This is a genomic window from Methylocystis sp. H4A (genome assembly GCF_015709545.1).
Lineage (GTDB): Bacteria > Pseudomonadota > Alphaproteobacteria > Rhizobiales > Beijerinckiaceae > Methylocystis > Methylocystis silviterrae.
Window position 1 is genome coordinate 107196 of the sequence record NZ_JADNQY010000024.1, and the last position, 56131, is coordinate 163326.

General features: G+C 62.7%; 52 protein-coding genes, 1 pseudogene and 1 riboswitch (2 of these 54 only partly in view). Of the genes and pseudogenes, 24 read left to right on the top strand and 29 right to left on the bottom strand.

Features of this window, described 5'->3' with window-relative positions; translation table 11 throughout:
• The 4 genes in view from IYW40_RS10880 to IYW40_RS10895 are tightly spaced (at most 17 nt apart) and all read left to right on the top strand, a layout consistent with a single transcriptional unit that may run on beyond the window.
• On the top strand, nucleotides 1-76 hold the final stretch of the coding sequence (locus tag IYW40_RS10880; RefSeq protein ID WP_196400255.1) for an efflux RND transporter periplasmic adaptor subunit. Its footprint begins 902 nt before the window's first position; the window shows 76 of its 978 coding nt (coding positions 903-978); the start codon falls outside the window, past its left edge; the stop codon is at nucleotides 74-76.
• Nucleotides 73-3309: an efflux RND transporter permease subunit gene (locus tag IYW40_RS10885; protein ID WP_196400254.1), complete on the top strand. Its 3237-nt coding sequence runs from the start codon at nucleotides 73-75 to the stop codon at nucleotides 3307-3309. The genes IYW40_RS10880 and IYW40_RS10885 overlap by 4 nt, the downstream gene beginning before the upstream one ends.
• Entirely contained in the window at nucleotides 3306-3659 is a 354-nt protein-coding gene (locus IYW40_RS10890; protein ID WP_175094993.1) for a carboxymuconolactone decarboxylase family protein, read from the top strand. Before IYW40_RS10885 ends, IYW40_RS10890 begins: the two co-directional genes overlap by 4 nt.
• A 17-nt stretch (nucleotides 3660-3676) precedes the next feature.
• Nucleotides 3677-4018, top strand: a complete 342-nt coding sequence (locus IYW40_RS10895; RefSeq protein ID WP_196400253.1) for a rhodanese-like domain-containing protein — start codon at nucleotides 3677-3679, stop codon at nucleotides 4016-4018.
• Between the two features lie 126 nt (nucleotides 4019-4144).
• Here the strand turns inward: IYW40_RS10895 and IYW40_RS10900 are convergent, their stop codons facing one another.
• Nucleotides 4145-4729 (bottom strand): carbonic anhydrase, encoded by a 585-nt coding sequence (locus IYW40_RS10900; protein ID WP_175094991.1) that lies wholly within the window; start codon nucleotides 4727-4729, stop codon nucleotides 4145-4147.
• Between the two features lie 207 nt (nucleotides 4730-4936).
• On the opposite strand from IYW40_RS10900, the gene IYW40_RS10905 reads away from it, so the two are divergent.
• The gene (locus IYW40_RS10905; protein WP_196400252.1) at nucleotides 4937-5821 is read left to right on the top strand and encodes an alpha/beta hydrolase; all 885 of its coding nucleotides are present in this window, start codon (nucleotides 4937-4939) and stop codon (nucleotides 5819-5821) included.
• Nucleotides 5818-6681: a patatin-like phospholipase family protein gene (locus IYW40_RS10910; RefSeq protein WP_196400251.1), complete on the top strand. Its 864-nt coding sequence runs from the start codon at nucleotides 5818-5820 to the stop codon at nucleotides 6679-6681. The genes IYW40_RS10905 and IYW40_RS10910 overlap by 4 nt, the downstream gene beginning before the upstream one ends.
• 107 nt (nucleotides 6682-6788) lie before the next feature.
• Here IYW40_RS10910 and IYW40_RS10915 read toward each other — a convergent pair whose 3' ends face one another.
• Nucleotides 6789-7235 (bottom strand): nucleoside deaminase, encoded by a 447-nt coding sequence (locus IYW40_RS10915; protein ID WP_196400250.1) that lies wholly within the window; start codon nucleotides 7233-7235, stop codon nucleotides 6789-6791.
• Between the two features lie 228 nt (nucleotides 7236-7463).
• Here IYW40_RS10915 and IYW40_RS10920 point away from each other — a divergent pair, with 228 nt between their 5' ends.
• Together IYW40_RS10920 and rsmD are read left to right on the top strand one after the other, a co-directional pair.
• Nucleotides 7464-9281: a pseudouridine synthase gene (locus IYW40_RS10920; RefSeq protein WP_246720724.1), complete on the top strand. Its 1818-nt coding sequence runs from the start codon at nucleotides 7464-7466 to the stop codon at nucleotides 9279-9281.
• A gap of 3 nt (nucleotides 9282-9284) precedes the next feature.
• Entirely contained in the window at nucleotides 9285-9842 is a 558-nt protein-coding gene (gene rsmD, locus IYW40_RS10925; protein WP_196400248.1) for a 16S rRNA (guanine(966)-N(2))-methyltransferase RsmD, read from the top strand.
• 194 nt (nucleotides 9843-10036) lie between these two features.
• On the opposite strand, the gene IYW40_RS10930 is transcribed toward rsmD, so the two are convergent.
• Nucleotides 10037-10459 carry a hypothetical protein gene (locus tag IYW40_RS10930; RefSeq protein WP_196400247.1) on the bottom strand — a complete coding sequence of 141 codons (423 nt, stop codon included), beginning with the start codon at nucleotides 10457-10459 and terminating at the stop codon, nucleotides 10037-10039.
• A gap of 241 nt (nucleotides 10460-10700) precedes the next feature.
• Nucleotides 10701-13382, bottom strand: coding sequence for a DNA mismatch repair protein MutS (mutS, locus tag IYW40_RS10935; protein ID WP_196400246.1), 2682 nt, complete (start codon nucleotides 13380-13382; stop codon nucleotides 10701-10703).
• Nucleotides 13383-13503: 121 nt separating this feature from the next.
• Between mutS and IYW40_RS10940 the strand changes: the two genes are divergently transcribed.
• Nucleotides 13504-14520, top strand: a complete 1017-nt coding sequence (locus IYW40_RS10940) for a DUF3616 domain-containing protein (protein ID WP_196400245.1) — start codon at nucleotides 13504-13506, stop codon at nucleotides 14518-14520.
• 137 nt (nucleotides 14521-14657) lie between these two features.
• Here IYW40_RS10940 and IYW40_RS10945 read toward each other — a convergent pair whose 3' ends face one another.
• A complete protein-coding gene (locus IYW40_RS10945; protein ID WP_196400244.1) occupies nucleotides 14658-15584 on the bottom strand; it encodes a hypothetical protein in 927 nt (308 codons plus the stop codon).
• A 287-nt stretch (nucleotides 15585-15871) separates the two neighbouring features.
• On the opposite strand from IYW40_RS10945, the gene IYW40_RS10950 reads away from it, so the two are divergent.
• From IYW40_RS10950 to IYW40_RS10965, 4 genes are all read left to right on the top strand, one after another.
• Complete coding sequence (locus IYW40_RS10950; protein WP_196400243.1) at nucleotides 15872-18166, top strand: NADP-dependent malic enzyme; 2295 nt, start codon at nucleotides 15872-15874, stop codon at nucleotides 18164-18166.
• 146 nt (nucleotides 18167-18312) lie between these two features.
• Entirely contained in the window at nucleotides 18313-19617 is a 1305-nt protein-coding gene (locus IYW40_RS10955; RefSeq protein ID WP_196400242.1) for a UDP-glucose/GDP-mannose dehydrogenase family protein, read from the top strand.
• Nucleotides 19618-19642: 25 nt separating this feature from the next.
• Entirely contained in the window at nucleotides 19643-20032 is a 390-nt protein-coding gene (locus IYW40_RS10960; protein WP_196400241.1) for an SgcJ/EcaC family oxidoreductase, read from the top strand.
• Nucleotides 20033-20317: 285 nt separating this feature from the next.
• Nucleotides 20318-22633 (top strand): S8 family peptidase, encoded by a 2316-nt coding sequence (locus tag IYW40_RS10965; RefSeq protein ID WP_196400240.1) that lies wholly within the window; start codon nucleotides 20318-20320, stop codon nucleotides 22631-22633.
• 70 nt (nucleotides 22634-22703) lie between these two features.
• Here the strand turns inward: IYW40_RS10965 and hemA are convergent, their stop codons facing one another.
• Nucleotides 22704-23990: a 5-aminolevulinate synthase gene (gene hemA, locus IYW40_RS10970; protein WP_196400239.1), complete on the bottom strand. Its 1287-nt coding sequence runs from the start codon at nucleotides 23988-23990 to the stop codon at nucleotides 22704-22706.
• A 316-nt stretch (nucleotides 23991-24306) separates the two neighbouring features.
• Here hemA and IYW40_RS10975 point away from each other — a divergent pair, with 316 nt between their 5' ends.
• Nucleotides 24307-24846, top strand: a complete 540-nt coding sequence (locus tag IYW40_RS10975; RefSeq protein WP_348644258.1) for a cob(I)yrinic acid a,c-diamide adenosyltransferase — start codon at nucleotides 24307-24309, stop codon at nucleotides 24844-24846.
• A gap of 134 nt (nucleotides 24847-24980) precedes the next feature.
• Here IYW40_RS10975 and IYW40_RS10980 read toward each other — a convergent pair whose 3' ends face one another.
• The 5 genes from IYW40_RS10980 to IYW40_RS11000 form a co-directional block, all read right to left on the bottom strand.
• Nucleotides 24981-25691 carry a L,D-transpeptidase gene (locus tag IYW40_RS10980; RefSeq protein ID WP_175093758.1) on the bottom strand — a complete coding sequence of 237 codons (711 nt, stop codon included), beginning with the start codon at nucleotides 25689-25691 and terminating at the stop codon, nucleotides 24981-24983.
• Nucleotides 25692-26047: 356 nt separating this feature from the next.
• Entirely contained in the window at nucleotides 26048-26857 is an 810-nt protein-coding gene (locus IYW40_RS10985) for a DUF2182 domain-containing protein (RefSeq protein WP_348644257.1), read from the bottom strand.
• On the bottom strand, nucleotides 26845-27468 hold the full coding sequence (locus IYW40_RS10990) for a DUF1326 domain-containing protein (protein ID WP_196400238.1): 624 nt from the start codon (nucleotides 27466-27468) through the stop codon (nucleotides 26845-26847). Before IYW40_RS10990 ends, IYW40_RS10985 begins: the two co-directional genes overlap by 13 nt.
• 33 nt (nucleotides 27469-27501) lie before the next feature.
• Nucleotides 27502-28248: an SDR family NAD(P)-dependent oxidoreductase gene (locus IYW40_RS10995; RefSeq protein WP_196400237.1), complete on the bottom strand. Its 747-nt coding sequence runs from the start codon at nucleotides 28246-28248 to the stop codon at nucleotides 27502-27504.
• A gap of 31 nt (nucleotides 28249-28279) precedes the next feature.
• Nucleotides 28280-28939: a DUF938 domain-containing protein gene (locus IYW40_RS11000; protein WP_196400236.1), complete on the bottom strand. Its 660-nt coding sequence runs from the start codon at nucleotides 28937-28939 to the stop codon at nucleotides 28280-28282.
• A 244-nt stretch (nucleotides 28940-29183) separates the two neighbouring features.
• Between IYW40_RS11000 and IYW40_RS11005 the strand changes: the two genes are divergently transcribed.
• Entirely contained in the window at nucleotides 29184-30134 is a 951-nt protein-coding gene (locus IYW40_RS11005) for a LysR family transcriptional regulator (RefSeq protein WP_196400235.1), read from the top strand.
• 136 nt (nucleotides 30135-30270) lie between these two features.
• Here the strand turns inward: IYW40_RS11005 and IYW40_RS11010 are convergent, their stop codons facing one another.
• The 8 genes from IYW40_RS11010 to IYW40_RS22255 form a co-directional block, all read right to left on the bottom strand.
• Nucleotides 30271-30927: a sensor histidine kinase gene (locus IYW40_RS11010; RefSeq protein ID WP_196400234.1), complete on the bottom strand. Its 657-nt coding sequence runs from the start codon at nucleotides 30925-30927 to the stop codon at nucleotides 30271-30273.
• A gap of 326 nt (nucleotides 30928-31253) precedes the next feature.
• Nucleotides 31254-31805, bottom strand: a complete 552-nt coding sequence (locus IYW40_RS11015) for a hypothetical protein (protein WP_196400233.1) — start codon at nucleotides 31803-31805, stop codon at nucleotides 31254-31256.
• 53 nt (nucleotides 31806-31858) lie between these two features.
• Nucleotides 31859-32458, bottom strand: a complete 600-nt coding sequence (locus IYW40_RS11020) for a hypothetical protein (RefSeq protein ID WP_246720723.1) — start codon at nucleotides 32456-32458, stop codon at nucleotides 31859-31861.
• A gap of 24 nt (nucleotides 32459-32482) precedes the next feature.
• Complete coding sequence (locus IYW40_RS11025) at nucleotides 32483-34561, bottom strand: TonB-dependent receptor (protein ID WP_196400231.1); 2079 nt, start codon at nucleotides 34559-34561, stop codon at nucleotides 32483-32485.
• Nucleotides 34562-34671: 110 nt separating this feature from the next.
• Nucleotides 34672-34876, bottom strand: a riboswitch (cobalamin riboswitch).
• A 58-nt stretch (nucleotides 34877-34934) separates the two neighbouring features.
• Nucleotides 34935-36323, bottom strand: a complete 1389-nt coding sequence (locus IYW40_RS11030; protein WP_196400230.1) for a M20/M25/M40 family metallo-hydrolase — start codon at nucleotides 36321-36323, stop codon at nucleotides 34935-34937.
• A 203-nt stretch (nucleotides 36324-36526) separates the two neighbouring features.
• A complete protein-coding gene (fumC, locus tag IYW40_RS11035) occupies nucleotides 36527-37924 on the bottom strand; it encodes a class II fumarate hydratase (protein WP_196400229.1) in 1398 nt (465 codons plus the stop codon).
• A 63-nt stretch (nucleotides 37925-37987) separates the two neighbouring features.
• Entirely contained in the window at nucleotides 37988-38557 is a 570-nt protein-coding gene (locus IYW40_RS11040) for a sigma-70 family RNA polymerase sigma factor (RefSeq protein WP_123174513.1), read from the bottom strand.
• Nucleotides 38554-38946: a NepR family anti-sigma factor gene (locus IYW40_RS22255; RefSeq protein WP_196400228.1), complete on the bottom strand. Its 393-nt coding sequence runs from the start codon at nucleotides 38944-38946 to the stop codon at nucleotides 38554-38556. Before IYW40_RS22255 ends, IYW40_RS11040 begins: the two co-directional genes overlap by 4 nt.
• A gap of 173 nt (nucleotides 38947-39119) precedes the next feature.
• Here IYW40_RS22255 and IYW40_RS11050 point away from each other — a divergent pair, with 173 nt between their 5' ends.
• Complete coding sequence (locus IYW40_RS11050; protein WP_196400227.1) at nucleotides 39120-39935, top strand: response regulator; 816 nt, start codon at nucleotides 39120-39122, stop codon at nucleotides 39933-39935.
• Between the two features lie 156 nt (nucleotides 39936-40091).
• A complete protein-coding gene (locus IYW40_RS11055) occupies nucleotides 40092-40370 on the top strand; it encodes a general stress protein (RefSeq protein WP_175093773.1) in 279 nt (92 codons plus the stop codon).
• 13 nt (nucleotides 40371-40383) lie between these two features.
• Here the strand turns inward: IYW40_RS11055 and IYW40_RS11060 are convergent, their stop codons facing one another.
• From IYW40_RS11060 to IYW40_RS11085, 6 genes are all read right to left on the bottom strand, one after another.
• Nucleotides 40384-40848 (bottom strand): PTS sugar transporter subunit IIA, encoded by a 465-nt coding sequence (locus IYW40_RS11060; protein ID WP_014891684.1) that lies wholly within the window; start codon nucleotides 40846-40848, stop codon nucleotides 40384-40386.
• 168 nt (nucleotides 40849-41016) lie between these two features.
• Entirely contained in the window at nucleotides 41017-41598 is a 582-nt protein-coding gene (gene raiA, locus IYW40_RS11065; RefSeq protein ID WP_196400226.1) for a ribosome-associated translation inhibitor RaiA, read from the bottom strand.
• A 250-nt stretch (nucleotides 41599-41848) separates the two neighbouring features.
• Nucleotides 41849-43414: an RNA polymerase factor sigma-54 gene (rpoN, locus tag IYW40_RS11070; RefSeq protein ID WP_196400225.1), complete on the bottom strand. Its 1566-nt coding sequence runs from the start codon at nucleotides 43412-43414 to the stop codon at nucleotides 41849-41851.
• 234 nt (nucleotides 43415-43648) lie between these two features.
• Complete coding sequence (gene lptB, locus IYW40_RS11075) at nucleotides 43649-44632, bottom strand: LPS export ABC transporter ATP-binding protein (RefSeq protein ID WP_196400224.1); 984 nt, start codon at nucleotides 44630-44632, stop codon at nucleotides 43649-43651.
• 127 nt (nucleotides 44633-44759) lie between these two features.
• A complete protein-coding gene (gene leuD, locus IYW40_RS11080) occupies nucleotides 44760-45365 on the bottom strand; it encodes a 3-isopropylmalate dehydratase small subunit (protein ID WP_196400223.1) in 606 nt (201 codons plus the stop codon).
• 100 nt (nucleotides 45366-45465) lie between these two features.
• On the bottom strand, nucleotides 45466-45999 hold the full coding sequence (locus IYW40_RS11085) for a DUF2243 domain-containing protein (RefSeq protein WP_196400222.1): 534 nt from the start codon (nucleotides 45997-45999) through the stop codon (nucleotides 45466-45468).
• Nucleotides 46000-46124: 125 nt separating this feature from the next.
• Here IYW40_RS11085 and IYW40_RS11090 point away from each other — a divergent pair, with 125 nt between their 5' ends.
• The 3 genes from IYW40_RS11090 (at nucleotide 46125) to IYW40_RS11100 (ending at nucleotide 50035) form a co-directional block, all read left to right on the top strand.
• Entirely contained in the window at nucleotides 46125-46757 is a 633-nt protein-coding gene (locus tag IYW40_RS11090) for a cyclic nucleotide-binding domain-containing protein (protein ID WP_196400221.1), read from the top strand.
• A 181-nt stretch (nucleotides 46758-46938) separates the two neighbouring features.
• Nucleotides 46939-48873, top strand: coding sequence for an acetate--CoA ligase (acs, locus tag IYW40_RS11095; protein ID WP_196400220.1), 1935 nt, complete (start codon nucleotides 46939-46941; stop codon nucleotides 48871-48873).
• A 145-nt stretch (nucleotides 48874-49018) separates the two neighbouring features.
• Nucleotides 49019-50035: a hypothetical protein gene (locus IYW40_RS11100; RefSeq protein ID WP_196400219.1), complete on the top strand. Its 1017-nt coding sequence runs from the start codon at nucleotides 49019-49021 to the stop codon at nucleotides 50033-50035.
• A 489-nt stretch (nucleotides 50036-50524) separates the two neighbouring features.
• On the opposite strand, the gene IYW40_RS11110 is transcribed toward IYW40_RS11100, so the two are convergent.
• Nucleotides 50525-51142 (bottom strand): AAA family ATPase, encoded by a 618-nt coding sequence (locus tag IYW40_RS11110; RefSeq protein WP_348644267.1) that lies wholly within the window; start codon nucleotides 51140-51142, stop codon nucleotides 50525-50527.
• On the bottom strand, nucleotides 51040-51456 hold the full coding sequence (locus IYW40_RS11115) for a hypothetical protein (protein ID WP_196400216.1): 417 nt from the start codon (nucleotides 51454-51456) through the stop codon (nucleotides 51040-51042). The genes IYW40_RS11110 and IYW40_RS11115 overlap by 103 nt, the downstream gene beginning before the upstream one ends.
• Nucleotides 51457-51684: 228 nt before the next feature.
• Here IYW40_RS11115 and IYW40_RS22260 point away from each other — a divergent pair.
• Both IYW40_RS22260 and IYW40_RS11125 read left to right on the top strand, forming a co-directional pair.
• Nucleotides 51685-51759 (top strand): annotated as a pseudogene (locus tag IYW40_RS22260) (heme-binding protein); the annotation flags it as partial.
• Nucleotides 51760-52075: 316 nt separating this feature from the next.
• Nucleotides 52076-52342, top strand: coding sequence for a hypothetical protein (locus IYW40_RS11125; RefSeq protein ID WP_196400348.1), 267 nt, complete (start codon nucleotides 52076-52078; stop codon nucleotides 52340-52342).
• A 123-nt stretch (nucleotides 52343-52465) separates the two neighbouring features.
• Here IYW40_RS11125 and IYW40_RS11130 read toward each other — a convergent pair whose 3' ends face one another.
• Nucleotides 52466-53041, bottom strand: a complete 576-nt coding sequence (locus IYW40_RS11130; RefSeq protein ID WP_246720721.1) for a nucleoside deaminase — start codon at nucleotides 53039-53041, stop codon at nucleotides 52466-52468.
• A 106-nt stretch (nucleotides 53042-53147) separates the two neighbouring features.
• Between IYW40_RS11130 and fabD the strand changes: the two genes are divergently transcribed.
• The gene (gene fabD, locus IYW40_RS11135; protein WP_196400215.1) at nucleotides 53148-54095 is read left to right on the top strand and encodes an ACP S-malonyltransferase; all 948 of its coding nucleotides are present in this window, start codon (nucleotides 53148-53150) and stop codon (nucleotides 54093-54095) included.
• 102 nt (nucleotides 54096-54197) lie between these two features.
• Here fabD and IYW40_RS11140 read toward each other — a convergent pair whose 3' ends face one another.
• On the bottom strand, nucleotides 54198-54977 hold the full coding sequence (locus IYW40_RS11140) for an outer membrane beta-barrel protein (RefSeq protein WP_196400214.1): 780 nt from the start codon (nucleotides 54975-54977) through the stop codon (nucleotides 54198-54200).
• A 425-nt stretch (nucleotides 54978-55402) separates the two neighbouring features.
• Here IYW40_RS11140 and fabG point away from each other — a divergent pair, with 425 nt between their 5' ends.
• Nucleotides 55403-56131 carry the 5' portion of a 3-oxoacyl-[acyl-carrier-protein] reductase gene (gene fabG / locus IYW40_RS11145; protein ID WP_196400213.1) on the top strand. It continues 9 nt past the right edge of the window, so only the first 729 of its 738 coding nucleotides appear in the window; its start codon is at nucleotides 55403-55405; its stop codon lies off the right edge, out of view.

Consider the following 56131-nt stretch of genomic DNA (forward strand, 5'->3'; position numbering starts at 1 on the left):
GCTTGGCGAAGCGCACGGCGACGGCGTCGAGATTCTTTCCGGCCTCCATGACGGCGACGTGGTGTCGACGCCATGAGCGCAGAGTTTCGCCCGGGCATTTCGGGAACGCTGACGCGCGTCTTCATCAATTCGCCGCTGACGCCGCTGCTGCTGCTCGCCTCGATCCTCGTCGGACTGATCGCGCTGCGCTCGCTGCCGCGCGAGGAGGAGCCGCAGATCTCCGTGCCGATGGTCGACATTATGGTGTCGGCCAACGGCTATAAGGCTGAAGACGCGATCGAACTCATCACGCGCCCGCTCGAAGACATCATCAAGGGCGTCAACGGCGTCGAGCATGTCTATTCGCAGACGCGCGACGACAATGTGGTCGTCACGGCGCGCTTCTTTGTCGGCACGCCGCAGGACAACGCCGTGCTGCGCATTCACGACAAGATACGCGCCAATATCGGCGAATTGCCGAAGGGCATTCCCGAGCCGCTGATCATCGGCCGCGGCATCGATGACGTGGCGATCGTCGTGCTGACGCTGTCGGCGAAGCCGGAGCGCGCCGATCGATGGACCGACAACGGCCTCTATCAGGTCGCCGAGGAATTGCAGCACGACCTCACCAAGGTCAATGACGTCGGCCTGAGCTATATCGTCGGCGGCAGCCCCAATCAGATCCGCGTCGAGCCCGATCCAGAACGCCTGTCGCAATATGGGATGACGCTCAATCAGCTCATCGACAAGCTGACCAACGCCAACCGCTCCTTTCTCGTCGGCGCGTTTCGCGAGGCCAATCGCGCCGTGCCGGTCGTCGCCGGCCAAACCTTGCAGGGCGTTCCCGATGTCGGCCTGCTGCTCCTCACCACAAGAGACGGGCGACCGGTCTATGTAAAAGACGTCGCCGATGTGCGCGTCGGCGCGGCCGAGCCCGACCGGCTCAGCTGGACAATGACCCGCAACGCCGCCGGCGGCCTTGATAAGCGTCCCGCCGTCAGCATCGCCATCGCCAAGCGCAAGGGCGCCAACGCCGTGATCGTCGCCGACGAGATCATGCATCGGCTGGAGGCGGTCAAGGGCCGCATCGTCCCCGACGACATCGAGATCGCGGTGACGCGCGACTATGGCGAGACGGCCACGGAGAAGGCCAACGAGCTGCTTTTCCATCTCGCGCTTGCGACCGTCTCGATTGTCGCGCTCATCGTGGTGATGGTCGGCTGGCGCGAGGGCGTCGTCGTCTTCGTCATCATCCCGACGACCATTCTGCTCACGCTCTTCGCCTCATGGCTGATGGGCTATACGATCAATCGCGTCAGTCTATTCGCGCTCATCTTCTCGATCGGCATTCTGGTCGACGACGCCATCGTCGTCGTTGAAAACATCGTGCGCCACTGGCATATGCGCGGCTCCCGCAGCCTGATCGACACGGCTGTGGAAGCCGTGGCGGAAGTCGGCAATCCGACCATCGTCGCGACGCTCACCATCGTCGCCGCGCTGCTGCCGATGATGTTCGTCTCGGGTCTGATGGGGCCCTATATGAGCCCCATCCCCGCGAACGCTTCGCTCGCGATGATCTTTTCCTTTTTTGTCGCCATGACCATTACGCCCTGGCTTCTGCTCAAAGTCGCCGGCAAACGTTTCGCGCAGGAGCGCGGCGACGGCGTCGATCATGCGCATGAACGCGGCCCCATGGGCAATTTCTATGTGCGCGTGGCGACGCCCTTGCTGAAGGGCCGCAAGCGCTCGCAATGGTTTCTTGCGGCCGTCGGCATCGCGACGCTTCTTTCAATGGGGCTTTTCGTGACGAAAACCGTCCGCGTAAAGCTGCTGCCGTTCGACAACAAGTCGGAGATCGCGGTCGTCGTCGATCTGCCGCGCGGCGCTTCGCTCGAAGAAACGGATCGGGTGCTGACGGCGGCGGCCGATCGCCTGAAGGACATTCCGGAGCTGACCTCGGTTCAATCCTATGCGGGCGCGGCCGCGCCGTTCAACTTCAACGGTCTGGTGCGGCACTATTATATGCGCAAGGCGCCGGAGATGGGCGATCTGGCGATCAATCTGCAGCCGAAGGCCGAGCGCAGCCGCGCGAGCCATGCGATCGCGCTCGACATTCGCAAGCGGCTCGAAGGCCTGCCCGCGCCGGAGCATACCGCGATCAAGGTCGTCGAAGTGCCACCGGGCCCGCCCGTGCTGTCGACGCTGCTCGCCGAAGTCTATGGTCCGGACGCGCAGTCGCGGCGCGATCTTGCGGCGAAAGTGCGCAAGGCTTTTGACGCGGTCGATTTCGTCGTCGATACGGACGACAGCTTCGGCCAGCGCGCCGAGCGCCTGCGCTTCGAGATTGATCAGGAAGCGCTCGAATATCACGGCGTCGAAGAGCGCGCCGTCTACGACACGATCGGCGCTCTGGTCGGCGGCGTGAAGATCGGCTTTTCGCAAAAGGGCGGCGGCGCGAAGCCCATCGATATTACCGTGGCGCTGCCGCGAGGGGCCATGACGCCGAGCGAACGCATCCTGTCGACGCCGCTGCCTGCCGGCGGCACGGCGCGTCAGGGCGCTAATGTCGAGCTCGGCGACGTCGTCAAGGCGACGCGCGAACTCGGCTCCTATCCGATTTTCCGGCATAACGGCCGCTTCGCCGAAATGGTCAGCGCCGAGGTCGCCGGACGTTTCGAAGCGCCGATCTATGGGATGCTCGCGGTCGAAGACGCGATCAATAAAATCGATTGGGGCGCCTCAGGTCCGCCGACGATCAAATATCACGGCCAGCCGCTCGATGATTCCAAACCCACTTTGCTCTGGGACGGCGAGTGGGAGGTGACCTATGTCACTTTCCGCGACATGGGCGCAGCCTTCATGGTGGCGCTGCTCGGCATCTATCTTCTGGTCGTCGCGCAGTTCGGCTCGTTCAAACTGCCGCTCGTGATCCTTGCGCCGGTGCCGCTGACGCTCGTCGGCATCGTCATCGGCCATATCTTGTTCAACGCCGCCTTCACCGCCACCTCGATGATCGGCTTTATCGCGCTCGCCGGAATCGTCGTGCGCAATTCGATCCTGCTCGTCGACTTCATCCGGCATTTGCGCGCCGGCGGCATGAGCTTGCGCGCGGCGCTGATCGAGGCGGGCGCCGTCCGCTTCAAGCCGATATTTCTCACCGCCGCCGCGGCGATCATCGGCGCGGCCTTTATCCTCACCGACCCTATCTTTCAGGGCCTCGCCATTTCGCTGGTCTTTGGCCTCGCCTCATCGACGGCGCTGACCCTGCTTGTCATCCCCGCGATCTATGTCGTCTTGCGCGACGACGAACTCACAAGGAGGGCCTCATGATCGAAGACTGGGCGGCGCTCGCCAAGAAGCTCTCCGCCGACATAAGAGAATTGCGCGTCGGCTCGCCCGAGGTGATGAAAGCCTTTTCGGCGATGGCGATCTCTGCGGGCGCCCAAGGCGCACTCGACCCCAAGACAAAGGAACTGATCGCGCTTGCGGTCAGCGTCGCGGTTCGCTGCGACGATTGCATCGCTTTCCACGCCAAAGCCGCGTCACAGCGTGGCGCGACGCGCGAGGAGGTGATGGAGACGCTCGCTATGAGCATCTACATGGGCGCCGGACCGTCGGTGATGTATGCGAGCCACGCGCTCGCCGCCTTCGCACAGTTCGACGCCGAACAGCAGGCCTGAGAAGAAAGGAACGAACAATGGCTCTGGGCTCTCTCTTATCGAAACTCGGGGACGGCGGCGCGACGCCGACGATCGAGCATGATGATTTCTGCCGCGTCGTGGCGGACAAATCCTGCGCCATCGTCGATGTGCGCGAACCGCATGAATATGGCGCCGGGCATGTGCCGGGGGCCAAGAACATGCCGCTGTCGAGCTTCGATCCGACGAAGCTTCCGAAGGGCGACGTTGTCCTCATTTGCCAGGCGGGCGGGCGTTCGGCAAAGGCGCTCGCGCAGGCGCAGGGCGCCGGACGAAAGGATCTTCGCCATTACGCGCCGGGCACTGGCGGCTGGCGCGCCCGCGGCGGCGCGGTGGAATAGGCAACCCGGCGGGTTGACCTGCACGAACTGTCATCCCCGACGCGCGTAGCGCGATCGGGGATCCAGATATCACGTAAGTCGCGATCGCTTCGCCAAGCGAAGCGTCGGAACTCAGCCTGAAGCGGGTTACGCCGCCTTCCCGACCTTGGTCGCTTCCGTGACCTCGTTAATCTTGCCGGTCTTCACATCATAGATGTAGCCGTAGATCGGGATGTTTTTCGGCACCAGCGGATGCGAACGGATGCGCGCGACGTCCTGCGCGACGCTTTCCTCCTGATTCTCGATCGTGTGCCATTTGATGAAATGGCCGGCTGAACAGCCGCCGCCATGTTGCGGGTTCGACCAGTTCTCGCCGTCGAAACTCGCCGTCGCGAGATTATCATCCAGCAAGTCGCTCATGATCTCGTCGCAGAAGAGCTCCATGCCGCAATTGGTGTGGTGAATGACAAACCACTCCTTGGTGCCGAGCAGCTTGTGAGAAATGACGAGCGAGCGAATCGCATCATCAGATGCGCGCCCTCCGGCGTTGCGGATCACATGCGCGTCGCCTTCCGACAGGCCGGCATATTTCGCGGGATCGAGACGCGCGTCCATGCAGGTCAGGATCGCAAAACCGCGCGCCGGCGGCAGCGCAAGTTCGCTCTTGCTTCCAAAATTGGCGGCGTAAGCATTGTTCGCCGTTACAACCTCGTTGACGATCTGGCTTGCCATGTGTCTCTCCCGTTGCCCGTGTTGTTTCGAAGCTTTTTGACCTTCCTCAACATTGAAGCGCTTCAGCTTCCTTTTCAAGCAGACAAGGCGGACGATCTTCGTGACATAGTCGCTTGACGATCAGCGATATATATTCCGAGAGCGTCTGCGCTGATACTGTATAACGTTCACGCAGATGCGCAGGTCTAAGGGAGATGATTGTAACGCATGTCCGATTCCGCAGATTTTTTTCCTGGTTTCGCTTCGCATTGGATCGATGCGCCGGCTGGAAAGATATTCGCCCGCGTCCACGGCGAGGGCCGTCCCGTGGTTCTGTTGCATGGGTTCGGCGAGACGCATGTCGCCTGGCGCAAAATTGCGCCGGCGCTCGCTAAGCGCTTCAGCGTCGTTGCGATGGATCTGCGCGGCTATGGCTGGTCGGCGGTTCCTGCGAGCGAGAAGGGCGAGCAGTATACGAAGCGCGAAATGGCCGCCGATGTCGTCGCGGTCATGGAGTCGCTCGGCCATGTGCGTTTCGCGCTCATCGGCCACGACAGGGGCGCGCGCGTCGGCCAACGCCTCGCGCTCGATCAGCCCGGTCGGCTCGATAAGATGGCGCTCATCAATATCGCGCCGATCGACGATGATTTCGGCGACGCGGATTTGCAGCGGGTCGGACGCGCGCGTTTCCTGGCGGCTGACGCGCCCAAGCCGGAAGAGCTGATCGGGCTCGATCCGATTGGCTTTCTGGATGACGCGCTGATGAACGCAACCAAGGCGAAGTCGCTGGAGCCGTTCGGCGCGGACGCGCTCGCCGCCTATCGCCAGGCCTTCAACGACCCGGCGCGCATTCACGGCTTCTGCGAGGATTTTCGCGCCGGCGCCACGATCGATCGCGAGCATCTTGCGGCCGACAAGGCGGATGGCAAGAACCTCGCCATGCCCACGCTCATCGTCGCCGGCGCCGCGAGCTTCCGGGCGGACGGCCCTTCGCTTCTCAACGCGTGGCGCGAATGGGGCGACGATATCGCCGAGGCGCGCGTCGAGTCCGGCCTTTATCCGATGGAAGAGGCGCCGGCGGAGACGCTTGCCGTCCTGGAAAATTTCCTGTGAGCCTCTATCGCGGCAAGACCGTCGCGCTCGCCCTTGGCGGCGGTGGCGCGCGCGGCCTTGCGCATATCTGCGTGCTCGAAGCGCTCGATGAACTGGGCGTGCGGCCGGTGGCCATCGCCGGCGCCTCGATCGGCGCCATCGTCGGCGCCGCTTACGCCGCGGGCTTCTCGGGCGCGGCGCTGCGCGCCCACACTCAGGCGATTCTCAAGAACCGCATCGGACTCGCGCGCCGGCTGCTTCACGCTCGGGCGCGGGGGCGAAAGCGGCTTCTTTCCCGCGTCGCGCATCCGCTGCTGTTCGACGGCGAGCGCTTTCTTCACGCCTTCTGGCCCGAAGGCATGCCGGAACGGTTCGAGGATCTAAGCATTCCGCTGCAGGTCGTGGCCACCGATTTTCGTCGCCGAGTCGAGGCGGTCTTCGCCACGGGACCATTGCGTCCCGCCGTGGCTGGGTCGATGGCTATTCCGGGCATCGTGCGCGCCGCCACGAGCGATCACGGCTATTTCGTCGATGGCGGATTGGTCAATCCTCTTCCTTATGACCATCTCTGGGGCCTTGCCGACATTGTCATCGCCGTCGACGTCTCCGGCAATTTCGGCGTCGAGACTGGCAAGGGGCCGCCGTCCGCCTTCGAGACGATGATCGTCGCGAGCCAGATCATGATGAACGCGATCAGCTCGCGCATGATAGCCGAGCGGCCGCCCGACGTGCTCATCCGACCGGAAGTGCATCAATATCTCGCGCTGGACCTCTTCAAGGCGTCGCGCATTTTCGCCGCCGGCGACGCCTGCCGCGACACGCTGCGCCAGGGACTGGCGCAGGCGGCGCTGCGATTAGAGGCTCGGAGCAAGATCGTTTGAAGCCGATCGCAGATGCGATCCGCCTCAAACGTGAATCCTGCTCCATCCCTTAAATCAGAGCGCGCTTTACGCGAAAAACCAGATTCCACTTTTTCGCGAGCCACGCTCTAGCGCCGCGCCTGAAAGAATTCGCGAAGGAGCTGCGCCGCCTCGCTTTCGCGAATGCCGCCATAGACTTCCGGCCGATGATGGCAGGTCGGCTGCGAGAAAAACCGCGGCCCGTTCTCCACGGCGCCCCCCTTCGGATCGCTTGCCGCATAATAGAGCCGCCGAATGCGCGCGAAGGAAATGGCAGCCGCGCACATGGCGCAAGGCTCGAGCGTCACATAGAGGTCGCAGTCGACGAGGCGCTCTGAGCCGAGTGCGACGCAGGCTTGGCGAATCACAAGCATTTCGGCGTGCGCCGTCGGATCGCGATCGCGCAGCGCGCGATTTCCGGCGGCGGCGATGATTTCGCCATTGCGCATAAGCGCTGCGCCGACCGGGACTTCGCCTGCCGCCGCCGCAGCGCGCGCCTGCTCGAAGGCGGCGCTGAAAGGGTCCGTGCCATTCATTTGTATCTCTTCAGCGATCGCGCTTCAAAGCGCGCTTGCCGCCTGCTATCAGAACCCATGACTGAAAAGAACCGAAATACCCGCGCCGGCTCCCCCGGCGGCGATCGGCCCTTGCGCCGGCCCGCCAAGAAGACGCCGGCCGCACACGCCGGGCGCGAAGACTCGAGGCCAGCAAAGCCACGCTTCGACAAACCTCGCCTTGAGAAACCTCGCTTCGACAAACCTCGCTTGGACAAACCCGCCGCGCGCGACCCCGAAAGCGCGCGCGGCAAGCGCCCCGCCAAGTCCCCCGCCAAGTCCCCTGCCAAGTCCCCTGCCAAGCAGCGCGTCGCTGCGCCTGCGCCCGCGCCCCGCGAAGGCGCCTTTGAAGGCGATCGCATCGCCAAGGTTATGGCGCGCGCCGGAGTCTGTTCGCGCCGCGACGCGGAGCGTTGGATCACGGAAGGCCGCGTCGCCGTCAATGGTCGCGTGCAAACGAGTCCCGCCTTCAATGTGAGCGACAGCGACAAGATCACGGTCGACGGGGCGCCAATGCAGGCGCGCGAGCGCACGCGACTCTTTCTGTTCCACAAGCCCGCCGGCTATGTCACCACCGCGCGCGACGAAGAAGGCCGCGCCACGGTGTTCTCTTATCTTGAGGAACGCCATCCGGACCTGCCGCGGCTCGTCAGCGTCGGCCGGCTCGACATTAATACCGAAGGGCTGCTGCTGCTCACCAATGACGGCGGCCTCGCGCGCACGCTCGAATTGCCCGCGACCGGTTGGACGCGGCGCTATCGCGTGCGGGCGCATGGCGCGATCGATCAGGCGCAGCTCGATTCATTGGGCGACGGCGTGACGATCGACGGCATCCACTATGCGCCGATCGAGGCGCGGCTCGAACGCGAGCAAGGCGCCAACGTCTGGATCGCGATGAACCTCACCGAAGGCAAGAACCGCGAGATCAAGCGCGTCATGGCGCATCTCGGGCTCGACGTGACGCGGCTCATTCGCGTCTCATACGGACCCTTCCAGCTCGGCGATCTCGCGGAAGGCGCTGTCGAAGAAGTGCGATTGAAAATGCTGCGCGAGCAACTGGGCAAATCGCTTGCTGAACTCGCCGGCGTCGATTTCGCCGCGCCGCTGCGCGAGAAGGAGCCGGCGGAGCAGCAGGAGATTCGTGCGCGCGCCGAGAAGCGTCCGCGCAAACATGTCTCCACGCTGCGCAAAGAGCAGGACGAGCGCCGCGACGCCGGACCGCGGGCGCGCGTGACGCGCGGCGCGGTCGCCGATCGCAAGGGCCGCGCCGTCGCCGTTGAGCGGGTGACTCCGACGCGGCGGCGCGACGAGACGGCTGCGCCTTCGCGCAACGCCCGACGCTTCGATGCGATGCGCGCCGATGGCGCGCCGCACCAGCCGAAGGCGCGATCCGAACGCCCATCGCGCGACAGCAAGCCGCGCGGCGAGCGTTTCCTGCGCGAGGACGGGCGCCGCCGCGATGAGCGGGCCGCGCCCGAACAGCGCCGTACGCCGCGCTTCGACGAACAGCGCGGGGCGCGTCCGGCGACGCGAGCGCCGCGCGAGCGGAACGCCGAGGGGCGAGACGAACGCCCGCGCAACACGCAGCGATTCGAGAAGCGGCCGGACGACCGCGCGAGCGGTCAGAGAAATTATCGCGCGGCCAATCGCGATGACGCGCGGTTCGAAAAGCGTCCGCCGCGTCGCGACGGGGACGAGGCGCGACGGGACACGCGCGGCGCCAGCGCGACGCGCCAGGAGCGGCCACGGACATTCGACAAGCGCCCGGCGCGCAGCGGCGAGCGCGAATTTTCAGCTGGCGACCGCGCCACTCGCGAACGCAAATTCGATCAGCCCCGCTCGGGCGGAGATGCGCGGCCCTCGCGCAGCGGCGGACCATCTCGGGGCCCGCACAAAGGTCCACGCAGCGGACCAGGCAGAGGTCCCGCTGGCGGTCGAGGCGCGCCGCGCAAAGGACCGCCCAAAGGGCCCTTCAAGGGACCGCGCAAAGGGCCGCCGAAGGGACCACGCAAGCCGCGCGGCGCATAGACCATGCGCATCGTTGGCGGCGCCCTGCGCGGTCGAGCGCTTTCGGGACCACGTTCGCAGGCGATTCGACCAACGTCCGAACGGCTGCGCGAATCCGTTTTCGACATTCTCGCGCATCGCTTCGGCGATCCGGTTGCGGGCGCAAATGTCGTCGATCTCTTCGCCGGCGCCGGCGCGCTCGGACTCGAGGCCGTGTCGCGCGGCGCGGCGCGAGCGCTTTTCGTCGACGACGGCGCGGAGGCGCGCGCGTTGCTGCGCGCCAATATCGAAGCGCTGGGACTTGGCGGCGTCACGCGCATCTTTCGCCGGGACGCCACCAAGCTCGGCGCCGCGCCGGCGGGCGAAAGGTTTTCGCTCGCCTTTCTTGATCCGCCTTACGGCAAGGATCTCGCGACGCAAGCGCTTATCGCGCTTGTCGATGGCGACTGGCTTGCGCCGGACGCGATCGTCGTCGTCGAAGAAAGCGCCAAGGCGCAAGTCGACCTGCCGCCGAATTTGCTGCGCGAAGACGAACGCCGCTACGGCGACACGCAATTCGTCTTCGCGCGCTATATTCGTTAGCGCTCAAAGGAAGCGCTACACTCTCATATGGACTCGGGCTGATCCGTCGCTTGGACCTTGTCATTCCCGGCAGGCCGAAGGCCTGACCGGGAATCCAGAGCCGGTCCAAGAATGCTGGTCGTGCGCTGGATTCCCGATCACGCGCTTCGCGCGCGTCGGGAATGACAGCCGTTCCGTTCAAACGGATTTTTGAATCACTCAAAGGCGACTTGGACTTTCGTCACCGCGCGATCGAAAAGGCCGGTTGGCAAATAGCACAGCGGATTTGTTGCGAGCGGCGCTTCCTTGCAGTGCTCGTGAGCGCTTGTCCAGGCATAGCCTGACTGCGCCATGCAACCCAAAATATATTTGCGGATCAGGTGATTTGGATCCAAGCGGCGATTTTCGGGATATGCCGACTCGCCGTCCAATTCGCAGGCCGACGTTTTAATCTGCTGCGCTTTGAAGAAGGACGAGCTGGAGCCGATCAGTCCGGCTTCAGCGCCAACGACCATGATCAATCCGCCGACGAAGGCCATGACAGCCGTCACCTTGCTGACCCTGAACTGTCCGTCGAGCAATGAGAGCACGCCGCCTGCCGCCAAAGCGACGCCGACGAAGATCAACACGAGAATCATGACTGGTTCTCCGATGTCAGAGTAGTTTGATGGCGCCGTCGGATCAGAGACGGACATGCTGAGCAAAGGCCGCAGGCGGCGCCGGCGTATAGCCCCGATCCTTGCGCCTTCGTTCGACATGCTTCGCCGTCGATGGAAGAACGCAACGAGGCTCGATGGATTTGAGTGTGTGCTTCGAACGCAGCGCGGTCTGCGACTTAGTCACGAGCCTTGAAGCTTGGCTTCAAACCACAAAGACGCGTCAAAGCTTCTTCTTCAATTCATAGAGCGCGGCGAGCGCTTCGCGCGGCGTCATCTGGTCTGGATCAATCTCTTGAAGCGCGTCGCGCAATGCGTCCTTCGGCGCCGACGCCTCAGCGAGGCGTGCGAAGAGCGGCAGATCGTCGATCAAGGTCTCGACCGGCGCGCGTCGATCGGCCGCTTCCAACTCTGCGAGGATCGCATGCGCACGCGCGACGACGCTCGCCGGCAATCCCGCGAGCTGCGCGACATGCACGCCATAGGAGCGGTCGGCCGCGCCTTTGATCACCTCATGCAGAAACACCACATCGCCGGCGTGATCGGTCACCTTCATCGTCAGATTGACGAGGCGCGGCAGCCGCTTCGCAAGCTGCGTCAATTCATGGAAATGCGTGGCGAAGATCGCGCGCGAGCGATTCACTTCGTGCAGATGTTCGATCGTCGCCCAGGCGATAGAAAGTCCGTCGAATGTCGCCGTGCCACGACCGATTTCATCGAGAATGACGAGCGAACGCGGGCTCGCGCAGTTCAGGATCGCCGCAGTTTCGACCATCTCGACCATGAAGGTCGAGCGACCACGGGCGAGATCGTCAGAGGCGCCGACACGCGAGAACAGCCTGTCGATGACGCCGATGCGCGCGGACTGCGCGGGAACGTAGGAGCCCGTCTGCGCCAGGAGCGCGATGAGCGCGTTCTGACGCAGATAGGTCGACTTGCCGGCCATGTTCGGCCCGGTGACGACAGCGATTCGGCCGCCCTCCGTTCCGCAAAGATCACAGTCATTCGCGGCGAATGCCTTGCCGTGCGACTGCAGCGAAGCTTCAACGACGGGATGGCGTCCGCCGACAATCTCAAAATGCAGCGAGGCGTCGATCAGCGGGCGCGTCCAGCCGCGCTTCTCTGCAACTTCGGCGAGCGCGCCGTAGAGATCGAGCCGCGCGAACGCCTCGGCGAGACGCTGCAGGTCGTCGGCGCGCGCGCAAACGTCTGCGACCAGCGCGTCGAAGATCGCCAATTCGCGCGCCAGAGCGCGATCGGCGGCCGAAGCGATCTTCGCTTCGAGTTCGACGAGTTCGCGCGTCGAGAAACGCATCGCGTCGGCCATGGTCTGGCGATGCGTGAAGGTCGCGTCGAAAGGCGGCCGCAGCAGCTTTTCGCCGTTCGCCAGCGAAACTTCGAGAAAAAAGCCGAGAAAATTATTGTGCTTAATCCTGAGCTTCGTCTCGGTGAGTTCGGCATATCGCCCCTGCAGCTCGGCGATCACCTTGCGGCTTGCGTCGCGTAACCGTCTCGCTTCGTCCAGCTCGGAGTCGCGTCCTTCGCGAATGAAATCGCCGTTGCGCCTGTCGAGCGGCAGGCTATCTTTCAAGGCTGCGGCGATTTCGCCGGCCAGCGCGATGTCGGCTTGAGAAAGCGTTTGGGCCTCCGCAGCGATCTCCATTGGGGGATCGAGCTGCGCGAAAAGACCCGCGATGTCCCGCGCAGCGTCCAGCGCGACGCCGACGCTAGCAAGATCGCGCGGGCCGCCGCGCTCCAACGAAAGACGCGACAAGGCGCGAGAAAGATCCGGCGCGCGCGCGAGCTTCGCGCGAAGCGCGGCGCGCAGATCCGGCATTTCGAAAAAGCAGGCGACGGCGTCGAGACGCGCCGCGATCAATCGCGCGTCAGTCAAGGGCGCCGCGATCCGCTCGGCCAAGAGCCTGGCGCCGCCAGGCGTGACGGTGAGGTCGACGACCGAAAGCAGCGAGCCCTCGCGCGCGCCGGACAGCGTGCGCGTCAGTTCGAGATTGGCGCGCGTCGCCGCGTCGATTTCAAGTGCCGTCAGCGCGCGCAGACTTGTTGGGCGCGAAAGCGCCGGGCGCTGTCCCTTTTGCGTGCGCTCGACATAGAGAATGGCCGTCGCGGCGGCGGCGAGCTCACAGTCGCTGAAGGCGCCAAAACCTTCGAGCGTCGCCACAGTGTAGAACGCCATGAGGCGTCGCGCCGCGTCGGCGCCGTCGCCGATGTCGCGGCCGATCGGCGCGATGGGCGCGCCGGCGCCTTCGAAGAGCGTCGAAAGCGATGGGTCTCGGCACAGCGCGTCGACGGCGATGATTTCGCGAGGCTCCAGACGCGCGATCTCGGCGCCGAGCGCATTCTCTTCGCGCTCACAGACCGTAAAGGCGCCCGTCGAAATATCGACGCTTGCCAGGCCGTATCGCCAGCGCCCGTCCTCCCCGCGCAAGCGCGCCATCGCCAAGAAGGCGTTGTGCCTCGTGGGATCAAGCAGCGCGTCTTCGGTGATCGTGCCGGGCGTGACAAGCCGTACGACGTCGCGCCGCACCACCGATTTCGCCCCGCGCTTTTTGGCTTCCGCCGGGTCTTCGATCTGCTCGCAGACGGCGACGCGATGTCCGAGCGCAATGAGCTTTTGCAGATAGTCGTTGGCGCGCTCGACCGGCACGCCGCACATCGGAATGTCTTCGCCAAGATGCTTGCCACGCTTTGTCAACATGATGCCGAGCGCGCGCGACGCTGTCTGCGCGTCTTCAAAAAACAGTTCGTAGAAATCGCCCATGCGATAGAAGAGCAGGCAATCGGCGTTCGCCGCCTTGATCTCGATATATTGCGCGATCATCGGGGTCACGCGCGTCTGCGCCTCGATATTGAGATTTTGAGCAGGAACGGGCGCTGCGTGTTTCATCCAGCCAGTGTAACGGCGTCGCGGCGCAAGCGCCACGCGCGGCATGCGCTTGCATGTGGACGACGCGTCCGCCCGGGCCTAGATTCGGCTCTTGTTTGTCTGATTGGGATTGGGGACGTCGATGATCGCCGCCATCTATCGCCCTATTGTGCTTGCCGCCGCCGCCGCTTGGCTTTCTTCGGCCGCTTTCGCCGCGCAGCGCGTCGCGCCAGAATCGCCAATCCCGTGGCAGGTCGACAAACACCCCTTTGCGGCGAAAAGGGCGAATGAAGCGTTCAGCGGCTTTGCCTGCGGAACGAGCGGCATATGTGTGCTCGCCGTCGATGAAGGCCGCCAGGGCGCCTTCATGCGCATCAACGGCGAGCGGCTGGTCTATGTCGGGGAGCCCTTCGAATTCGATGGCGTGGAGAAGGAGCTCGACGCCGAATCTGCCGCCGTCGACGGCGGCTATTTTTACGTGGCCGGATCTCACGCCGCAAAGCGCCAAACATGCTGCGACAATTCTGACAGCCGACGTGTCTACCGGCTGACGACCGACGAGAACGGCCATATCGGAACGATGGCGCACAGCGAGCGCTTATGGGACGCGATGCGCGGCCTTCCCGAACTTGCGTCCTATGCCGTTCCCGGCGACTGCCGCTGCGACAAGGCGCCGGGTCGCAACCGCATCGACATCGAGGGCATGGCGGCGGCGAATGGGCGGCTGCTTTTCGCCTTGCGCGCGCCGAATGTGGAAGGAAACGGTTACATCGTCAGCGTCGATGCAAGGGCTCTTTTCGAGGGGGGCGATCTTAGACCCTCTCTCGCAACGGTTCCTTTAGGCGCCAACAAGGGCTTTCGAGATCTCGCAATCGCGGACGGCGTGGCGCTCGCTCTTGTTGGGCCCAGCGACGCCGAATCGTCAGCGGACTATTCGATCGTCGAGTTGCGCGGACTGACGACTGGCGTGGCGGTGCAGCCAAAAGAACTCGCAACGCTCGACCTGCAGAATGCTCCGCTAGGGAAGAAAGGCGCACCTATCAAGCCGGAAGCCCTTGCCCTGCTCGAATTGAACCCGAGACGCTATCGCCTGCTCGTGCTCTCGGATGGAGGCGAAGACGGCGCGCCGCTGGTCTTCAACATTCCCCGCAGGCCATAAGAGAAAGCCCCGGACGCACGCGCCTCCGGGGCTTTCTCATCGCATCGGATTAGCGCCACAGCGCCAGCAGGATGATGATCGGTATCGGAATCCCGAGCATCCACAGCAAGACAGACCGGAACATTTCATACCTCCACTTAGAAGCGAGAGAACGCCGCGACGCCGACGTTTTCATCGCGATGGCGTCCGCCAAGCGTCGCGCCGTACCACGCCGCCACCGCGCCGATGAGCATCGTCGCTGCAGAAAGGAAGGCGAGCAGGATGCCGGTCTTGCGCGCAGTCTCGGCCGTCTCCTTCGCCTTCGCCTGATCTTCACGCAGGCGTTCGGCGCTCAGATCCACGCGCCTTTCCGCTTCCTGCGGGGCGAGGCCGGAGCGAGAAGCGAGAACATTGACGAGATAGGCGCGATCTTCTCCGGAGATTTCGCCTGTCGCCAAGCCGCGCTCGACGATGCGTTTAACGATCGCGCGCGGATATTCGGCCGGCATCGTCACGCCCCGTGCGCTCACGTCGCCATCGCCGCGCATCAGAAAATCGACCCGCTCTTCGACCGGCGTAACCGTGGGCGCAAGCGCTGACGTCTCGGTTCTCGCGCCTTCTGCAGACGCCGCCGCGGAAACGCCAGTCTTTGCGAGCTGGAAGATTGAAGCGCCCGCGATCAGCGCGAACACCACGATCGCCGCGGCCCAGAGCACCAGACCATGGACGCCGTCGCGCACTTCCACCTCTTCTGGCGTAACGTCTCCGGCGCGCCGGCGCAGCCGTCCCGTGACGTAGCCGCCGACCGCAAAGCTCGAAACGGTGATCCAGAGCACCCAGAGCGTCAATGCGATCAGATGCACGATCAAGGACGCGCCGCCATAAGGCGACGTCATCGACAGGCCGATCGCCGAACCGAACGCCCCCATGATGAAGGAAATTGCTCCGGCGATCGTTGCGCCGGCGATGATGGCCGCCCAATCGGTGTTGGTCGACCGGCCAGACATGTCTTCGGCGGCCGCCACGGCGGCGGCTTCGCCGCGCGACGGCCTGACGTTGAGCCCCGTTTGCACGTAGTCAGTCATCTGCCGTCTCCTCAGCGCAGGCCAAGAAATGATAAAATCGCCAGGACGACGACGATGAGTCCGACGAGATAAATGATGCCATTCATTTTGAAACCTCCGCTTCGACCGCTGCTGCCCGGAATCCTGACCTAAGCCGCCGCTGGACAGCCGCGCATGCCCTAAACCGCTGACGCTTCGTCATTGTTCCGTGACGCTTTGCGCGGCCGCCCTGATCGGCAAACGCTTGTGGACGCAGCCACGCTCCGGTTATGGTCGGCGTGTTGCGTCGCAACAGCAAAGGGGCGGAGATGGCCGACGACATGGCGGGTAATCGGGCGGAAGGGGAACAGCGCGCGACGATATCGGACAAGGAGGCGCTGCTGTTTCATTCGCGCGGCCGGCCCGGCAAGCTCGCCGTCATCGCCTCGAAGCCGATGGCGACTCAGCGCGACCTGTCGCTCGCCTATTCGCCGGGCGTCGCCGCGCCGGTGCTCGCCATCGCCAAGGATCCTTCAGCGGCGTTCGATTACACGACCCGCGGCAACATGGTCGCCGTCATCACCAACGGCACCGCGATCCTCGGGCTCGGCGATCTCGGCGCGCTGGCGGCGAAGCCAGTGATGGAAGGCAAGGCCGCGCTGTTCAAGCGGTTCGCCGACATTGATTCCATTGATCTCGAGATCGATACGAAGGAGGTCGACGCATTCGTCAACGCCGTGCGGTATCTCGGCCCCTCATTCGGCGGCATCAATCTCGAAGACATCAAGGCGCCGGAGTGTTTCGTCATCGAGGAGCGGCTACGCGACCTCATGGACATTCCGGTGTTTCATGACGATCAGCACGGCACGGCGATCATCTCCGCCGCCGGCATGCTCAACGCGCTGCTGCTGACAGGCCGCGACATCGGATCGGCGAAACTCGTCTGCAACGGCGCCGGCGCCGCCGGCATCGCCTGTCTCGATCTCGCCAAAGCCATGGGTTTCGATCCGCGCAATGTCATCCTGTGCGACACCAAGGGCGTCGTCTATCGCGGCCGCCAGGAGGGGATGAACCAGTGGAAGAGCGCGCACGCCGTCGACACCACAGCGCGAACGCTCGCCGAGGCGCTGGAAGGCGCCGACATCTTCTACGGCCTCTCCGTCAAGGGCGCCCTGACGCCGAACATGCTTCGCGGCATGGCGGACAATCCGATCGTCTTCGCCATGGCCAATCCCGACCCGGAGATCACGCCGGAAGAAGCGCGCGCCACGCGCGCCGACGTGATCATCGCCACCGGGCGTTCGGACTATCCCAACCAGATCAATAACGTCCTCGGCTTTCCCTATATTTTCCGGGGCGCGCTCGACGTGCGCGCCAAGACGATCAACATGGAGATGAAGATCGCTGCGACGAAGGCGCTCGCCGATCTCGCGCGCGAGGACGTGCCGGACGAAGTCGCCAACGCCTACCGTGGCGCCCGGCCGCGTTTCGGCCGTGACTATATTATCCCGGCGCCGTTCGACCCGCGCCTCATCTCCATCATTCCGCCCGCCGTGGCGCTGGCGGCGATGGACAGCGGCGTCGCGCGCCGCCCCATCGTCGACATGAAGGCCTATCGCGCCGAGCTATCGGCGCGTCGCGATCCGATCGCCGGGCTGATGCAGACCATTCACGAACGCGTGCGGCGTGATCCCAAGCGCGTCGTCTTCGCCGAGGGCGAAGAGGAGCAGGTGATCCGCGCCGCGCTCGCTTTCGTCAACCAGGGCTTTGGACGCGCCGTGCTTGTCGGCCGGGAGGATCGCGTCAAGGAGGCGGCGGAAAACGCCGGCCTTGAACTTCCCGCGGAGATCGAAATCCACAACGCCAAACTCTCGAACCGTAACGCGGTCTATGCGCAGTTCCTGTTCGAGCGCCTGCAGCGCAAGGGCTTTCTGATGCGCGACTGCCAACGGCTGATCAATCAGGACCGCAATCATTTCGCCGCAGCGATGGTGGCGCAGGGCGACGCCGACGCCATGGTGACAGGCGTGACGCGCAATTTCTCCCACGCGCTTGAAGACGTGCGCCGCGTCATCGACCACAAGCCCGGCCACCGCGTCATCGGCGCGTCGATCATTCTCGCCAACGGCCGCGTCGTCGTCGTCGCCGATACGGCGATCACCGAAATGCCCGACGCCCACGAGCTGGCCGAAATCGCCATCGAGGCGGCCGGCGTCGCGCGCCGCATCGGACTCGAGCCACGGGTCGCCATGCTGGCGTTTTCGACATTCGGCTATCCGCCGGGCGAGCGCACGGCGCGCGTGCACCAGGCGGTCAACGTTCTCGACCAACGGCGCGTCGATTTCGAATATGAGGGCGAGATGGGCGCGGACATTGCGCTCAACAAGGATCTCATGAGCGCCTATCCGTTTTCGCGACTCACCGATACGGCGAACGTCCTTGTCATGCCAGCGTTTCATTCGGCGGCTATTTCGACAAAAATGTTACAGGAACTGGGCGGCGCGACCGTCATGGGTCCGCTGATCGTCGGACTCGACAAACCGGTTCAAATCGTCCAACTCGGCGCGACGGACACGGAGATCGTCAATATGGCGGCGCTCGCCGCCTTCGGCGTCGGCGGATGACCCACCCCCTTGATGGGTAGAGTCGCGCCGTAGGCGCGGGGTGGGGTGAACCGCGCGTCCCGCACCCTGCTCACCCCCACCCGCGCGGCTTCCCCGCGCGACCTCCCTTGGGAGGCGATCGCACATGAAGCAAGAGACTGACGCTGATGAACATTACGATGATTGGCTCTGGTTATGTAGGTCTGGTCTCGGGGGCCTGTTTCGCCGACTTCGGCCATAACGTCATTTGCGTCGACGCCGACGCGACCAAGATCGAGCGCCTGAAGCGCGGCGAGATTCCGATCTTTGAGCCCGGCCTCGACGAACTCGTCGCCAATAACGTCGAACAGAACCGCCTTTCCTTCACCACCGAACTCGAACCGGCGGTCAAAGGCGCCGACGCGGTGTTCATCGCGGTCGGCACGCCATCGCGGCGCGGCGACGGTCATGCGGATTTGTCCTTCGTCTACGCCGCCGCACAGACCGTCGCCAAGGCGCTCGAGGGATTCACGGTCATCGTCAACAAATCGACCGTCCCCGTCGGCACCGGCGACGAAGTCGAGCGCATCATGCGCGAAGTCAATCCGGACGCCGATTTCACCGTCGTCTCCAATCCTGAATTCTTGCGCGAAGGCGCGGCGATCGAGGATTTCAAACGCCCCGACCGCGTCGTCATCGGCGTCGAAGATCCGCGCGCGCGAGAAGTGATGGAGGAAATCTATCGTCCGCTGTCGCTCAACGCGCCGCCGCTGGTCTTCGTCGGGCGGCGCACGTCGGAGCTCACCAAATACGCGGCCAACGCTTTTCTGGCGACGAAGATCACCTTCATCAACGAGATCGCCGATCTGTGCGAAAAGGTCGGCGCCGACGTGCAGGAGGTCGCGCGCGGCATCGGCCTCGACAAGCGCATCGGCGGGAAATTCCTGCATGCCGGGCCAGGCTATGGCGGCTCCTGCTTTCCCAAGGATACGCTGGCGCTGATCAAAACCGGACAGGACGAAGGCGCGGCGCTGCGCATCGTCGAAACGGTGGTCGCCGTCAATGACGCGCGCAAGCGGGCGATGGCGCGCAAGGTGATCAACGCGCTCGGCGGCTCGGTACGCGGCAAGAAGATCGCGCTCCTGGGACTGGCCTTCAAGCCCAACACCGACGACATGCGCGACGCGCCTTCGCTCGCCATCGTCGCTTCACTCGCCGGCGACGGGGCGCAGGTGCATGCTTATGACCCCGAGAGCATGGCGCAGGCGCGTCCGCTGATGCCGGAGGTCACCTTCCACGACAACGCCTATTCGGCGCTGGAAGGCGCCGACGCGCTCGCCATCGTCACCGAATGGGACGCTTTTCGCGCGCTTGATCTCGATCGGGTCAGGAGCCTCTTGAAGCAGCCGATCATCGTCGATCTGCGCAACGTCTATCGCCCCGGCGACGTGCGCAAGCGCGGCTTCACCTATGTGAGCGTCGGACGGACGTGAGAAGAATCACGCGGAGATTTGCGAAATGACGGACGACGAAAGAGCCATTCGCGAATTGGTCGATGCGTGGATGGTCTCCAGCAAAGCGGGCGACCTGACAGCGTTGATCGATCTGATGACGGATGACGTGATTTTTTTGACGCCGGGGGGAAAGCCATTCGGCAAGGAGGCCTTCGTCGCCGCGTCGAAAAACATGAAGAACGTCGCGATCGAGGCACGCAGCGAAATCCAGGAGCTCTGCATTTTTGGCGACTGGGCCTATATGCGCAGTTACATCGAGATGACGGCGACGCCTAGAGACGGAGGCGCGCCTTTGCATCGGACCGGAAATACGTTGACGATTCTACGCAAGGAAGCCGATGGGCGATGGCGGCTGGCCAGAGACGCAAATCTTTTGGCTGCGGAAAAATCCTGAGCCGAAAAGATTTGCAACAGTCGTTTCGCGCAGCTACTGCGCCGCGAGTTGATTTCGGGATAGCTGCACGTCCCGTCGCGCCTTTTCTCGACATGCGACGGCGGGTCGAGAAAGGGCCTCGCGTCGCAAGACGTTAAGGAGAGACACCCCGCCCATATCTCCATCGACTGCCGCGCCAACCTCCAACCATTGTGCGGCGGCGCACAGCGTGCGGCGCGCGCCTAAGCGAGTTTGCATCGCCCTGCTCGCGATGTGGCCAGGCGCATTTTTTTCATGGAGGTTTATATGGCTAAGCAAGTTGCCCCAAAAGACGCGCGCGTCGGAAGCTACCATCCGCGAGTCGTCGTCAAATTCCGCGATCGCATAGAACTGCCCTACGACGCCACGGTGGAGAAGGAAATCGAGCGGCGGTTTCATGGCGCGTGGACGCGCCTTGCCGAGCAGTTCAAGGGCATTTCCATGGTCCCTCTCTTCGCTTCGAAGAAAGCGGACGAGATTCGCGACCTGATGGCGCGCGCCGAAGTCAGCGATCCGAGCTATCACGCCCCGGATTTCCTCGGCTATTTCGTGCTCAATGTTCCGGACGACACGGCGCCGGAGACCGTCGCGAGGATCGTTTCGCAGTGGCCGTCCGTCGAAAAAGCCTATGTCGAACCAAAGCCCGTCGAGCCGCCGCTGGTCAACGCCGCCGACGATCCGCGCAGCATGAATCAGGGTTATCTCGATGCCGCGCCAGACGGCATTGACGCGGAATACGCATGGCTTTTCGCCGGCGGCGACGGCGCCAATCAGGCGCTGGTCGATCTCGAATGGGGCTGGACGCTCAATCACGAAGATCTCACGGCGCATAACATCTCGATCATTTCCGGGCTGAACAATTCCTTCTTCTTCCACGGCAGCGGCGTGCTCGGAGAAATCTGCGCGGTCGACAATATGGTGGGCTGCGTCGGCGTCACGCCGAAGCTCGGCTCCGTGCGCGTCGTCGGTCAGTGGCTTTCGGGCGGCGGCTACAGCACATCTCAGCCCATCCTCGACGCCGTCGCGGTCATGAATTTCGGCGACGTGCTTCTGCTCGAGGCGCAGACGAGCTTCGCCGGCTACGTCAAAGTGCCGGTGGAGATCGAGCCCGCGGTGTTCGACGTCATTCGGCTGGCGACGGCGCTGGGCGTCGTCGTCGTCGAAGCCGGCGGCAATGGCGGCGTCGATCTCGATACGGTCAGTGTGAGCGGAGAACTCGTCTTCAATCGCGCCAGCGCCGACTTCAAAGATTCCGGCGCCATCATCGTCGGCGCAGGATCGTCGACCGCGCCGCATACGCGCCTTGGCTTCTCCTGCTTCGGCAGCCGCATCGACTGCTATGGCTGGGGAGAGAACGTCGATACGCTTTCTTCCGACAACTCTAACGTCGCGACAAACCTCTATACGACCGGGTTCAACGGCACGTCGAGCGCGTCGCCCATCGTGACGGGCGCGGCGCTCGCCGTACAGGGTCTGGCGCAAGCCGCTCTGGGCCATCGCTTCGCCCCGTGGCAGTTGCGCCAGATATTGAGTCATCCCGCCAATGGCACGCCATCGCAGACTCCTGCGGTCGACCGCATCGGCGTCATGCCCAATCTGCGCGCGATCATCGACGGCGACGTGCTCAGTCTGGCGCCCGACGTCTATCTGCGCGATTTCGTCGGCGATAGCGGCGACGCCCATATGGGCGCGATCTCGGCGAGCCCCGACGTCATCCTGCGTCAGAACGCCGTCGCCGATCCGCAAGCCGCCTTCGGCCAAGGCAGCGGCGTCGAGAACAGCGCCGCGCTCGGCTATGAGGCGGAGGCGGGCCAGGACAATTTCGTCTATGTCCGCATGCGCAATCGCGGCGGCTCGGCGGCGAACAACGTCGAGGCGACAGTCTTTTGGGCGCCGCCCTCGACGCTGCTGACGCCCGACCAATGGAATCCGCTGGGATCGACCACTCTGCCGTCCGTTCCGACCGGCGATCAGCTCACGGTTTCGGATGCGATCCAGTGGCAGGCCGCCGACATTCCGGCGCCCGGACATTATTGCTTCGTGGCGCTGATCGGCGCGACGGGCGATCCGGCGCCGGCCCCCGCGGATTTCCTCGACTGGGATAATTTCCGCAGCTTCATCCGCAACAACAACAATGTGACCTGGCGTAACTTCAACGTCGTGAACAATACGCCGCCGGCGGGCGCCCAGCCTCCGGGCTTCGTGGCAATGCCCTTCCTTATGGCCGGCGCGCCGGACAAGGCCCGCCGCATGCGGCTGGAGATCGCCAGCCGTCTGCCAGCCAAGGCGGAAGCGATGCTCGAGATGCCTTTGGAGTGGGCTGAACTCGTGAAGATCGCCGCGCGGCCCGTCAAAGGCGCCGACCGCGAGCGGCGGGGCGTCGTCGCCATCAAGTCGGCGGGACGCACGGCGTTCGCCGACGTCGTCTTCCCGGCGAAAGCGCGAATTGCGATGCGACTCCTCGTGAAAATTCCCGAGGACATGCGCAAGCAGGAGTTCGAGATCTACGCGCGGCAGATGTATGGCGATGAGGAAGTCGGCCGCGTGACCTGGCGTCTCGCGCCGCCGCGCAAGCCGCAATAACAAGCGGCGTCCTCACAAAGAACAAAGCGCCGGCCATGGGCCGGCGCTTTTTTGCGTTTGTGAACGACGCCTACTGCGCCGCGAGTTTGATCTCGGGATAGCTGCACTTCCCGTCGCTCTTCTCCTCGACATGGAGATGCGACGGCGGCTCGACGAAGGGAATGCCGAGCGTGTGCCAGACGTCGACGAGCGACTCGACGAGGTTCGCGATATGCGCCGACGTGTGGCAGGGCGTCGGCGTGACGCGCAGCCGCTCGCTTCCCTTGGCCACCGTCGGGTAGTTGATCGGCTGGATGTAGATCGAGTGGCGATCGAGCAGCATGTCGCTCGCAGCCTTGCAGAGCTCGGCGTCGCGCACCATCACCGGCACGATATGCGAGCCGTTTTCCAATACAGGCAGGCCGGCGGCGGCGAGGGCGTGTTTGGTGATATGCGAGGCGCGCTGATGCGCCGCGCGCAAATCCGGCCGGCGTTTGAGCAGGCGCACCGCGGCGCAGGCGGCGGCCGCGACGGCCGGCGGCAGCGCCGTCGTGAAGATGAAGGAGGCCGCGTAGGACCGGATCGCGTCAATGATGACGGCGTCGCCGGCGATATAGCCGCCCATCGTGCCGAAGCCCTTGGCGAGCGTGCCCTCGATCACATGGACGCGCCCCATCACGCCTTCGCGTTCGCAGATCCCGCCGCCGCGCGCGCCATACATGCCGACCGCATGCACTTCATCGACATAGGTCATCGCGCCATAGCGCTCCGCCAGCGCGACGATGTCGGCGACGGGCGCGATATTGCCGTTCATCGAATAGAGGCTTTCGAAGACGACCAGCTTGGGCCGATCGCCCGCTTCGATTAGCAGCTCTTCGAGATGCGCAAGATCGTTATGCCGGAAGATCTTCTTCTCGGCGCGCGAGCGCTTCACGCCTTCGATCATCGAATTATGATTCGAGGCGTCCGATAGAATGACGCAGTTGGGCAGAAGGTCGGCGATCGTCGAAATCGCCGCGAGATTGGAAATCCAGCCGGAGGTGAAGACGAGCGCGGCTTCCTTGCCGTGCAGATCGGCGAGCTCGCGCTCAAGCTCGACAATGGCGTGACTGGTGCCGGAAATGTTGCGGGTGCCGCCGGAGCCGGCGCCGACCCTGCCAGCCGTGTCGACCATCGCGGCGATCACGTCGGGGTGCTGACCCATGCCGAGATAGTCGTTGGAGCACCATATGGTCACGGGCTCGACCGAGCCGTCGTCGCGATGCCAATTGGCGAGTGGAAAAGCTTCGACGTCGCGCTCCAGATGCGCAAAGACGCGGTAGCGGCGCTCGTCCTTTAGACGGGAGACGGCGGCCTCGAAGTAACGCCGATAGACCATGCTCCAACCCTTTGATTTTTCTCTTTGCCCCCGAAACCGACGACAAGGCCCCCGTCCTGCCCGCCGTCTAGTTTGGACGTTTTCTTACATAGCCGATCCGCGCCTGAAAGGCGAGTGGCCGAATGACGCGCCCGCGCCTCTTTTCTTGCGCAACGCCGGGCCACCGCCAATGAAAACAATGGCGCCACGCATTGTCGGCGCCGCCCGGCGGCGTCAAAGCAGCGCCTTGCCTGGCTCCGCCGTCACCGAGGCTTTTTCGTCAGAAGCGTTTATGGGATGACCATCCGGCCTCGCGTGAGGTAACGAAGAGACGGGGGTGCGCGTGACGGCGATGAAGCTCTATACGAAAAAAGGCGACAGAGGCCAGACGAGTCTCTTCTCAGGCCGGCGGGCGGCGAAGTTCGATCCACGCGTGGCGGCGGTCGGCGATCTCGACGAATTGACGGCGAGCCTGGGTCTGGCGCGCGTCGTCTTCCCCGAGGCGAACGATCTTTTGAGCGGCGCGCAAAAGGCGCTCTACACAATCAGCGCCATCGTCAGCGCCGAAGCGCGGAAGATCGATCTTGCCTTCGACGACGCCGAGACCGCGGCGCTCGAAGCCGAGATCGATCGCGCGACCGACGCTCTGCCGCCGTTGCGCGATTTCATCTATCCGGGAGAGGCCGAGGCGAGCGCGCGTCTCCATATGGCGCGCGCCATCGCCCGGCGGGCCGAGCGCAGCGTCGCCGCGCTCGAAGAACCGCCGGCGCCCGAGAGCGCCCTCGCCTATCTCAATCGCCTGAGCGATTTATTGTTCGCGCTGGCGCGGCTCGCGGACCTGCACAGCGGACACGCGGATCGAATGCTCGGCGGGTGAGGTTTTGGGCGGCGGGTTAGCGCCGTGAGCCGACGTTGACCTGCGCGCATATGCCGGACATTCGCGGCGGTCTTGCCGTGGCCGCTATCGAACGGCAGGCCAACGGGAGCTCCCGACCGATTCCGGTCGGTCCGCTATGCCGGCAGCATGACCACCTTCGTCTTGACCGGCGTCCGGGAGTAGAGGTCGATCATGTCCTGACTGAGGAGGCCGGTGCAGCCGCTCGTGATGCCCTGCCCGATCGTCTCGGGGTCGCTGGTGCTATAGATCGTGTAGACCGTGTAGACGCCGTTCTTGTAAAGATACAGCACGCGGGCGCCGAGCGGATTTTCCAGACCTCCCGGCATGCCGCCGGCATATTTGCGCGCCTCCGGCTGGCGCGCGATCATTTCCTTGGGTGGCGTCCAGGTGGGCCATTCGGCCTTGCGCCCGATATAAACTTCACCGCTCCACAGGAACCCGGGGCGGCTGACATTGGCGCCATAGCGGGTGGCCATTCCGTCGCCTTCGATGCGGTAAAGGTGGAACTTGCCGGGATCGATGATGATCGTGCCGGGCGCTTCCTTGGAGGCGTAGCGCACTTTCTGGCGAAAATATTTCGGATCGACCTTGCTGATATCGACCGCGGGGATCGCGAATTTGTCGTTGGGAACCGGCCCGTAAAGCTTCGCCGCCTCGGCGCGCATCATGTCGTCGGACGACACGCAACCGGCGAGCCCGGCCGCGCCGAGACCGACGGCGGAGCCGACCAGAAACGACCGGCGGTTGAGACGCCCCGACGCAAGCCCAAGTCGAGCTTCCTCGTTTGTTTCGCCGGCGTCGGCTATCCCATCGTCCTTAATCATGATTTTGGAGTTCCCATGTCCAGTTGCCGACCAAAGAATACTCCGGCCCGAACCCGCTGAACGTCTTTGCTGAGCCGAGACCTTGCCATCACTTGCTTTTCGGAAAGTAAAGAACGTCGGCTTTGACCGGAAATTCCGGTCATTCTGTGGCGGCGAGACTACAAATCAGCGCCATCGTCAGCGCGAAAGCGCGGCAGCTCGATCTTGCCTCTGACGACGCCGAGACCGCGGCGCTCGAAGCGGTCGCCCGCGCCCGAGAGCGCGCTCGCCATCTCAATCGCCTAAGCGATTTATTGTTCGCGCTGACGCGACTTGCCGATCAGCAAAGCGGACATGCGCGGCCCAGCGATGCCCCATCATCCATGGATGATCGGAAGCGCCTGAGGCTGGATCAGGATCAAGAGGCCGTAGACGAAGATGATAATGCCCATGGCCTGCGCCACGGCGGGACCCCACGGCAAGGTCTTCTCGGCGAAAACGATCACCGTCACGCTCGCAAGCGCGGCGACGTTCATCATGCCAAGAGGAAACATGATCGCGCAAAGCAGCCAGCAGCAGCCAAGGCACCAGGCGCCGTGATGCGCGCCCATCTGCAGGGCGCCGAGCGTCCCCTCGCGCCAGGAGGTCATAATGAAGCCGATCGGCGTGCGGCACTTGGTCAGGCAGAGCTCTTTCAACGGCGTGAGCTGGTAGAGCCCGGCGGCGATGAGGATCAACCCGCCGACGCGCCCTTGCGTCGGCGCCGAAAGATCCAGACGCGCGGCGGCAGCCTCCGCGGCGAGCGCGCCAATATAAGCGAGGAGGCCAGACGCCATCCAGACGAGCAGATAGCCGGCGAGGAAGGCCCATGTTCCGACGAAGGCCTGTCCCCGTTTGCGGCGCGCGGCCTGCGTCTTGTGGAAAGTGAGCGCCATCGGCGCCACCGTCGGAAACATCATCGCAATCGTCATCGCCAGCCAGACGGCGATGAAGAGCGGCGCGCCGAGGCCCATGGACGGCGAGGCCATGCTGCTATGGGCGTCATGACGTGCCCCTTGCCAGATCAGAAGCGCCCACGCCGCGACCGACAAGGCGATCAGCAAGGCAAGGATCGCGTTACGCTGAAGCGCGATCAGGTCCACGCGCGTCTGTTCGATGCGGGGGGCGCCATCCGTCAATTCGACCACTCGATCGGCGCGTAATGCCCGTTCCGGCCCGAATTATTCCAGTCCATGCCGTGGTCGCTGAAATGATTTCCCGTGCGGCCGACGCCGAAAGCGATTTTCTCCGGCGCGAGCGGATGCCCGGTCATGCCCCAGATTTCGCCGCTCGGATGCATGCTCGCGAGCGGATCGACGGCGACGGCGAGAATGCCCGGGATTTCGACGAAGCGTGATTTTCCCTCGATCGTGTAATGGATCGATGTCTTCCTGACGCCGAGATGCGTTCCGACCAAAGGCGCGAAAGCCGCCATCGGTCCGCCTTCGTCGCCGCCGAAAATTGCGCCCAGAGCGGCTGTCTGTTCGTCGGTTGCACGCTCGTCGATATAGACGGCGAGCGTCCAGTCGCCCTCCGCCATTGGGCCTGGCGCATGCGCTGCGAGCGCCACATTCAGCCCATCCAGCGCCACGTCGCCATAATGGCCTTTGTCGATGTGGAACGCCAAAATGTTGTCGCAGCACCCTTGTGTCGGAGTCGCCATCATGGCCTTGGTCGAGACTAGGCAGGGACAGACGATGTCGCAATTGCAGTTCTCGAGATAGTCGCCGACAAAGCGCCACTTCGTTCGCGTCGCCATTTTCTGCTTTCTCCCCGGCGGTAATTTGCGGACCTAGAAAGGCTCCTTGAAGGGCCGAAGGTCCATTTCGTGAGTCCAGGCGCTGCGCTTCTGACAGTGCAGCGCCCAATAGGCGTCGGCGATGTCGTCGACGGCAAGGACGCCGTCCGCGCCTTTGGAGCGCGCGTAGTCGGCGAAATTCGTCGCCGCATATTCGCCCGCGATCACGCCGTCGACGACGATATGGGCGACATGAACGCCCTTCGGACCGAACTCGCGCGCAAGGCCTTGGGCGACGGCGCGCAAGGCGGCTTTGGCGGCGGCGAAGGCAAGAAAGGGCGGACGCGCGCGCAAGGACGCCGTTGCGCCGGTGAACAGGATCGTGCCTTGTCCGCGCTGGGAGAAGCGCCGGGCCGCCTCCCGCCCGACGACGAAGCCGCCGAGAGCGTTTTGTCGCCACAGGCGCTCGAAGAGTTCGGGCGTCGTGTCCTGAGTGGAAGCGGCGACATTGCTCCCAACATTGTAGGCGACCAGCGCGAGGTCGCCGTCGCGGTCTGCTTCGTCGAAGAGGGCGGCGACATCGGCTTCGCTCGTGGCGTCTGCGACTTTGATCGCGACCGCGCCGCCCGCGGCGGCAATCTGCTCGGCGACGATTCGCAGCCGCTCCGGCGTGCGGCCCGCGACCATGACGCGGAGCCCTTCGCGCGCGAAACGCCGCGCCAACGCGGCGCCGAGGCCCGACTCGGCGCCAACGCCAGTCACGAGCGCCACCCCCCTATTCGCCATCGCCGGTTCTGTCATGGCGCGTCAATTCTCTTCGGCCGCGCTCGCGTCATGCGCGCCCAAAGAGAAGAATGAAGTTGTTCGCCGGCATGTCCATAATTTTCTTAAGCGCGATATTATGTGCGTTGGCGGCGCGTTCGAGATCACGCACGTCCTTAAGGCCCCATTCGGCAATCTTGGGCGCGAGGATCTCCTGATCGAAAGCGGCGTTTGACTCGGTCGTATAACTGCCGTCAACCTTGAAGGGTCCGTAGATCGCGACAAAGCCATTCTTGGTCAACACGCGGTCGGCGACTTGAGCGATGCCGTCGCAGATCGAGACCGGCGCGACCTGGAAGAGGTTCACCACGAAAATGCCGTCGTAGAGCCGATCGCTGGCGCTGGGCCAGGTCTGTGGTTCAGTCAGATCGATTTTGATGGGATCGAAGATATTCTTGCCGCCTGCTTCGTCGCGCTTCTTCTTGATCGAATCGAACACTTCGACGTCATAGTCGGAAGGCTGAAACGACAGATTTGGGAAATGCGGCGCGAAATAGTTGATGTGGTTGCCAGCGCCGCTCGCAAGTTCCAGCACATTGCCGCTGTTCGGAAAGATCACTCTGAACATGTTGAGAATCGGATCACGGTTTCGATTCCCGGCCCACGCAACATAGGGGCTGAGCGGATGCGGATCGATCGGCGGACGGTCCGCAGGCACATTGATGGACATGGCGGTCCTCCTCGGCTTTCCTCGACGCTTGCGCCGCTCGCCCAACGGCGCGGAAGCGTCGAACGCTTCGCGGCCTTCATTTTTGGATCTTGTTCCGGCCCAAGCCGTCGGAAGCTTTATCGATTGTCGCCGACGCGGTAAAATTCGAAAATCTTATGAACTCATTCGGGGAACTAAACCCCTAGACGAGCTGCCGTCGACGAGTTCGGAACAGCAGTCTCAATTCGCAGGAGGCAGCGACAGGATGGTCAACCTCAAGTCTTTCGACCTCAATCTGTTGCTGGCGTTGAAGGCGCTTCTCGAAGAGAAGAACGTGTCGCGCGCCGCAGAAAAGTTATGCCTGAGCCAGCCCGCCATGAGCCATATTTTGCGCAGGCTGCGCGACCAGCTCGACGATCCGATACTGGTGAAGTCCGCATCGGGTTTGGTCCCTACGGCGCGCGCGCTTGCGTTGCTGGAGCCAACGGCGGCCGTGCTTCGGGAGATCGAAAGGATTGTCGAACCCCCGCCAGAATTTGATCCCGCGACCAGTCGCCGGCGTTTCGTGATCTCCACAAGCGACTATGTCGGGTTCGCCCTGTTGCCGACGCTTGCCGAGTCGATGATCCGCATCGCCCCACATGTTGAGGTGCATATTCGGCAGCCGATAACCGGGCCGCCCCACATCGTGCTCGAGAAAGACAATATCGATCTGGCGATCGGCTTCGACGCAATCTTCGGCGGCGCGCCGCATGTCTGTTCGCAGATGTTGATGGGCGAGAGCATCGTTTGCCTCACAAGAAAATCGAACGCGCAAGTCCCGGGCGATCACATCAGTCTGGCGCAATTTCTGGAATGCAAGCATGTGCTGATCAGCTGGCGGGAAGCAGGGACGGGCCTGATCGACGACAGTCTCGCAAAGCTGGGGCTACGTAGAAACGTCTTTCTTGTTCTGCCGAACTTCTTGACGACGCCCTGGATTCTCGAGAAGACCGACCTCATGCTCTGTCTGCCACAAAGGATGGCCGAGCAGTTCGTACAGCTGGCTCCACTCAAAATCCTGCAGATCCCGATCGACCTGCCGCGCTACGCGTTGATGATGCTTTGGCATCCGCGCCACGAAAAAGATCACGCGCATATGTGGCTGCGGGAACGCGTGCGGATGGCCTGCCGCCGCGACAGCGGCAACGATGCGAACGTCGGCGCTGGCGCCTAGGCGCAGGATCGACACGCCGCAGGAACACGGCCCGACAAAGATCCGCGTCGGGCCGCGGGCCTGTCAATCGACTGAGAATCTCTTGTTCGCGCTGGCGCGTTCGACCGCAGTGCGCGCTTGAGCAAATCGCCGTGGCTTATCGAACCCCTAGCATCGCTGCGGGAGCGACCCGAAAAGTGAGCCGCAGGGCAGTTCCCATGGGACTCGGCGTGATCTCCAAGGCTCCGTCGAGGTGCGCCGCAATATCATGCATGAGCGTAAGGCCCTTTCCTGAAATTTTGGTCGACTGGGACAATGTTTTTAAAGGAAAGGGCGCTCCGTTGTTTTCAACGACAAGCTCGACCTCGCCCCGAAAACACCGGACGCGCGTTTCGATCCTGCCCTTCTCGAGACCGACGAGGGCGTATTTGAGAGCATTTACCGTCGCTTCGACGACCACAAGCCCGACGCTTTTTGCGCGCGCGCAGTCAATTTCGAAATCCCCGTCTATGGTCACGATGCTCTCATAACGACTGTCAAAGGCCGAATGCAGAGTTTCGGCGAGAAGCCTAACGAAAGAGCCGAGGCTGCAAATCTCGTGCTCATTCGTATCGAGCGCGCCGTGGAGCGCCGCGGTCGCGCAGATGCGCGAAACGCAGATGTCGCATTGTACCGGATGGCCACACTGTCTCCGCTGCGCGGCAAAGAGAGCCGATAAGACCTGCAATTCGTTTCTGATCCGATGGCAAATCTCTTCGTAGCGCTGCTGCGACGCGGCCAGCTGCGCTCTCAGCGAGGCTATTTCCCGCCTCAATTCCGGCGATCCGTCTGATGCTACATTCAAAACGATTATGCCTCAATCCTGTAAGTTGTTCTAGTATCAAGCATATTTATCTTGGCTGTTTTATGTTCAGATATTTTTCGAAGCAAACTCAGACGTGTGGGTCGCGTTGTGGAGAGGGTCAGAAGCGACGCGCACGCGCTGGCGACGATTCCCTGTTCGGCGAAAAGAACAAGGCCATCGCGAGTTAGTCCTTGTTCTTTCCTTCTTCCCGGATCTCACCGGTCAGCGACTCAACCAAAGCCGCATTAAACATCCGCTGAGGGTCGCGAGCACCTTCGTCCATGGCTCCTTCGCGCCTAGATCGGGCGCGAAGCGAACGTCTTCGCGGCATCGCGATACGCAACTGCGGCGGCCGCCTTCAACATCAACAGCGCCGCAAAGGCGCCGAGATTGATGAGAAAGATCCGCGTCACGACCGGCGCGGTGAAATGATCGACGCCGGGTCCTGTCGCCGCCGTGACCGCCAGAATCAGGCTCTCATAGACGACGAAGGCCGCAAGGAAAGCGGCGAGTCCTCCAGCAAACCCATGAAAGCGGCGCGCGATCAGTCCGGCGCTTTCACAGGAGAGCAGAGCGATGACGCCGAGCGCGCCGCCCCAGAATAGCGTAATGGCGTCCGTCGAATAATGCAGGAACAGAAAGCCGACCGCCTGATTGGCGAACCAGACTGCGCCCGTCAGCAGCAGGGCCTCGCGACGCGCCGTTGTAAGCGCGGCGACGGCGGCGAAACCCGCGAGCGGCAAGGCGCAAGCCCAACCGAAGCTCAGAATAATGCTCGCGGCGATGAAGGTCGCGAACCAAAAAGCGCGGCGGTTTGTCGTCGGAAGAGTGGAAAGCGTCAGCGACATGAGGTTCTCCTTTCAAGTGAACATTGGGGAAGTGAATTCATAAGCGCGGCGCGTCAGCCGCCGCGCAACCGCCCTGCTGAACGATCGATGGGATCGGGTTCGTGCAGGCCAAACCAGCGCGCACGCAATTTGTCCCACAGCGCGAGGCGCGACCAATCCGGTTCCTTCAGGACTTTGTCCGTCTCCGCGTCGAGGAAGGGATTGGGCAGCAGCACGGTGATCTGCTGTTCGCCGGCGCCGTTGAACAGCTGCAGTCCCCACGACATCGGCACGCAGCTCATGTTTCGCCGGCGATAGAGTTCGGCGCGCGACGTGCGCCTGAGTTTTGCAAGTTCGGGCGACGTCGGCCGCGCGCGCGATCCCTTGTTCTCGCCGATGCAGACGTGAAAATGCGTGACGCCGAAGGCGACCGTGAGATAGCCGTCGAGCAGCCTGATGCGCGTCGGCGCGCGGTCGGCGTGGATCTCCCACGCCGCGCCTTGAATGATCGGCCCGAAGACGATCTCGCGCCAGTGATGTTCGAAAAGGTCACGAATGAGCTCTTCGAGACTCGCCGGATCTGTCGGCAGCGAGAAGACATCGAGCGCCGCGCCATCAGGCTCGACGATGCGTCTTGGCGTTATACTTGGCGTCACGTCCGCGTTGGTTTCCATATCGATCTCCCTGCCATTCATTCGTCACCAGGCGTATTTCACGCCGCCATAAAAGGCGCGCGCCGTCGTGGAATAGTTGTAGACCTCCTCGTAGAGCGCATTGCCGACATTCTCGATGCGCCCATGCAGCGTCAGCTGGTCGGTCAGCCTGTAATTCGCGAAGAGATCGAGCCGCACATAGGGCGCGAGCATCACGCGTTTGTTGAAGATGAAATCCACGTCATGCGCGGAGCCGACGATATTGGCGCGCGCCTCGAGTTCGAGACCCGGCGCGCCCGTATAAATGACCGACCACATGCCCTTGTGACGCGGACGGCGCAGCAGCGTGCGTCCAGCGTAGATGCTGTTCTCGTCGTCATCGAGATTTCGCGCGGCGAGAAACGTGTAGCTTCCGCGCAACAGCAGAGCGCCGGGCACGAGACTGGCTTCACCCGAAAATTCGACGCCGCGCGTATCCGCTCGTCCGACGTTGAAATAGCAGCCGAAGATTTGCGTCGACGCGCAACTCTCAGCCTTGCCGAACTGCACGAGATTCGCATAGCGATTGGCAAAGACGGAGACGGAGGCCGTGGCGCGCCCGCCAAAAAAGCTCTGATCTATGCCGGCGTCGAAGCCGAGCACGCGTTCGGGCGCGAGCGCCGGATCGCCATATTCGGAAAACCTCTGAAAGAGCGAAGCGGTCTTGGCGCCGGTGGCGGCGGAGCCGCGCAGCCGCATGCCGATCTCATCGATGCGGAAATTCGCCATCGTCCGCCAGGTGAGAAACGTTTGGTTCTTGCTCACCGCATCGGCGCGGCCCCCGTAGGAAATATCGAGGCGGTCGAAGAGCGTGAATTGATGCTGCGCATAGCCCGACCATGTCGTCTGGACGGCGTGCGTCGGCGCGTAATCATCGACGATCCAGGCTTCGCGCGAATTCTGCGCCGTCTCGGTTTCGACGCGCGAGCCAAGCGTCGCGAGACCAAAGGCGCCAAGCGCGATATCGCTTTGATATTCGACGCCCCTGCGCCCGCCGAGATAGCCAAAGCGGCAGTTTTGCGACAGGAAGCTCTGCATGTCGAAACAGGCTTCCGTCATCCAGGCGTCGCGATTGCCGCGGTTGGCGTAGAGCGTCAGCCGGTTGCGTAGACTCTTGTCGAACATATCGGCGCCGAGCCGCACATAGCCCTGCATGAATGTCGCATGCTGATGATTGAAAGAATCGAAAACGCTAAAAGGACTGAAGGCGTAGGGATTGTCGTAGCGAATGGCGCTGTCGTAGCCGGCAAGGCCCGCCTCGATCCGCGCATCTTCGGTGAATTCATAGCCGATGCGCCCGGTGACGCCGACATTGTTCGTCGGATCATTGGCGGGCAGCGGCGGCAGCGGCGTCGTCTGATCGCCGATCACGATGGGGCGCTGCTGACGATAGCCGTAGCGCGGAAAGCCATCGGCATGCAGGCCGGAGATCGACAGCGCGTAGGAGCCCTGCCCGTCGGCGCCGGAGATCGACGCGCGCGAGGACGACGTCCCATAGGCGCCGCCTTCCGACATGAGCCAGCCTTGCGGCGCGCCCTTTCCGCGACGCGTGATGATATTGATCACGCCGCCCATCGCGTCCGAGCCGTAAAGCGCCGATTGCGGACCGCGCAGCACTTCGATCCGCTCGATGTCGGTCGGAAGCAGCCGACCGAAGTCGACCGAACCGTCCGTGCTCGTCGGATCGCCAATGCGGATGCCGTCGATCAGCACCAACGTCTGACCTGGCGTCGAGCCCCGCAAAGCGACGGAGGTCTGCGCGCCGGGCCCGCCATTCGAATAGACGTCAAGTCCCGGAACGCCCCGCAGAACGTCGTTGAAGCCGAGCGATCCGCGCTTTTGAATGTCACGCGCATGAATGACGCTGACCGAAGCGCCAGTGCTCGATGCCGGCTGCTCAACGCGCGTCGGCGTGACGACGGTTTGGTCTTCGACGTCGGCGCCGGGTGAACCCGGCTGCGCCGGGCTTAAAGGGCCGACCTCGATGACCGGCAAGGAGTGCTGGGCGAAAGCGACGGAAGTGGAGAGCGATAAGGACAGCAGAAATGCGCCGCGCAAGGCGGGGCTCTGAATGTGGATATGCATGCGCGTAGACTCGCAGCGAGACGTGGGCCGTCACTGCGAAGGTCTTTGCCCACACGCCGACAAGGCGAGAGGCATCGGCCGCATCGGTGCACCCCGCCCGACGCTTTCGCGCGTGACCACGAAGCGACGGCAGGTCTCCTGGCTCGCGGGTTGTCGCCTCGGACCGCCTTCCCAGAGCCTTATGGCTCCAGTGGCTTAGTGGTCGTCGGCTCGCCGCTTACAGTTGCGGGGGCAGCCGCGGAATTGCGCACGAAGCAGCGCGCTCACCGCATTCCCATTTTGATCCCGTTAGGAACCGTCTGCTGCAAAATAGAATGCCGATCGCATCACGAGTCAAGAGCGTGGCCGTAGAAGATTGCTCCTCTCACTGCGATCACGCCGCCGCCAGCGCCGCAAGCACACGCGCCCAGGAGCGCGTTCCCTTGTGAAACGATGTGTAGGAATATTTCTCGTTGGGCGAATGGATGCGGTCGTCGTCATGCGCGAAGCCGATCATCAGCGAATCCATATTGAGGTCGCGCTTGAAGGCGCCGACGATCGGGATCGAGCCGCCGCAACCCGCGAGCACCGCTTCCTTCTCCCATTCTTCGGCAAGCGCGCGGCGCGCGCGATTGAGCGCCTCCGAGCCGAAGGGAAGTTGCAAAGCGTTCGACGCGCCATGTGAAATGAATTCGGCCTTGGCGTCCGTCGGCAGACGCTCGCGCACGAAACTGCGGAAGCTTTCCAGGATCGTTTTGGCGTCCTGCTTGCCGACGAGGCGGAATGAGAATTTCGCCGACGCCTGCGCGGGCAGCACCGTCTTCGATCCTGCGCCGGTGTAGCCGCCGATGATTCCATTCACGTCGCAGGTCGGGCGCGCCCAGATCTGCTCGATAATTCCGCGGCCCGTTTCGCCGCCAACGCGCGTGAGGCCGATTTCCGAAAGCCATTTGGCCTCATCGAAGTCGATCGCGCGCCATTGCTCGGCGATGTCTTCGGGAATCTCCGGCACGCTGGCGTAGAAGCCGGGCAGCGTCACCTTGCCCTCGATGTCATGCAGATCGGCGATGATTTTCGCCAGCACATGAATCGGATTCAGCACCGGCCCGCCGAACATACCGGAATGCAGATCATGGCTCGGCCCTTTGATGATCACCTCTTCGAGCGCGAGCCCGCGCAACATCACCGTGATCGCCGGCGTCGACGCGTTCCACATGCTGGTGTCGCAGACAAGCGCGAGATCTGGCGCCGAGAGTTCGTCCTTATGCGCGGCGAGAAATCCCGGAAGCGAGGGCGACCCGGTCTCCTCTTCGCCCTCGAACAGAAAAGTAACGTTGCACGGCAGGCCGCCATTCGCCTCGAAGGCGCGGCACGCTTCGACGAAAGTCATCAGCTGGCCTTTGTCGTCCGAGGCGCCGCGGGCGACGATGTCCTTGCCGTCCTTGCCCTCGGTCAGCCGCGGCGCGAAGGGCTCGGTTTCCCACAGCTCCAGCGGGTCTGGCGGCTGCACGTCATAATGGCCGTAGAACAGCACATGCGGCGCATCCTTGCGCTTCGCCTTGGCGTGGCCGACGACGATCGGATGGCCGGGCGTCTCGCGCACTTGCGCTTCGTAACCAAGGCCGTTGAGCTGATCCTTGAGCCAGTTCGCCGCCCGCAGGCATTGCGCATTATAGGCCGGATCGGTCGAAACGGAGGGAATGCGCAAGAGATCGAACAGGCGTTCTCTCGAAGCGTCGAGATTGGCGTCTATCGTATTGAGGACGGCTTCGATCGCGGCCATGAATCAGCTCCTCGGTGAGGAGCCGAAACTAGTGCCTATGCATGGCGAGGGGAAGACGCGCGATGGCACAGGGCTGCCTCGTCCTTCGAGACGACCGCTTCGCGGTCTCCTCAGGATGAGGAAGCCCTGTTGCTTCTCTTGACCTCATCCTGAGGAGCCGCCTTTAGGCGGCGTATCGAAGGACGAGGTCAAAAGGAGGTTGCTCACGCGCTCGGCGCGAGCATATTCTCCGGCCGCACGATCGCGTCGAACTCGACTTCCGTCACCTTGCCGGAAGCCAGCGCCTCTTCCTTCAGGCTCGTGCCGTTTTTGTGCGCGGCGCGCGCGATTTTCGAGGCCGCGTCATAGCCGATCTTTGGCGCGAGCGCGGTGACGAGCATCAGCGAGCGGTCGAGGAAGCGCTTGATGTTGGCCTCGTCCGCTTCAATGCCGTCGACGCAACGCGCGACGAAACTGTTGATGCCGTCGGCGAGCAGAATGGTCGATTCGAGCAGCGCGAAGCCGACGACCGGCTTCAGCACATTGAGTTCGAGATGGCCCTGCGAGGCGGCGAAGGTGATCGTCGCGTTGTTGCCGAAAACCCGCGTGCACACCATGGTCAGCGACTCAACCTGGGTCGGATTGACCTTGCCCGGCATGATCGACGAACCCGGCTCGTTCTCGGGAAGCCTCAGTTCCCCGAGGCCGGCGCGCGGCCCCGAGCCGAGCAGGCGAATGTCGCTCGCGATCTTGTAAAGACCCGACGCCAGCGCGTTGAGCGCGCCATGGGCGAAGACGATCGCATCATGCGTGGCGAGCGCCTCGAATTTGTTGGGCGCCGAGACGAAAGGCAGTCCTGTCTGCTCCGCGATATCGGCGGCGACCTCTTCGCCAAAGCCTTTGAAGGTGTTGACGCCGGTGCCGACCGCCGTGCCGCCCTGAGCGAGCTCCAGAAGGTCGGCGAGCGTCGTCCTGATGCGCCTTTCCGCGTATTCGGCCTGCGCCGCATAGCCGGAAAACTCCTGGCCGAGCGTCACCGGCGTCGCATCCTGCAGATGGGTGCGGCCGATCTTGATGATGTCGGCGAATTTCACCGCCTTGGCGTTGAGCGAAATATGCAGCCGCTCGACGGCGGGAATCAGTCGACCGGAGATCGTCGTGGCGCCGGCGATGTGAATGGCGGTGGGGAAACTGTCGTTCGACGACTGCCCGAGATTGACGTGGTCGTTGGGATGAACGGGCGATTTCGAGCCGCGCGGCGCGCCGAGCGTTTCATTGGCGCGATTGGCGATGACCTCGTTAACGTTCATGTTGGTCTGGGTGCCGGAGCCGGTCTGCCAGACGACGAGCGGAAAATGCTCGTCGAGCTTGCCGGCGATCACTTCGCGGGCGGCGGCGACGATCGCGTCGGCGATTTTAGGCTCGAGCAGGCCCTTCCTGGCGTTGACCTTGGCGGCCGCGAGCTTGATGCGCGCCAGCGCATGCACGATCTCGATCGGCATGAGATCGCCGCCGATCGGAAAATTCTCGCGCGACCGTTCGGTCTGGGCGCCCCAATAGGCCCAGGACGGCACGGCGATGTCGCCAAAGGAGTCGCGTTCAATTCTGTGATCGTCGGTCATCGGCTCGCTCGCATGGAAAGGGGCGTTTGGCGCGCCTCCCTATGCGGCATTTCCGAGCAGCGTTCAATCGCGCGTGGCTGCGGAGAGCTGCTCGGCCGAGGACCATTCGCGCGGCTCGGCGCTTGGCGGCGCCGACATCAGGTCTGAGAGCCGATTGCGGGCGCGATTCACCCGGCTCTTCATCGTGCCCGGCGCGCAGCCGCAGATTTGAGCCGCTTCCTCATATGACATGCCGGAGGCGCCAACGAGGATCAGGGCTTCGCGCTGGTCGAGCGGCAATTTTTGCATCGCGTCGCGGAAGTCGAGAAAATCCATATGCGCGTGCTGCGATTCCGGCGCGACCAATCGTCCGGCGATCAGACCGTCGGGATCGGGAGCCTCGCGTCGGCGCTTGCGAAATTCGCTGTAGTAGATGTTGCGCAGAATGGTGAACAGCCAGGCGGTGAGATTGGTGCCTTCCGAAAAGGTCGCGAGACTGCCCCAGGCCTTGACCAGCGTTTCCTGAACGAGGTCGTCGGCGCGATCGGAGTTTCCGCAAATCGACACTGCGAAGGCGCGCAAGCTCGGGATGGCTGAGATCAGATCAGCCTTTAATCCCTGTCCTGCCGAATGCGCTTCTTCGCTTGCCTTCACTCACTCTTCCTCGGCGCGCTTGATGTCGCCGCGGAGGATAGCACATTCGTTTCGAGTTGGTTCAAAAGTTTCAGAAACCGATCGGGAACCGGTTGAGCCACGACATCGTCGTAGAGATTGCGGAGCTCCTTTCCGATCGAGTCCTGGAATTCCACCGGCCGCGGTCGCGGGGCCGGCTGTGCGCCGCAGTGCGCCTCCCCTACTCCTCGGCGACGATCGCCGAATTCGTCACGTGTCATCACCCACCCTGCAAACGTCCCCACCCTGCGAGGGCCCGGTCTCGAAGAATACCGCCCGTCGCCTGCGAAAGCGTCGTCGTCTGCTTTCGCCCGCGCAACTATATTCTCCGGATTCTTATTCCCCATGGAGCCCTCTATTTTAATATGCATGATTTCTGGAGCCGCCGCGTTATACTGCGCCGCAAGGACGGTAGGCAAAACGCACCGCTGAAGGATTGGTTCCCTAAAATGCCGAGCAGTTTTGACGTATTGTCCAAGTTTTGAATCTGCTTAGCCCGCACTCCTCTCCTTTGCGAGGCTCCATGCTGCTGGAGTTGTAAGACATGTCGGCGTCAAAGGAAATTTCAGCGCATATTCCCTATTTGAGACGTTTCGCGCGCGCATTGGTCGGCGATCGGGAGGGCGGCGACGCCTATGTGCTGGCCACTCTCGAAACCGTTGTCGCGGACCCGAGCCGCATCACAGATTCCGATGACCTGCGCATCGCTGTATACCGTCTGTTCCTGGATGTCTGGGCGGCGTCGCCGATCAACGCCCACACCGATCGCTCCGGCGCGCTGGCGGAAAACGGCCGACGCAATCTCGACGCTATTTCGCTGAAGCCGCGAATAGCCTTTTTGCTGCAGGCGCTCGAAGGCTTCGATCTCGACCAGATTGGTCAGACTCTACATGTTTCGGAGATCGAGGCTGGCGCCCTGATCGAGGCGGCGAACGGCGAGATCGCCGACCAGATCGCGACCGACGTGCTGATTATCGAGGACGAGCCCCTGATCGCCCATGATCTGAGGAGCATCGTCGAGGAGCTGGGACATCGGGTGGTCGGCATGCCGCGCACTCACGCCGAGGCGCTGGCGGCCATACAGCAAGGCAACCCGGGACTGATTCTCGCCGATATCCAGCTCGCGGACGGCAGTTCCGGGCTCGACGCCGTAAACGAGATCCTCGTCTCTCTGTCCATCCCGGTGATCTTCGTCACCGCCTACCCTGAGCGGTTTTTGACCGGCGAGCCGCCCGAACCGGCCTTTCTGATCGCCAAACCCTTCAACGTCGAAAGCCTCAAGGCCGTCATCAGCCAGGCGCTGTTTTTTGAACGACGCGCCGGACGCCGCGAACAAAGCGCGCCGCGGGTCGGCATGTGAATCTCTGATCTTATTGCAAACATTAAATTTTTCGCCCTCGCCGTCCCGGCGGGGGGATCCTTCGGGACTGCGAAGATAAATCGCCACCGCCCAGAAACATTGGCCGACCCCGCGAGTTATAGCCCAAGGCGCTGGGGGAACTTTGTGAGGCGGCCCATGGACGAGAATAGAAAATCCAGCCGCGGTTTTGCGTCAATGGATCCCGAAAAGCAGCGGGCCATCGCACGCAAGGGCGGCCAGAGCGTTCCTGACGAGAAACGAAGTTTCTCGCAGAACCCCGATCTTGCGGCCCGGGCAGGACGCAAGGGCGGTCAAAGCGTGAATCCGGCCAAGCGGAGCTTCTCGCGCGATCATGCGCTCGCTTCGGAAGCCGGCCGCAAAGGCGGACACGCTTCGCATGGAGGCGGCGCCCAAAAACGCAGCGCGCCGCTCTAAGGAGCGGCGCGATTTATGCCGCAAACGGCTTCGAGCGCTGCGCGATCAGCGAATAGAGCGCATCGTCGTCGCGCGTCCCGCGTAGCGTCGCCACGAGGCCTTGCTCCCTCAGCATCCGGGCCGCGCAGGCAAGCGCCTTGAGATGATCAGCGCCCGAACTCTCGGGCGTGAGGATCATGAACACGAGATCGACCGGCGCGCCGTCAAGAGACCCGAAGTCGACAGGCCGGTCAAGACGGCCGAACACGCCGTAAATCCCCTTCAATTTCGCGAGCTTGCCATGTGGAATGGCGATGCCTTCGCCAATTCCCGTCGAGCCCAGCCGCTCGCGGTGAAGAAGCGCATCGAAGATCTCGCGCGCGGGAAGCCCGCAAATCTTCGCGGCCTTCTCGCTGAGTTCCTGGAGAAGATGCTTCTTCGTCGTCGCCTTCAGTGAGGCGCAAACCGAATCCGGCGAAACCAAGTCCGTTGGCCGCATGCGACGATCATCCTGCTTCTCATGGGAGGTCTAGGGCCGCCGAAGGCGCAGACCATCCTTGAAATTTCAACGTCTCGCTATTTTCGCCAAACCCGAAGGGACGTGGGAAAATGGCAAGATACGTGCCGAGGAGGCCGTTATTATGGCCGTCCCACGACGTTTTTGCTGTCAGCGCGCGTCGCCTTCCGACTCGGGGGTGTCGATCCAGCCGATATTTTCGTCGCCGCGCCGATAGACGACATTCAGGCGGCCGGTGTTGGCGTGCCGGAACACCACGACGGGCGCGCCAGTGAGATCGAGGTCGAGCACCGCCGCCGAAACAGACAGCCGGCGCAATTGCGTGGTGGATTCGGCGATGATCGCGGGGCTGAACTCCGCCGACGCCTCATTTTCCTGATCGGGCGCCTCAAGCACGTGATAGGCGACGACCTCGGCCTGAGCGCCGTCGCCATGCTCGTGATGGCTCTTGAGCCTGCTCTTGTAACGGCGCAGGCGCTTTTCGATGCGCTCCGCCGCCTGGTCGAAGGAGGCGTAGGGCTCCTGTGCGCGGCCGTCGGCCTGCAGCACGATTCCGGAGGCGAGATGCAGGCTGCAGTCGGCTCGAAAGCCCGAGCCCTCCGGCGAGATGGTGACGTGGCCGCTGACTCGGCCGTCGAAATATTTCGCCGCCGCCGTCTCCAGCCTCTGCGTCACATGAGACCGAAGCGCTTCGCCGATGTTGATGTTCTTGCCGGAAACCCTAAGAGACATTTTGCAATCCGAACTTTCGTTGCGAGCGAAGTTTCGGCGCGGAAAGGGCCAGCCGCGCCTGCCGCGCCGCCGTCAGACCAACCGCCAACGCGCCCCCATCCGCCCTGGAACTCCGCCTGAGGGGTCAGCGAATCGCCCGCCATCTAACCAAAGAGCGGAAATTCCGCGCAGCGTTAGAAGCCTCGGCGTGCGAAGTCAATGGAGTCTTCCCCAACGGCGAAGCTTCAAGCCTCAGGACGACATAGGACAATTAATTGGTTGTCATGCGCGCCTGCGCAAGCTTGGCGCGGCGGCGATCGACCGAGGATGGAATGCGCAAACTGTCGCGGTATTTCGCGACCGTGCGCCGGGCGATTTCAATGTCGCTCGCCTTCAGCCGTTCGACGATCGCGTCGTCCGACAGGATGCCGTCGGGCGTTTCCCGATCGATCATCTGCTTGATGCGAAAGCGCACCGCCTCGGCCGAATGCGCAGCGGCGCCGCTCGTCGTGGCGATCGACGCGGAGAAGAAATATTTGAGCTCGAAGACGCCGCGCGGCGTCATCATGTATTTGTTCGACGTCACCCGCGAGACCGTCGACTCATGCATGCCGATCGCATCAGCGACGGTGCGCAGGTTCAGCGGACGCAGATGTTCGACGCCATGCGTGAGGAAGGCGTCCTGCAATCGCACGATTTCTGAAGCGACGCGTAGAATGGTGCGGGCTCTCTGCTCGAGACTCTTGGTCAGCCAGTTGGCGTTCTGCAGGCAGCTCGAAATGAAGCTTTTGTCCGCGGGGCCGGTGGCGACGGCGCTGACTTGCGCCGCATAACTGTGATTGACCAATACGCGCGGCAGCGCGTCAGCGTTGAGCTCCACATGCCAGGCGCCGTCCGCAGCGGCGCGAACAATGACGTCGGCGACGAGCGGCTGAATCGGGGCGCCGCCGAACGCCCGGCCGGGCTTGGGCTCCAGCCGGCGCAGCTCCGCCGCCATGTCGGCGACGTCTTCGTCGTCGACGCCGCACAGCTTGGCGAGTTGCGCAAAATCGCGGCGCGCGACGAGCGGGAGATTGGCGACGAACGCTTGCATCGCCGGATCATAGCGGTCGCGCTCCTTGAGCTGGATCGCGAGGCACTCCGCAAGATCGCGCGCGCCGACGCCGGAAGGGTCGAAGGTCTGGATCGTCGCCAAAATGCGCTCGGCTTCCGCCATGTCCGCCTCGAGACGGGCGGCGATCTCGCCAAGGTCCTCTCGCAGATAGCCGCTGTCATCGATCGCATCGATGATCGATTGGCCGATGATTCTGTGACGTGGATCGGGGCAGGCGAGCGCCAGCTGTTCGGCGAGATGCTCGTGGAGGCTCTGACGATCGGCGACATAAGCTTCGAGATTGGGCGCTTCGCCGTCGGCCGGCCCGCCGCCGGCGGCGCCCGTCCAGGAGGTCGCCGAAAGGCCGGCGCCGTCGGGGGCCTCATCCCGCGCCCGCTCCCCGATCAAAGGGCCCTCGGGCTCAAAAGCATTGCTCATGTCGGCGCCGAGATCGGCGGAGAGCGTCGCGGAGTCGACGGCGAGATCCTGTTGCGCCCAGTCGCCCTCCTGCGGCCCTTCAAAGGGCTCCGCCGCGCTCGGCTCCGCGCCCTGGGAAGCATCGGCCGCGTCGACGCCGCCATCGCCTTCCTGCGCTTCGAGCAGCGGATTGCGCTCGAGTTCATCATGCAAAAAGGCGGCAAGCTCCAAATTGGAAAACTGCAGCAGCTTGATCGCCTGGAGCAGCTGCGGCGTCATCACCAGGGCTTGGCCCTGACGCATCATCAACTTGGTGGAAATCGCCATAGTCGCTCGGCCCACTCGATACGCGATCGGCCGCCGCTCTGCGGCCCGGTTCTTGCTTATATCACTTCGCCTAAGCGCGCCTAGGGCCAAAAAAGCAGCGCGAGGCGAGGCAAAACGCCTAAGCCTTAATCAACCTTCGTCGATCGTGAAACTGCCCCGATTTCTCAGGGCGAAGACGACCCTTGTCGCATCGACGCCAGTTGGCTGGGGCGCCGCCGAGCGGCGCCTGTGGCGCTACATGCGGAAATCTTCGCCAAGATAGATGCGCCGAACGTCCGGATTGGCGACGATTTCGTCAGGCGTTCCTTCGGTCAGCACATGGCCGTTGTAGATGATGTAAGCGCGGTCGGTGAGCCCCAGCGTCTCGCGAACGCTGTGGTCGGTGATGAGCACGCCAATGCCGCGCGCTTTCAAATGCCGCACGAGGTCCTGGATGCCGCCGACCGCAATCGGATCAATGCCGGCGAAAGGCTCGTCGAGCAGCATGAAGGAGGGGTGGCCGGCGAGCGCACGGGCGATCTCGCAGCGACGCCGTTCGCCGCCGGAGAGCGCGACGGCGGGCGTGTGGCGCATGCGCGTGAGGCGGAACTCTTCAAGAAGCGCCTCCAGCTCCTCCTCGCGCTTTTTGACGTCGGGCTGGGTGATCTCGAGCACGGCGCGGATGTTGTCCTCGACCGAGAGGCCCCGGAACACCGACGCCTCCTGCGGCAGATAGCCGATTCCGAGCCGCGCGCGGCGATACATCGGCAGCGGCGTCACATCATAGCCGTCGAGCGAAATCATGCCCTTGTCGGGCTTCACCAGCCCTGTGATCATATAGAAAACAGTGGTTTTGCCAGCGCCGTTGGGGCCCAGCAGCCCGACCGCCTCGCCCCGCGCCACATGCAGGCTCACGTCTTCGACGACACGGCGCGCTTTATAGGACTTCGCGAGATTATGAATGGAAAGCAGGCCTTGTCCGTCGAATCCGGCGGGTTCCCGATAGGCGGAGCCGGGCTCGAAGGCCGGCGGCTCAGCCTGTTCGTTTGTCGGCGCGGGTCCCCAGAAGTTTGCGTCGCGCGCCGCCTCGTCGGAATCGGCGCCTAAGTTTTGGGCGTCGCGCCATTGGCCTTCCGCGATGTCGTCGGGCTTTCGCGAGCGCCTCACGCCGTTAGCGAGCCGCGCCAGCGACTGGCCGGCGGCGCGAAAACGCATGGAAAGGGCGGAAAGATAACTCAAGCGCGCCTTGTCCGTCGCTCTGGGCGTCCAGCGGTTGGAAGCGACGCTCGTCGCCCCGTCAGGGGCGCCAAAGGCCGCTTCGGAAACATTAGCTCGGCGCCGCCGGGCTGCGGCGCCAATGTTGCTGTCAGGCCCAAGGGCGCTTCGCCGCGGCCTGCTTTTCGTAGTCGTCGATCTTGTCGGCTTTTTGGAGGGTCAGACCGATGTCGTCGAGCCCGTTCAGCAGGCAGTGCTTGCGAAAAGGGTCGATGTCGAATGTGATCACGCCGCCGTCCGGCCCGCGAATCTCCTGCGCGGCGAGGTCAACGGTCAGGGTGGCGTTGGCGCCGCGCTTGGCGTCGTCCATCAGCTTTTCGAGCTCGGCCTCGCTCACCGCGATCGGCAAGATGCCGTTCTTGAAGCAATTGTTATAGAAAATATCGGCGAAACTCGTCGAAATGATGCAGCGGAGCCCGAAGTCGAGCAGCGCCCAGGGCGCATGTTCGCGCGACGAGCCGCAGCCGAAATTGTCGCCGGCGACAAGGATGCGGGCATTGCGGTAGGCCGGCTGATTCAGGACGAAATCGGGATTCTCGGAACCATCGTCGCGATAGCGCATCTCCGAAAAGAGGCCCTTGCCGAGGCCGGTGCGCTGAATGGTTTTGAGATACTGCTTGGGGATGATCATGTCCGTGTCGACGTTCATGATCGGCAGCGGCGCGGCGACGCCCGTCAGCGTGGTGAACTTGTCCATGTTTCTTTCGGTGTGGCGCGAGGAAGTCTAGCGCCCTTTACCAAATCGCCGCAGCGAGGGCAAAGCGCGAAGGGACGCGGGGATCGCCAAAATCAAAATGTTAACTTTGTCGGAGCGTGCTCTGGGCCTCGCTCCCCGCCTCCGCCTTGCCGCCGCGCAGAAGCAGAAAGCCGGCCAGCAACATCGCGGCGCCCCAGATGATGAAGCCCGCGTCATAGATCGGCCATTGGGCGCGATCGACTCGTTCATTCACATGATGGATGCCGAGGACGAGATGGTTGATGACGCCATCGTAGAGGTTGAATCCGCCCCAGCCGATCAGCAGCGCGCCCGCCAGGCGCCGGCCGGACCACATGTAACCGGCGCGGCGCGAGGCGCGCCACAGAAGGAACAGTCCCACGCCGACGCAGACATAAGCGAAACTGTGCAAGATCCCGTCCCAATAGGTGTTGAATTCCATGCCCTCGACTGTCCCGGCGGGGCTCCAGTTGCTGACCAGATGATGCCATTGCAAGAGTTGATGCAGAACGATGCCGTCAAAAAAGATGCCAAGGCCCACGCCAAGAATGATCGCGGCGGCGGTCGGAAAGCCGCCCCCGGCGCGGGCGGGACGAATGCTGGCGGACTGCGTCATGGCGATTCCTGCTCCACCCCGTAGACCTTTGCAACGCCCGGGGCCGAGACGTGTTCCGCCCTCGCATTTTTACAAAGTCTTCTGCTAAAGGTGTTGGGCGAAGCTGAAGTCCGAGCGATCTCGCCATGACGCTGCCCACCACGCTGAACGGTCTGCTTATCGAAGTCCTCGGCTATCTCGCCGCGGCGGCGAGCGTGTTCGTTTATGTGTCGAACACCATGATCCCCCTGCGGATCGCGGCCATCCTCGCCAATGCGCTGTTCGCCGCTTACTTTTTCCTCAAGGGTCTCTACCCGCTCTTCGCGCTCAACGCCTTTCTGGTCCCGGTCAACATCGTGCGGCTCCGGCAGATCCGGCGGCTCGTTCAGGATATTCGCGCCGCCGCCTCCGAGGATTTCGATTTCGAATGGCTGCGTCCCTATATGCGGCCCATAAAGCTTTCCGAAGGCTTCGTCCTGCATCGCATCGGCGACCTGTCCGAGGAAGCCTATCTCTTGGTGCACGGCGAGATCCATCTGCGCGAACCCGACGTCACGCTGAAGCCCGGAACGCTCTTTGGCGAGATGGGCATGTTCACCAATGAAAATCGCCGCACCGCCACCGCGGTCGCCGCGACCGACGTCGAGCTTCTTTGCGTGCGCTATGACGATCTCTTGCAGCTCGCGGCGCAGACTCCGCAATTTGGCTTTTACCTGATGCGGCTCATGGTTCGGCGCATGCAGCATAATGTGGAGCTCGCCCGCGCCCGCAAGGGATGAGCGCTCCCATTTCGTGCCCGTAAGCGTCCCCTTTCCGCGTCATGCCCGCGCTTGTCGCGGGAATCCACGCCGAGACACTGCGCCATGTTCCCCAATCTGCGTCGCCATAAAGACGTGGATGGCCGGGACAAGCCCGGCCATGACGGGCGGGCGTTTACGAAAAGCGTCGATGGAGAAACGAATGTCGCAAAAAATCTACCCCGTGCCGGACGACTGGAAAAAGCGCGCGCGCATCGATGAACCGACCTATCGCCGGCTCTACGAACGCTCAATCAAAGACCCCGACGGCTTCTGGGCAGAGCAGGCGCAGCGCATCGACTGGATCACGCCCTTTTCAAAAGTGAAGCGCACCAGCTTCGACACGCATAATGTTTCGATACGCTGGTTCGAGGACGGCACCACCAATGTCGCGATGAATTGCATCGACCGGCATCTGCCGGAGCGCGCCAACAAGACCGCGATCATCTGGGAAGGCGACGATCCTTCCGTCTCGCGCCATATCACTTACGCCGAACTGCATGAAGAAGTCTGCCGCTTCGCCAATGTGCTCAAGAGGCACGGCGTCAAGAAGCGCGACCGCGTCACCATCTATCTGCCGATGATTCCCGAAGCCGCCTTCGCGATGCTCGCCTGCGCGCGCATCGGCGCCGTTCATTCGGTGGTCTTTGGCGGCTTCTCGCCGGATTCGCTTGCGGGACGCATCGCCGACGCGGAATCACAGGTCATCGTCACGGCGGACGAAGGCCTGCGCGGCGGCAAGAAGATTCCGCTGAAAGCCAATGTCGACGCGGCGCTCGACAAGGTTTCCGCGAAAACGGTCATCGTCGTGACGCGCACCGGCGCCGAGATCGACATGCAGCCCGGCCGCGACTTCCGCTACGAGGAAGAAGCCGCGCGCGTGCACGCCGATTGTCCCTATGCGGAGATGGACGCGGAAGATCCCCTGTTCATCCTCTATACGTCCGGCTCAACCGGCAAGCCGAAGGGCGCGCTGCATACGACGGGCGGCTATCTCGTCTACACATCGCTCACGCATGAACTCGTCTTCGATTATCGCGAGGTCGACGTCTATTGGTGCACGGCCGACGTCGGCTGGGTGACCGGACACAGCTATATTGTCTACGGCCCGCTCGCCAATGGCGCGACGACGCTGATGTTCGAAGGCGTGCCGAATTATCCGAGCGTGTCCCGCTTCTGGGAGATCGTCGACAAGCATAAGGTCGATATTTTCTACACGGCCCCCACCGCCATTCGCGCGCTGATGGCGGCGGGCGAGGCGCCCGTCAAAAAGACCAGCCGCAAGTCGCTGCGCCTGCTCGGCTCCGTTGGCGAACCGATCAACCCGGAAGCGTGGGAATGGTATCACCGCGTCGTTGGCGAAGGCCGCTGTCCCATCGTCGACACATGGTGGCAGACGGAGACCGGCGGCGTGCTGATCTCGCCGCTCCCCGGGGCGATTGATCTCAAGCCCGGCTCGGCGACGCGGCCGTTCTTCGGCGTCGCGCCCGAGATCGTCGATCCGCTCGGCAATGTCCTCCAAGGCCAATGCGAAGGCTTGCTCGTGATCTCGGATTCATGGCCGGGGCAGATGCGCACCGTCTATGGCGATCACGAACGTTTTGCGCAGACCTATTTCTCGGCTTTTCCGGGCAAATATTTCACCGGCGACGGCGCCAAGCGCGACGCCGACGGCGATTACTGGATCACCGGCCGCGTCGACGACGTCATCAATGTCTCGGGCCATCGCCTCGGCACCGCGGAAGTCGAGAGCGCGCTCGTCGCGCATGAGAAAGTGTCGGAAGCCGCCGTCGTCGGCTATCCGCACGACATCAAGGGGCAGGGCATCTACGCCTTCGTCACGCTCAATCAGGGCGTGACGCCGAGCGAGCATCTGCGCAAAGAGCTGGTGCATTGGGTGCGCCATGAGATCGGGCCGATCGCGACGCCCGACATCGTGCAATTCGCGCCGGGACTGCCGAAGACGCGCTCGGGCAAGATCATGCGGCGCATCTTGCGCAAGATCGCGGAGGGCGAATTTGGCGCACTTGGCGACACGTCGACGCTCGCCGATCCGGGGGTCGTGGAGGAGCTGGTAAAGGCCAAGTCTATCAAATAAGTTGGCACCGGTTAAATGTTATGGTGCAACCATGTTGGATGGAAGTCTCGCGCTTTGGTACGAATCTGACGAAGTGCAAGTTGATGGTCACGAGCCATGTATTGAACTCCACTTTAACATGTGGAGAAACTTACCTGGCTCTAAGATGGACGCGCTTGATGTTGGCTTTCGCATCAAGGAGAGGCACGCGATTGAGAAATTGAATTTTTTTGTGCCCGCTAAGATCGAGGCTGCTAACGTCGTTGATTTATCTCAGGTGCTAAAGGATCAAAAGACGCTTTCAGCGGTCTTTAACGAGAGTCTACGCATTGGACGAGAGACAAATGATGCCTTCGCGGCACTTAAATCAAACTCTAGCGTTTCCCTTTATGTTATGAAATTGGATATGCAATCCGACGTCGAGATCCGGCATATCTACGACGGAGATAAGACGGCGGGAAGCATCCTTCAATTTAAAGAGAGCATTTTCAATAAAATGAGTCAGGTAGGCGACTACTACATCAGGATTAGGCTTTTGCTAAGCGGGCAGCTTCGCCAATTGTTTGTAAGTAACTTCAAACAAGCCGATAGAATCTTCGTCAGCTCGTTTTATACGACTGATATGATTGAATTTCGGTTAAATGAACGTCGGACCTTCCCGGCTGGATTGCTGCAGGCTTACCCAATGATGCGCTGGCCAAAGTTGTCGGCCATATATTTCATATTAATCAGGGATTTTAGAGCGGAATTAGTTAGATCGCACACCGGTTTTCACAAAATAAGGCGGTTGGAAAAACACCTATGGTCGAGTTATCTCGCATCTTTAAGCAAGAAAGCGCCACAACAGATGATGCTATATCATTGGCGTGTAAAAGCATCCACAGAGAATATAGATGATTTCACTGCTTTTGCGTCGTTCAGGACAATAAACCATCTTATCCCACTGTATATTTTTGCAATTGTTCTCATCGGCATGGCGGCTACGGCCTTTGAAGCGGAAATATATGCTTATCTGAGCCCGTCAGGACCTGATTGCGCCGCTCAAACTAATTGGAACCATTTAAAGATCGGGATTGCGGCTTTAACGTTGCTTTCTTTGCCGACCCTAGTGAGTCTAGCAAAAAAACTTTTTCGTTTCATGATTCGACGAGGGATTCACATCGTGGGCGGTTCGTGTCAATAAGTCACTTCGACGTGGTGAGGGCTCGCTGTGATTCGCTTATCTTGGACAGACCCTTACAGGCTGTCAGCGATCATCGGCTCCGAGAACGGTGATTGCTGGAGTGCATTGCGCCGCTTGGAATGCTTCTATCCCGGATTTGAGAACTGGTATCACACACAGGTGATGCCCGGCTTAAGATTAGGGACGAGAGAAGCTTTTCTTTCTTACCGTGAAAATTTTTTAGCTGGAGTCGCGATCGTGAAACGCGACCCTTCGGAAACTAAGCTATGCACACTATGGGTAGTTCCGGAATTCAGGGGTCTGGGAATCGGCAGAACGCTAGCTGCCAGCGCATTTGAATGGCTTGGCACTAATCGTCCCCTCTTCACAGTGCCTGAAGAGCGGATAGGTGAATTCGACAAACTTGTGTCGGCATGGCATTTCAAACGCACTCAAGTTATTGAGGGCGTATACCGTAGCGGCAAACTAGAGCACGTCTTCAACGGACGTCTAATCAGACCCTCCTAAAAGGCCTTTGAGGATCAAGTCAAAGGCTACAACGTCGCCGTCCTTGATTGAGCCGAACGGAACCCTGCCCTTTCTGGCTAACCGACGAGCGTGAATATGTTCAAGCTCCCCAAGATCGGATAGCTCATCAACGCACACACCGTTCTCGCGAGCCCTTCGCTTCATGATCTCTTTGGGACTTGTATCAACAAACAGGATGTAGCTTACCGGCAACCGACTCACGATGGTATCGGGAACGAGTTGGGGGCCGTCTATCGTTTCGATCAGCAGGTGTCCATCCAGTACGATGAACGCTCTCTCTGCTGCTAGGTCCGAAATCTTATCAATGAGATATTCCTGGTTCAAGAGGGCGTCGCGGGCCCGGAGCTGTGTTGTCGGAAGCCCAGCTGACCGAAGCAAATCACTTGCCCTAACGAGAACGAAGCCTAGAGACAGAAAGTCTGAATTTTTTGTAAGAGAGCTTTTTCCGCTACCTGACAAACCACAAACTATAACAATCATCTTACAGCTCCAATCGAGCGGATCAGCTCTTCGCGGGCGTAACACCAAGCTTGTGGTGGGACGAACCGGAACTGTTCCCGGAGACAGGCGAGTGACCATGGCGGGATCTCTCGAACTTCATCAATTTTGATCGCATAGGCGATATTCCTAGATCGGAAATACGATTCGAACTCGTGACGATTAAGGCCGGTCAGAGAACCGACCTGCCTCCAAACTTCTTCACGTGTTCCCGAAATTATCGGACCTACCTTGCACACCACCCTAAGCCGACTCGCAGGCGAGGTCTCGTAGAGGAACGCGGCGGTCGGCCCAGACAATTTTGGTGGCCGTCGACGAAGCTCATACTGCTTTGCACCGGAGAGAATCTTCTCCACCCATTCAGGATGTATGCTGAATATCAAAGCGTCGCTCACGTGTGTTACTCCTGCGAATAGTTCCTCATTCGCTTTCCTTAACGGACTGATGGCGAAAAACCGCCCCTCTTTGGCGCCCTGCCGCCTGTTCCGACGCCCTGCCGCACCGCATCTTACCTCTTCAGAAAAGAGGACCCAGGAGATGCGGCGCTTTCTTGCCATCTTGTCGGACTGATCGCGGCTGCCCCCGCACGCGCGGATTCCGATGTGGAGCATGCGCGATATTCGGTGGTCGCCTCGTCAGGGGCCATCGAAATTCGCGACTACGCGCCGCAGATCGTCGCAGAGACGACGGTCGCCGGCGAGCGCGGCGCGGCCATTAGCGAAGGCTTCCGCCGCCTCGCCGGTTATATTTCGGCGCGCGCGACTCTAATGAGTCTGCAGGCGCCCTGTCGGCATATGCGAGTCGCTCAGCCGGATTTCGCGCCACTTGCAGATCTCATCGCCGCCGCCTCGCGCCGCCGGACGGATCGCCATGCGCGGCCCCGTGCGCCGCCGCACGTTCGTCCGTCCCTTCGAGTCGTATGGTCGTCCCGTCTTGCAATCGCAAGACAAGCGTTTGCGGAGAACCTTCGTGTTCGCCGCAAACGTTATCGAGACTCATTTTTGGAGAAATTTCATGAAGACCGCATTGTTTCTCGCCGCCGCCATCGCGGCCGGCTCTCTGAGCGTCGACGCGAACGCCGCGCCGATGGGCGCTTCGCTGAAGGCGCCGGGCGATTCTGTCGAAAACGCCGCCCTTTCTTGGCGCTGCGGCAAGAAGAATCCGGCGTCCTGGGGCACGTTCGGCAACGGCTGCCTCAAGCAGAAACGGAAATGGGGCAAGGGCCGCGCATCGTTGTCGGAGCCTGATCCCGCCCGTCAGTCTTCCATCTATCGCTCATAAGCGGCGAGGGCGTGTTCGTGACGGTTCGCGAAACACCCATCGCTCATTCCAAGCCTCGGGCCCCTCTTTCAAAAAGAGGGGCCTTAGCGAATCGCCGAAATGGTCAAGCTCGGCGCAATCGGCCTAGCCGCCGCTTTTTTTATCGAAGAGCGCTAACGCCTCCGTCGCCAACACGCCGCCGGTGATGGCGACGGTCAGAAACGGCGCGGCCTCCGCCACGGCTTTGCTCGTGATCATGATCTGGCCGATCCGCTTCTCAAGCTGCTCGATCGACGCCGCATAGACGACACGCCCCATGCCGCACCAGACGATCGCGCCCATGCACATCGGGCAGGGCTCGCCCGACGTGTAAAGCGTCGCGCCTTTAAGCTCTTTCGCCGGATTGTCGGCGACGAAGCGGCGAATCGCCACCATCTCGCCATGCGCGGTTGGATCGTTGTTCGTCACGCCCATATTGCGTCCGGTCGAGACGACCTTGCCGTCGCGTACGATGACGGCGCCAAACGGAAAGTCGCCCTTGGCGGCTTCCGCGATCGCTAACCGCATAAATTTCTCATCCTCCGGCCGGACGGGCGCGCGCTTGGCATGGGCCTGCGCCGGCGCGGCGCCAAAGGCTAACCCAAAACCTGCGCCCAGCGTCGCCAGCGCGGCGCGCCGATTGAAGCGGCCGGCGTCGCCGCCGCATGTCGTTTGGCTCATCTCCCGCTCCAGCGCGCGTTTCGACGTCACGCGCCAACTTGACACAGCGAACCCCCCGGCGCCACACGCGGCGACCCAAACAATAATAAAGCAGGGACGGTTACGCATGCAGAAGGCTTTCATTTTTCCCGGTCAGGGATCTCAGGCGGTCGCCATGGGCAAGGCGCTGTTCGACGCCTTCGCGCCCGCGCGCGCGGTTTTCACTGAGGTCGACGACGCTCTGTCGCAGCCGCTCTCGAAACTCATGTTCGAAGGCCCTGACTCGGAGCTGACGCTCACCGCCAACGCCCAGCCGGCGCTGATGGCGGTTTCGCTCGCGACGATTCGCGCGCTGGAAGCCGAATGCGGCCTCGACCTCGCGCGCGACGCGGCCTTCGTCGCGGGACATTCGCTCGGCGAATATTCGGCTCTTGCTGCGGCGGGCGCGCTGACGATTTCCGATACGGCGCGGCTGCTGCGCATTCGCGGCGACGCGATGCAGAAGGCGGTCCCTGTCGGAGCAGGCGCCATGGCGGCGCTGCTCGGCGCCGACCTCGATCAAGCGCGCGCCATCGCTGAGGAGGCGGCGACGGCGGCGAACGGCGTCTGTCAGGTCGCCAATGACAATGGCGGCGGCCAGGTGGTGCTTTCGGGCGCCAAGGCGGCCGTCGACAAGGCGATCGACATCGCCAAGGAGAAGGGAATCAAGCGCGCCGTGCTGCTGCCGGTCTCCGCGCCCTTCCATTGCGCGCTGATGCAGCCCGCCGCCGACGCCATGCGCGAGGCGCTCGCCGGAGCGGCGATCAGCGCCCCGTGCGTGCCGGTCGTCGCCAATGTGACGGCGGAGCCGACGCGGGACCCGGAGGCGATTCGCCGACTGCTCGTCGAGCAGGTCACCGGCGCGGTGCGCTGGCGCGAATGCGTGGCCTATATGGCGAGTCACGGCGCGACGAAGTTCGTCGAATGCGGCTCGGGCAAGGTTCTCGCGGGGCTATTGAAGCGGATCGCGCCGCAGGCCGCGGGCATTTCGGTGGGCGCGCCCGCCGATTTCGACGCCTATCGCGGCTTCGCATAGAGGCCGGGAAGAGAAACGGAAGCGCCAAAAGAAAAGGCCCGGTCGCGAGGACCGGGCCCATTCTCTCGACCGTAAGGCCGATCGGTAGGATTAGTACTTGGATTAGTACTTGGCCAACACCGGCGCCGGGGAGCCGAAGTGGAAGTGGTAGTTGATGCCCGCGCGGATCGTGTGGAAGCGCGTGCGGTTGTTGGTGCTGTTCAGGCCCCAGCCGGGGTTGAACGCCCACGCCCAGTTGTTGTTGTTCCCGGTGCCGCTGATCTGCGTATACAGATACTCGACCTTGGCGGACCAGTTCGGGAAGAACATCCACTCGGCGCCGCCGCCAGCGGTCCAGCCCGTCTGCACGGCGCTGTTCTGGTTCCACCAGCTGTTGCGCTGCACTTCGCCATAGGCGAAGCCGCCCGTGCCGTAGACCAACAGTTGCGGGCTCAGCAGGGTGATGCCGACGCGGCCGCGAACGGTGCCGAACCAGTTCAGACGCGCCGTGCCTGCGCCGCCGCCGCCGAAGCCGCCGCCCAACAACCACCAGTTGTTGTTGCCGCCGCCGCCCGAGCCGAGGCTCGTGCCCTGGAAGTCGGTCTCAACGCCGACGACGAACATCGGCGTAACCTGGAAGTTATAGCCGAGCTGACCGCCGCCGATCACGCCGCCGGTGCTGTTGTTGCCGTTGTTCCAGCCCCCGTTCCAACCCTGATTGGAGGAATTGCTGGCAAAGAAGCCACCGCCGAGGTTAAGACCGGCGTAGAACCCGGTCCAGGTCATGATCGGCGGCGGGGGGATGTACGGCGGAGGAGCCTTGTGGGAGGGTAGATCGGCGGCGTTCGCGGCGCCGGCGAAAAGCGCCGTCGCCAGAGCCAGGGCCGAGATCGCTGTCTTCATCTCTCTATCCTTCATTTCGAGCCAACTTAAATTAATAGGTGCGCGTCAGTCCTGTGACTCTCTCGGACGTTTAAGGACGCTGACCCCCAAGCACGGCGGACTGTGCGCAAATTTCGCGCGGGAAACAACAAACAGAAGGTAAAAACGGGCCCAAAAGACCCAAAAGATTTCGACTGTTGCAGTTACGCCACAATGAAATTTGACGCCGATTCCGATGCGTCGTTGAGCAATTCAGTCTCGAATCCGTCGCTTGCGAAACGAAGCCGGACTGGCGCCCATTTTCTCCCAATTTCCGACCGGGCATCGGTGGCGTCCGCCGTTGTGGAGGCGGTCGTTTGAAGTTGAACCGCGGCTGAAAAAAGGCCACTCCCCCGAACTGAGCTATAAAGCTCGCTTCATCGGCGCGAGGGAGGAGAGGGGGAGATATGTTTGATCTCAACGGCAAGACTGCGCTGGTCACGGGCGCGAGCGGCGGAATCGGCGCGGCGATCGCGCGCGCGCTTCACGCCGCCGGCGCGACCGTGGCGCTTTCCGGCACGAGAAAAGAGGCGCTCGAGGCGCTTGCCGGCGAATTGAACGGCCGCACGCACATTCTGCCCTGCAATCTTTCGCAAAAGGACGAGACCGAGAAACTCGTGCCGGCGGCGGAGGCGGCGATGGGCGGTCTGGACATTCTCGTCAATAACGCCGGCATCACCCGCGACATGCTGTTCATGCGCCTCAAGGACGAGGACTGGGACGCCGTCATCAACGTCAATCTGACGTCGGCGTTTCGCCTGTCGCGCGCGGCGCTGCGCGGGATGATGAAAAAGCGCTTCGGCCGGATCATCCAGATCACTTCGGTCGTCGGCGTGACCGGCAATCCCGGGCAAGGCAATTACGCCGCCGCCAAGGCGGGCATGATCGGCATGTCGAAGTCCCTGGCCGGCGAGGTCGCCTCGCGCGGCGTGACCGTCAATTGCGTCGCGCCCGGCTTCATCGAAAGCCCGATGACCGAGGCGCTGACAGACGCCCAAAAGGAGGCGATCCTGCGCATGGTGCCGACGGGACGGCTCGGGACCGGCGCCGACGTCGCCGCCGCCTGCGTCTATCTGGCCAGCGCGGAGGCGGGCTACGTCACCGGACAAACCCTGCACGTCAATGGCGGCATGGCC

Bases quoted from the DNA above. Each gene is read 5' to 3' on its own strand.
- mutS (WP_196400246.1), bottom strand. From the start codon at position 13,382: ATGAAACACGCAGCGCCCGTTCCTGCTCAAAATCTCAATATCGAGGCG.
- IYW40_RS10955 (WP_196400242.1), top strand. From the start codon at position 18,313: ATGAACATTACGATGATTGGCTCTGGTTATGTAGGTCTGGTCTCGGGG.
- IYW40_RS11140 (WP_196400214.1), bottom strand. From the start codon at position 54,977: ATGAAGACAGCGATCTCGGCCCTGGCTCTGGCGACGGCGCTTTTCGCC.
- IYW40_RS11085 (WP_196400222.1), bottom strand. From the start codon at position 45,999: ATGACGCAGTCCGCCAGCATTCGTCCCGCCCGCGCCGGGGGCGGCTTT.
- IYW40_RS11110 (WP_348644267.1), bottom strand. From the start codon at position 51,142: ATGGTCACTCGCCTGTCTCCGGGAACAGTTCCGGTTCGTCCCACCACA.
- IYW40_RS11005 (WP_196400235.1), top strand. From the start codon at position 29,184: ATGGTCAACCTCAAGTCTTTCGACCTCAATCTGTTGCTGGCGTTGAAG.
- IYW40_RS11015 (WP_196400233.1), bottom strand. From the start codon at position 31,805: ATGTCGCTGACGCTTTCCACTCTTCCGACGACAAACCGCCGCGCTTTT.
- IYW40_RS11055 (WP_175093773.1), top strand. From the start codon at position 40,092: ATGGACGAGAATAGAAAATCCAGCCGCGGTTTTGCGTCAATGGATCCC.
- IYW40_RS10945 (WP_196400244.1), bottom strand. From the start codon at position 15,584: ATGACTGACTACGTGCAAACGGGGCTCAACGTCAGGCCGTCGCGCGGC.
- IYW40_RS10890 (WP_175094993.1), top strand. From the start codon at position 3,306: ATGATCGAAGACTGGGCGGCGCTCGCCAAGAAGCTCTCCGCCGACATA.
- IYW40_RS10950 (WP_196400243.1), top strand. From the start codon at position 15,872: ATGGCCGACGACATGGCGGGTAATCGGGCGGAAGGGGAACAGCGCGCG.
- IYW40_RS11025 (WP_196400231.1), bottom strand. From the start codon at position 34,561: ATGCATATCCACATTCAGAGCCCCGCCTTGCGCGGCGCATTTCTGCTG.
- IYW40_RS11090 (WP_196400221.1), top strand. From the start codon at position 46,125: ATGACGCTGCCCACCACGCTGAACGGTCTGCTTATCGAAGTCCTCGGC.
- acs (WP_196400220.1), top strand. From the start codon at position 46,939: ATGTCGCAAAAAATCTACCCCGTGCCGGACGACTGGAAAAAGCGCGCG.
- IYW40_RS10900 (WP_175094991.1), bottom strand. From the start codon at position 4,729: ATGGCAAGCCAGATCGTCAACGAGGTTGTAACGGCGAACAATGCTTAC.
- raiA (WP_196400226.1), bottom strand. From the start codon at position 41,598: ATGTCTCTTAGGGTTTCCGGCAAGAACATCAACATCGGCGAAGCGCTT.
- IYW40_RS10915 (WP_196400250.1), bottom strand. From the start codon at position 7,235: ATGAATGGCACGGACCCTTTCAGCGCCGCCTTCGAGCAGGCGCGCGCT.
- IYW40_RS10905 (WP_196400252.1), top strand. From the start codon at position 4,937: ATGTCCGATTCCGCAGATTTTTTTCCTGGTTTCGCTTCGCATTGGATC.
- rpoN (WP_196400225.1), bottom strand. From the start codon at position 43,414: ATGGCGATTTCCACCAAGTTGATGATGCGTCAGGGCCAAGCCCTGGTG.
- IYW40_RS11130 (WP_246720721.1), bottom strand. From the start codon at position 53,041: ATGAGCCAAACGACATGCGGCGGCGACGCCGGCCGCTTCAATCGGCGC.
- IYW40_RS10960 (WP_196400241.1), top strand. From the start codon at position 19,643: ATGACGGACGACGAAAGAGCCATTCGCGAATTGGTCGATGCGTGGATG.
- IYW40_RS11100 (WP_196400219.1), top strand. From the start codon at position 49,019: ATGGACGCGCTTGATGTTGGCTTTCGCATCAAGGAGAGGCACGCGATT.
- IYW40_RS11000 (WP_196400236.1), bottom strand. From the start codon at position 28,939: ATGTCCATCAATGTGCCTGCGGACCGTCCGCCGATCGATCCGCATCCG.
- IYW40_RS10995 (WP_196400237.1), bottom strand. From the start codon at position 28,248: ATGACAGAACCGGCGATGGCGAATAGGGGGGTGGCGCTCGTGACTGGC.
- IYW40_RS10940 (WP_196400245.1), top strand. From the start codon at position 13,504: ATGATCGCCGCCATCTATCGCCCTATTGTGCTTGCCGCCGCCGCCGCT.
- IYW40_RS10930 (WP_196400247.1), bottom strand. From the start codon at position 10,459: ATGATTCTCGTGTTGATCTTCGTCGGCGTCGCTTTGGCGGCAGGCGGC.
- rsmD (WP_196400248.1), top strand. From the start codon at position 9,285: ATGCGCATCGTTGGCGGCGCCCTGCGCGGTCGAGCGCTTTCGGGACCA.
- hemA (WP_196400239.1), bottom strand. From the start codon at position 23,990: ATGGTCTATCGGCGTTACTTCGAGGCCGCCGTCTCCCGTCTAAAGGAC.
- IYW40_RS11030 (WP_196400230.1), bottom strand. From the start codon at position 36,323: ATGGCCGCGATCGAAGCCGTCCTCAATACGATAGACGCCAATCTCGAC.
- IYW40_RS11060 (WP_014891684.1), bottom strand. From the start codon at position 40,848: ATGCGGCCAACGGACTTGGTTTCGCCGGATTCGGTTTGCGCCTCACTG.
- IYW40_RS10895 (WP_196400253.1), top strand. From the start codon at position 3,677: ATGGCTCTGGGCTCTCTCTTATCGAAACTCGGGGACGGCGGCGCGACG.
- IYW40_RS11125 (WP_196400348.1), top strand. From the start codon at position 52,076: ATGAAGACCGCATTGTTTCTCGCCGCCGCCATCGCGGCCGGCTCTCTG.
- fumC (WP_196400229.1), bottom strand. From the start codon at position 37,924: ATGACCGACGATCACAGAATTGAACGCGACTCCTTTGGCGACATCGCC.
- IYW40_RS10965 (WP_196400240.1), top strand. From the start codon at position 20,318: ATGGCTAAGCAAGTTGCCCCAAAAGACGCGCGCGTCGGAAGCTACCAT.
- IYW40_RS11020 (WP_246720723.1), bottom strand. From the start codon at position 32,458: ATGGAAACCAACGCGGACGTGACGCCAAGTATAACGCCAAGACGCATC.
- IYW40_RS10885 (WP_196400254.1), top strand. From the start codon at position 73: ATGAGCGCAGAGTTTCGCCCGGGCATTTCGGGAACGCTGACGCGCGTC.
- IYW40_RS22255 (WP_196400228.1), bottom strand. From the start codon at position 38,946: ATGCATATTAAAATAGAGGGCTCCATGGGGAATAAGAATCCGGAGAAT.
- fabD (WP_196400215.1), top strand. From the start codon at position 53,148: ATGCAGAAGGCTTTCATTTTTCCCGGTCAGGGATCTCAGGCGGTCGCC.
- leuD (WP_196400223.1), bottom strand. From the start codon at position 45,365: ATGGACAAGTTCACCACGCTGACGGGCGTCGCCGCGCCGCTGCCGATC.
- IYW40_RS10990 (WP_196400238.1), bottom strand. From the start codon at position 27,468: ATGGCGACGCGAACGAAGTGGCGCTTTGTCGGCGACTATCTCGAGAAC.
- IYW40_RS11050 (WP_196400227.1), top strand. From the start codon at position 39,120: ATGTCGGCGTCAAAGGAAATTTCAGCGCATATTCCCTATTTGAGACGT.
- IYW40_RS10980 (WP_175093758.1), bottom strand. From the start codon at position 25,691: ATGATTAAGGACGATGGGATAGCCGACGCCGGCGAAACAAACGAGGAA.